Raw genomic sequence first — 42,115 nt, 5'->3', positions numbered from 1 at the left:
CGGCCAATCTCTTCCCCACCACACCCCCCCCCCCCCCGCCGGGGGCCCCGCCCCGGCCGCTCGCCTCACGCCACGATGCCCCCGCCCTTCGAGGACGGGGGCATCCGCCGTTGTCGATCAACCCAAGATCCGGATAATGATCGTCCTGTTGTCAGTGGCGCCCGGTACGCTCGAAAGCACGATGACAGAGGACCTCTCACCGGCCGAGCGGTACGCGGCAGCCCGGAGACGGGCAGCCGAGCAGGCCACCGCGCTCGCGTCCTTCCGCGAGATGTACGACTTCGGCCTCGACCCCTTCCAGATCGAGGCCTGCCAGGCACTCGAAGCGGGGAAGGGTGTGCTGGTGGCCGCCCCCACCGGCTCGGGCAAGACGATCGTGGGCGAGTTCGCCGTCCACCTGGCCCTGCAGCAGGGCAAGAAGTGCTTCTACACGACCCCCATCAAGGCGCTGTCGAACCAGAAGTACGCCGACCTGTGCCGCCGTTACGGCACCGAGAAGGTCGGCCTGCTCACCGGCGACAACAGCGTCAACTCCGACGCCCCGGTGGTCGTGATGACCACCGAGGTGCTGCGGAACATGCTCTACGCCGGCTCGCAGACCCTCCTCGGCCTCGGCCATGTGGTCATGGACGAGGTGCACTACCTCTCCGACCGCTTCCGCGGCGCCGTCTGGGAGGAAGTGATCATCCACCTGCCGGAGTCGGTGACCCTGGTGTCCCTGTCGGCGACCGTGTCCAACGCCGAGGAGTTCGGTGACTGGCTGGACACCGTCCGCGGCGACACCGAGGTGATCGTCTCCGAGCACCGGCCGGTCCCGCTGTTCCAGCACGTGCTCGCCGGCCGCCGGACGTACGACCTGTTCGAGGAGGGCGAGGGCCACAAGAAGGCAGTCAACCCCGACCTCGTCCGCCTCGCCCGCATGGAGGCGACCCGGCCCTCGTACCAGGACCGCAGACGCGGCCGGGCGATGCGCGAGGCCGACCGCGAGCGCGAGCGCAGACAGCGCTCGCGCGTGTGGACGCCGGGCCGGCCCGAGGTCATCGAGCGCCTCGACTCCGAGGGGCTGCTGCCCGCGATCACCTTCATCTTCAGCCGCGCCGCCTGCGAGGCCGCCGTCCAGCAGTGCCTGTACGCGGGACTCAGACTCAACGACGAGGAGGCGCGGGAGCAGGTCCGCGCACTCGTCGAGGAGCGCACCGCCGCCATTCCGTCCGAGGACCTGCACGTCCTCGGCTACTACGAGTGGCTGGAGGGCCTGGAGCGCGGTATCGCCGCCCACCACGCGGGCATGCTGCCGACCTTCAAGGAGGTCGTCGAGGAGCTGTTCGTGCGCGGCCTGGTCAAGGCCGTGTTCGCGACCGAGACCCTCGCCCTCGGCATCAACATGCCCGCCCGCTCGGTGGTGCTGGAGAAGCTCGTCAAGTGGAACGGCGAGCAGCATGCCGACATCACCCCCGGCGAGTACACCCAGCTGACCGGCCGGGCCGGCCGGCGTGGCATCGACGTCGAGGGCCACGCGGTGGTGCTCTGGCAGCGCGGTATGAGCCCCGAGCACCTCGCGGGTCTCGCGGGCACCCGCACCTACCCGCTGCGCTCCAGCTTCAAGCCGTCGTACAACATGGCGGTGAACCTGGTCGAGCAGTTCGGCCGGCACCGCTCGCGCGAGCTGCTGGAAACCTCCTTCGCCCAGTTCCAGGCCGACAAGTCGGTCGTCGGGATCTCCCGGCAGGTGCAGCGCAACGAGGAGGGCCTGGAAGGCTACAAGGCCTCCATGACCTGCCACCTCGGCGACTTCGAGGAGTACGCGCGGCTGCGCCGCGAGCTGAAGGACCGCGAGACCGAGCTGGCCCGGCAGGGCGCGAACCAGCGGCGCGCGGAGGCCGCCGTCGCGCTGGAGCGGCTCAAGCCGGGCGACGTCATCCACGTGCCCACCGGCAAGTACGCGGGCCTCGCCCTGGTCCTGGACCCGGGCCTGCCCGCCGGCCGCTCCAACGGCCACCGCGGCTTCGACCACCACGACGGTCCGCGCCCGCTGGTGCTGACCGCCGAACGGCAGGTCAAGCGGCTGGCGTCGATGGACTTCCCGGTGCCGGTCGAGCCGTTGGACCGGATGCGGATCCCGAAGAGCTTCAACCCGCGCTCCCCGCAGTCCCGCCGGGACCTCGCCTCCGCGCTGCGCACCAAGGCCGGGCACATTCCGCCGGAGCGGGCCCGCAAGAAGCGGTCGCAGGCCGCCGACGACCGCGAGATCGCCCGGCTGCGCACGGCCATCCGCGCCCACCCCTGCCACGGCTGCGACGACCGCGAGGACCACGCCCGCTGGGCCGAGCGCTACCACCGCCTGCTGCGCGACACCTCGCAGCTGGAGCGCCGTATCGAGGGCCGTACGAACACCATCGCGCGCACCTTCGACCGGATCGTGGCGCTGCTGACCGAACTGGACTACCTGCGCGGCGACGAGGTCACCGAGCACGGCAAGCGGCTCGCCCGGCTCTACGGCGAACTCGACCTGCTGGCCAGCGAATGCCTGCGCGAGCGCGTCTGGGAGGGCCTCAACCCGGCCGAACTCGCGGCCTGCGTCTCGGCGTTGGTGTACGAGGCGCGCGTCGGGGACGACGCCATGGCGCCCAAGCTGCCCTCCGGCAAGGCGAGGGCCGCGCTCGGCGAGACGGTCCGGATCTGGGGCCGGCTGGACGCGCTGGAGGAGGAGTTCCGGATCAACCAGACCGAGGGAGTCGGCCAGCGCGAGCCGGACCTCGGCTTCGCCTGGGCCGCCTACATGTGGGCCTCCGACAAGGGCCTGGACGAGGTGCTGCGCGAGGCGGAGATGCCGGCGGGCGACTTCGTGCGCTGGTGCAAGCAGGTCATCGACGTCCTCGGGCAGATCTCGGCGGCCGCTCCCATGGAGGGCTCGACCGTGGCGAAGACTGCCCGTAAGGCTGTCGACCAGTTGCTGCGGGGCGTGGTCGCCTACTCGTCGGTGGGCTGATCCTGCGTACGGGGCGCGGGTGATCTGTCGCTGGTCGCGCAGGTCCCCGCGCCCCTTCGGCGCGTTCGTCGGGCGCCCGGTCCGACGCTGATCCCGGATGTACGGGGCCGACCGGCTCGACGGTGCTCGGGCTGTCCGGGAATTCTCTTTTCACTCATCACGGTGAGTGACTTTCGCACGCCCATACGCCGTCACGGGCTGTGTTCGAATGATCTCCGAGCGTGCAAATGGGGCCGAGCGTACTCCTGTTGCATGGGCGATTTCAGGTGCTTGCCGAATATGACACGGCGATGATCCGGTCGGACTAAGCTCGCCCGCGGCGCACCGAGTTGAGGTGAATTCGTGCGCCTGTTCCCAAACATCCAGAAGATCCCGTCAGTTCCATGAACCTTCCCCCCGAAAGCTCCTCTGACACCCAGCCGATTCGTCTCAGAAGGCATCCATGGTGAGTGTTCGAAAGCCCTCCGGTGGCCGTGAACGTCCTTACGCGCGCGTGCTGTTGCTCCCGGCCATAGTGATGGCCGCGGCGACCGGGGCCGCCGCCGCCCTGGTACCGGCCACGGCCCGGATCGCCGTCGGCGGGTGCGGGGCCGTGGCCGTGCTGCTGGTCGTCGCCACGGGCGCCGAAGCCCTTCGCCGCGGACGCAGGCTCCGCGAGGCGCAGGCCGAGCACGCCCGTCACACCGCGTATCTGGAGCGCCGCCTCGTCGCCCATGACGAGGAGATCGTCCGCCTCGGCACCGATGTCCTGCCCACCGCGCTGCACCGGCTGCGCTACGGAGAACCGCTCCGCGAGGTGATGCGCAAGGTCATCGACCTCGACCCCGAACTGCGCCACATCCCCGAGTCGCAGCGCACCCTGCTGCACAACGCGCTGCGCGGCGCCGACCACGAGATCTCGATGCGGGACGCGACCGAGCGCTCCTTCGTCAGCATCGCCCGCCGCATCCAGGCCATCGTCCACCAGCAGGCCAACGAACTGCGCGAGATGGAGGAGGACCACGGCCGCAACCCCGAGGTCTTCGACGACCTGCTGCGCCTGGACCACGGCACCGCGCTGATCGGCCGCCTCGCCGACACCATCTCCGTGCTCGGCGGCGGCCGTCCCGGCCGTCAGTGGCCGCTGCCCGTCTCGCTGTACAGCGTGCTGCGCGGTGCCATGTCCCGGATCCTGGAGTACCGGCGCATCGAGCTGAACTCCATCGTCAACATCAACATCAAGGGCACGTCCGTCGAGCCGATCATCCACGCGGCCGCCGAGCTCCTCGACAACGCCACCCGCTACTCGCCGCCGTCGACCAAGGTGCACGTCACCGCCGCCGAGGTGCAGACCGGCGTCGTCATCGAGATCGAGGACGCCGGCGTCAGCCTCAGCGAGGAGTCCCGCGCCCGCATCGAGAAGGCGATCACGGACGCCATGGCGGGCGACGACGCGGAGAACCTGGGCTCCAGCCCGCGCCTCGGCCTCGCCGTCGTCGGCCGGCTCTGCAAGGCCTTCGACATGCAGGTCTCCCTGCGCGCGTCCGCCTACGGCGGCGTCCGCGCGATCCTCGTCGTACCGAGCGTCATGACGACCACCGAGCCCGGTGTCGGCGCCGCCCACGGCATCGGTGCCACCGCCGTGCCCAAGCCCGAACTCGGTGCGGTCGAGGGCCCGAAGCGCCCGCCCAAGAAGCGCCGCCCCACCAGCCCCCGCATCCCCGCCGGGATCTCCATGGAGGACGACGTCCCCGAGGTCACCGAGTGGACGGCAGGCGGACTGCCGCAGCGCCGCAGCCGGGTGAAGACCCCGCTCAGCCAGCGGATCGCCGAGCAGGCCGCCATCGAGCGCGCCGAGCGCGAGGGCAGGCCGACCATCTGGTCCCAGCCCAAGCCCGAACCCGAGCCCGAGATGGACCCCGAGCTGAAGAAGCTGCGGGAGCGGCCGCCCGGCATGTGGGTCGACGACTTCTGGAACGGCCTGAAGAAGGGCATGCCCGAGGACGCCACCGCGGCCGAACTGACCGACTTCACACTGAACCCCACCGCGTACCAGCACCTGCTCAACGATTCGGACACCGTTACTGAGGCCGCCACCGAGGCCGACGACGAGGGGGACCTCAAGTGATCCAGCAGCGAGGCAACTTCGACTGGATGCTCAAGCAGCTCAACGACGGCGTACCGGGCATCGAGATGATCGTGGTCCTCTCCGCCGACGGACTGCGCATCGCACGTCACGGCGGCGACCCCGACGCCGCCGACCGGGTGGCCGCCGCCTGCGCGGGTGTACAGAGCCTCGCTGGTGCCATCATCCAGGAGATCCCCGGCGCCGGTGAGATGAAGCTCGTCGTCATCGAGATCGACGGCGGCTACTTCTACCTCATGAACGCCGGCGCCAACGCCTACCTCGCCGTGCTCGCCGACGTGACCTGCGAGCCGGGCCGGATGAGCGGCATGATGCGCGACCTCGTCGTCCGTGTGGGCGCCCATCTCACCAGTCCGCCCCGGCGGAACGGGCAGACCGTATGACTCCTCCACAACGCAAACGGCGTCAGCCGCCGCCACTGCCGCCCGCGCCGCCCCCGCCCTCCCCACCGGCGGAGGGCGAGGCACCGCGCAGGTACCCCGAGCGCCTGTACACCATCGCCGGCACCGACGACGGCGGGCGGGCCGAACTGGACCTGGTCACATTGATCGTGGCGCGCGCCGCGCCACCGCCGTCCGCCTCGCCCGAGGAGGCGGCAGTACTCCGGCTCTGCACCGCCCCCTTGTCCGTGGCCGAGCTCTCGGCCTACCTCAATCTGCCGTTCAGCGCGATGACCGTCCTGATCACCGAGCTGATCACGACCGAACTGGTGCAGGCGCGCGCCCCGATCGTCCGCCAGGCGGTCGCCGACCGTTCCATCCTCGAAGCGGTGATGCATGGACTTCAACGGCTCTGAAACCTTCCCCGGCCCACGCACCGAGGACCATCTGCCGCACACGGCGCAGGCCGCGGTGAAGATCGTGATCGTGGGCGGCTTCGGCGTCGGCAAGACCACGATGGTCGGCTCGGTCAGCGACATCAGACCGCTGACCACCGAGGAGACCATGACCCAGGCCGGCATCGGGATCGACGACAACTACGGCTCCGACTCCAAGACGGCCACCACCGTGGCCATGGACTTCGGCCGCATCAGCATCACCGACAAGCTGGTGCTCTACCTCTTCGGCACCCCCGGCCAGGAACGCTTCTGGTTCCTGTGGAACGGCCTGTTCGAAGGAGCGCTCGGCGCGGTCGTCCTGGTGGACACCCGGCGCCTGGAAGTCAGCTTCGACGTCATGGGGCGCCTGGAGGAACGCGGGGTCCCCTTCGCCGTGGCGGTCAACTCCTTCCCCGACGCGCCCCGTTACCCGGTCGAGGAACTGCGCACCGCACTCGATCTTGCTCCGGAGATCCCGATCATGGAGTGCGATGTGCGCCGCCGGGCCTCCAGCAAGGACGTGCTGATGACCCTGATGCGCTTCCTGCACTCGCTCGCCCTGTCCGGCGCCCTCACCTGACCCGCACCCGCCCTGCCCCCCACCTACCGTCTTCCGTCCCGGAGCGACACTGTGACGCCTGAATCCCAGTCCCTGACCGGCACTAACCCCACGTCCGGCCCGCCGCCGGGCTGCCCGGCGCACGGCCGGGGCCCCGGGGGACTGCACCGGCTCTACGGCCCCGACGCGGCCGACCTCGGTGACCTCTACGAGTGCCTGCGGGAGGAGCACGGCGCCGTGGCCCCCGTGCTGCTGCACGACGACGTACCGATGTGGGTGGTCCTCGGGCACGCCGAGAACCTGCACATGGTGCGCAGTCCCTCCCAGTACACCCGCGACAGCCGGATCTGGACCCCGCTGCAGGAGAGCATGGTCAAACCCGACCACCCGCTCATGCCGCACATCGCCAGGCAGCCCATCTGCTCGCACGCCGAGGGCGACGAGCACCAACGGCTGCGCGCGGCGGTCACCGGCGCCATGTCGACCATCGACCACCGCAGCATGCGCCGTCACATCGGCCGCTACACCCAGGAACTGGTCAACGGCTTCTGCGAACGGGGCCGGGCCGACCTGGTCTCCCAGTTCGCCGAGCATCTGCCGATGGCCGTCATGTGCGAGATCCTCGGCATGCCCGAGGAATACAACGACCGGATGGTGCAGGCCGCCCGTGACGCGCTCAAGGGCACCGAGACCGCGATCCAGAGCCATGCCTACGTCATGGACGCGCTGAGCCGGCTCACCACCCGCCGCCGCGCGAGGCCCGACGACGACTTCACCAGTCACCTCATCACCCACCCGGCGGGGCTGACCGACGACGAGGTCCGCGAACACCTGCGTCTCGTCCTGTTCGCGGCCTACGAGGCCACTGCCAACCTGCTCGCCAACGCGCTGCGCATGGTCCTCACCGAGCCGGGATTCCGCGCCCAGCTCAACGGCGGCCAGATGACCGTGCCGGAGGCGATCGAGCAGTCCCTGTGGGACGAGCCGCCGTTCAGCACCGTCCTCGGCTACTTCGCCAAGCAGGACACGGAGCTGGGCGGCCGGCGCATCCGCAAGGGCGACGGGCTGCTCTTCGCGCCCGCCCCGGGCAACGTCGATCCGCGCGTCCGTCCGGACCTGTCCGCCAACATGCAGGGCAACCGCTCGCACCTCGCCTTCGGCGGCGGCCCGCACGAGTGCCCCGGCCAGGACATCGGCCGTGCCATCGCCGACGTCGGCGTGGACGCCCTGCTGACGCGGCTGTCGGACATCCAGCTGGACTGCCCCGAAGAGGAGCTGAGCTGGCGGTCCTCCATCGCCTCCCGGCACCTGGTGGCCCTGCCGGTGCGCTTCGAACCGAAGCCCCAGCAGGACGTGCAGCGTCCGCCCAGCCCCGCGCCCATCCCGGCGCAGCGCGCCACCTGGCAGGTCGGCACCCCGGGCGCCGAGCCGGCAGCCGCCGCCGAGCCCCTGCCCGCTGCGGCACCGCCCGTTCCCGAGCCTCCCGCGCCGCAGCCGGCCCGCCGCGGGAACCTGTGGCGGCGCCTGCTGCGCTGGTGGCGCGGCGAGTGACCATGCGGGGGGCGGCGCGGCGGCCGAGCACACGGGTCGGCGCCCTCGAGCACACGGGGCGGCGCGGCGGCTGAGTGCACAGGGGCGGCGCCGCCCATATCCACACGGGGCGGCGCTGTCAGGGCTCCGGGTCGGCCCACTGTGCCGGGGCCGACCACGCCGCGAGCGTCCGCCCGCTGACGAACGTGTGCTCCGCCCCCGTGACCGGATCGGTGAACTCCAGCCTCCGCGCCAGCAGTTGCAGCGGGCGCCGGAAGTCGCCGGCCGGCACGGGGGCGGTCACCTCCGGATACAGCGGGTCGCCGAGGATGGGCACGCCCAGCGCGTTCAGATGCACCCGCAGCTGATGGGTCTGACCGGTCTCGGGGACGAGCCGGTACCGGCCCAGCCCCGCCCGGTGCTCGGCCAGTTCCACCCGTGTCACCGCGTTCGGCTCGCCCTCGACCTCCCGGGCGGCCGGCACCCCGCGCTCCTTCACGATCCGGCTGCGTACGGTCCGGGGCAGGGCGAGCGCGGGATCGTACGGCGCCACGGCCTCGTACTCCTTGCGCACCCGCCGGTCGCTGAACAGCGTCTGGTACGCCCCGCGCTCCTCGGGCCGCACCGTGAACAGCACCAGACCGGCGGTGAGCCGGTCCAGCCGGTGGGCGGCGGTGAGCGCCGGAAGATCCAGCTCGTGGCGCAGCCGGGCCAGCGCGGTCTGCGCGACGTGGCTGCCACGCGGGGTCGTCGCGAGGAAGTGCGGCTTGTCGGCCACGACGATGTGCGCATCCCGATGGACCACCTCCAGCGGGAACGGCACCGGAACCTCGTCGGGCAGCTCCCGGTGGAACCACACGAACATCCCCGGCTCGTACGGCGCGTCCGGCGCCACCGCCCGCCCGTCGGCCGCCACGACCAGCCCCGCGTCGAACATCTCATCGACCATGCCGGGCCCGGCCCCCGTCAGCCGCTCCACGAGATACTCCCGGACGGTGGCCCGTGTGCCGCCGAAGGGCAGCCGCACCCGCACCGGGTCGACACCGTCGCGCTGGGGAAGCGGGGCGGGCGGGGGTGGCGTACGGCGTCTCATCGCGACCCAGAATACGGTCGGGCCGGTGAATGCCGGTTGAGCCGGCGGCCCGCTCCTCGGCAGGATGCCGATCATGCCTTTCCTCACCCGCCCGGTCCTGACCGCCGGAACCCTCACCCGCACCTCGCAACCCACCCTCCCGACCGGTGACGGTCTGCTCCTGCGCCCCTGGCGGGCCGGGGACGCGCCCGCCGTCCACGCCGCCTTCCAGGACCCGGTCCTGCACCAGTGGCACATCAGGTCCTGCGACTCCGAGGACGAGGCCGCCGCCTGGATCGGGGAGTGGCAGCGGGCCTGGGAGAAGGAGGACAACGCCCAGTGGGCCGTCGTGGACGAGGTCACGGGCGAGCTGCGGGGCAGGGTCGCCCTGCGGCAGATCCTGCTCGGCGACGGCGTGGCCGAGGTCGCCTACTGGACGGTTCGGGAGGCCCGCGGCCGGGGCGTCGCGGCCCGCGCCGCGACCACGGTGACCCGCTGGGCCTTCGAGGAGATCGGCTTCCACCGCCTGGAACTCATGCACTCCACCGTCAACGAGGCGTCCTGCCGCGTCGCCGCCAAGTGCGGCTTCGCCCTGGAGGGAACCAAGCGCAGCGCCCTCCAGCATCCGGACGGCTGGCACGACATGCACTTCCACGCGCGCGTACGCGGTGACTGAACCCCGCTCGCACCGGCGGTCGGTGCGGGCAACTGCGGGGCCGGGTCCGCCATCTGGCCGGTGACATGATGGGGAGCCGTTCTCCCGCGCCCCGAGGTGAAACGCCATGCCACCGTACGAGCTTGCGGACCGACTCGTCGTCGGCGTCGCCTCCAGCGCCCTGTTCGATCTGGAGGAGTCGGACGCGGTGTTCCGGGAGCAGGGGGAGGAGGCCTACCGGGCCTACCAGGAAGAGAACGTGGACACCACGCTCCGCCCCGGGGTTGCGTTCGCGTTCATCCAGCGGCTGCTGTCGCTGAACGACCTCGGTGACCCCGGCGACCCCCTCGTCGAGGTGATCATCCTCTCGCGCAACGACCCCGACACCGGTCTGCGGGTCATGCGCTCCATCCAGACCCATGACCTGCCAATCACCCGGGCCGTCTTCATGCAGGGGCGTTCCCCCCACCCGTTCATGACCGCCTTCAACATGTCGCTGTTCCTGTCGGCGAACGGGGACGACGTGCGCGAGGCGGTCGCCGCGGGCCTGCCCGCGGGACATGTCCTCGGCTCCCCGTACGCGGACGACCCCGCCGACCGGGATCTGCGCATCGCCTTCGACTTCGACGGCGTCCTGGCGGGCGACGCCTCGGAACAGGTGTACCAGGCGGGCGGTCTGGAGGAGTTCCGCGCCCATGAGGCCCGCAATGCCGCGACTCCGCACGATCCCGGGCCGCTGCGCGACTTCCTGGCCAGTGTCAACCGGATACAGCGCCGTGAGGAGCAACGGCGGCGTGACGATCCGGACTACACGATCCGGGTGCACGTCTCCATCGTGACCGCGCGCAGCGCGCCGACGCACGAGCGTGCCGTGACGAGCCTGAAGAAGTGGGGTGTCACCGTCAACGACGCCTTCTTCCTCGGCGGCATAGAGAAGGGCGCCGTCATGAAGGTGCTGAAACCGCACATCTTCTTCGACGACCAGGTGACCCACGTGGAGCGCACGTCCCGGACCACGCCCAGCGTGCACGTGCCCTTCGGCAAGATCAACGAGACGGCGTCGTGAGCGGAGCAGCTCCGGTGCGGCCTTCGAGCGGCCTCCGAGCAGCCCTGGAGCCGCCCTATGCGGCCGCCGCGCCGCCGCTCTCCTGCTCGGCCTCGATGCGGGCGTTCCAGTCCCGCTTGGAGGCCTGCCAGCCGTCCTCGTTGTGGCCCAGGCGCCAGTAGCCGGAGATCGAAAGGTCCTCGCGCGGGATCTGCAGGTCGACCCGCAGCATCCGGCGCAGCTCCTTCACGAACGAGGCCTCACCGTGGACGAACGCCTGCAGTCGGCCCTGAGGGAACGAGAGCGCGCGCACGGCCTCCAACAGGGCCTCGCCCACCGGCCGGTCCCCGCGGTGCAGCCAGACCACGTCCGCATCGGAGTCGATCTTCTGCTCCTCCTCGGGGCCCGACACCTCCACGAAGGTGTGCGCCCGGGCGCCGGCGGGCAGTGACTCCAGGGCGCGGGCGATCGCGGGCAGCGCGCTCTCGTCACCGACGAGCAGATGCCAGTCGGCGCCCGGGTCGGGCGCGTAGGCGCCACCGGGACCCATGAAGTGCATGATCTCCCCGGGCTGGACCCGGGCGGCCCACGGTCCGGCCAGACCCTCGTCGCCGTGGAGCACGAAGTCCAGGGTCAGTTCGAGGTTCTCCGGGTCCCAGGCGCGCACCGTGTACGTCCGTGTGACGGGCCACTGCTCGCGGGGGAACTCGGCGCGGATCCGCTCCAGGTCGAAGGGCTCCGGATAGGTCACGCCCGGGGGGCCGAACAGCAGCTTCACATAGTGATCGGTGCAGGTGTCCGCCGCGAGACCGGCGAGTTGCTCGCCACCGAGCACCACGCGCTGCATGTGCGGGGTGAGCCGCTCGGTGCGCACCACCCGGGCGGTACGGGGCTTGCGCGGCTGTCGTCCCGGACGCTCTGCCATCACGGCCTCCTGCTGCATTGGTTAGGTTTACCTAAGTTAGCATCTCTCTTTCGTCGGCAGGGGTTTCGCAGGGGCAAGGTGAACGCGTTTTGCCAGAAGATTCCGTTGTGAATCACTCGCCGAGCGTCGTCAGCAGCCGCTGCAGGGAGCCGCCCAGTCCCCAGCGTGCGGCCAGCGCTTCCAGGCCCGCGGGGTCGCGCGGGGTGCGCGGCAGCGCGATGTCCACGTCCGGCAGCGGCACGTCGTCCGCCACCCGCACCACCTTCGGCGCGACCGCAACATACGGCCGTGCCTCGGTCAGCCGCTTGCGCTGCGACGGCGTCAGCTTCGCCCGCGGATCGTCGACCGCCGCCATGATCCCCGGCAGATCGCCGAACTCGGCGAGCAGCTTGGCGGCCGTCTTCTCGCCGATCCCGGCCACGCCCGGCAGGCCGTCGCTCGGGTCACCGCGCAGCAGCGCCAGATCCGCGTACCCCCGGCCGTCGACTCCGTACTTCTCGCGCAGCACCGCCGCGTCGGTCAGCTGCAGCGTGCCGACCCCCTTGAGCGGGTACAGCACCCGGATCCCCCGCTCGTCGTCGACCAGCTGATAGAGGTCGCGGTCGCCGGTGACGATGTCCACCGGGCCGTCCGCGCGCGCGGTGAACGTGCCGATCACATCGTCCGCCTCGTACTGCGCGACCCCGACCCGGGCGATGCCGACCGCGTCCAGCACGGCCTCGATGACCGGCACCTGCGGGGAGAGCGTGTCCGGCACCTCCTCCTCGTCCGGCCCGCCCTCGTGCTCCGCCGCGACCCGGTGCGCCTTGTAGGTGGGGATGAGGTCCACCCGCCACTGCGGCCGCCAGTCGGCGTCCATGCACGCCACCAGCTGCTCGGGCCGGTGGTCCTTGACCAGCCGGTCGATGAAGTCCAGCAGCCCCCGCACGGCGTTCACCGGGGTGCCGTCGGGTGCCTTCACGGAGTCCGGCACACCGAAGTAGGCGCGGAAGTACAGGGAAGCGGTGTCGAGAAGCATCAGTCGTCCGGTCACGCTCGCATCATGCCGCACGGCACTGACGGCCACTCGGCGCGAGGGGCAGGTCGCTGTGAGCTGTGCCGCTTAAAAGTTTGACCAAAGAGCTTCTGGAGGGGCGCGGCCTCCGTCCTGTCCCGCCCCCAGACGAGAGGTACGTGTCATCCAGGCTTGAGGCCGAGCATCTGTTCAAGGTGTTCGGCAGACGACCGGACCAGGCAGTGGAACGGCTGCGACAGGGCACCGACCGTGAGGAGCTGTGCGCCGACGGCACCACCGCCGCCGTGATCGACGCCTCCTTCCGCGCGGAGGCCGGCGAGATCTTCGTCGTCATGGGCCTGTCCGGATCCGGCAAGTCCACCCTGCTGCGCATGCTCAACGGCCTGCTGGAGCCGACCGCGGGCCGTGTGCGCTTCGACGGCGAGGGCCTGACGGCGCTCACCGACCGCGACCTGCGTGAGCTGCGCTCGAAGAAGATCAGCATGGTCTTCCAGCACTTCGCGCTCTTCGCGCACCGCAGCGTCCGCGACAACGCCGCCTACGGCCTGGCCGTGCAGGGCGCCCCGCGCCGAGCGTGAGCGCCGCGCCGACGAGGCGCTCGCCCTGTGCGGCCAGGCCGGCTGGGAGGACTCCTGGCCGACGAGCAGTCCGGCGGCATGCAGCTGGGGGTGCCCCCAGGCCCTCAAGGCACTGGGGGAGCGTGGGCCTCGCCCGCGCCCCCGCCACCGACGCCGACCTGCTCCTGATGGACGAGTCCTTCAGCGCTCTGGACCCGCTGATCCGCCGCGACATGCAGGACCAGCTCCTCGAACTGCAGAAGACCCTGAAGAAGACCATCGCCTTCATCACCCACGACCTCGACGAGGCCATGCGCCTGGGCGACCGCATCGCCGTCATGCGCGACGGCCGCATCGTGCAGACCGGCACCGCCGAGGACATCCTGCTGCGCCCGGCGAACGACTGCGTCGCGTCCTTCATCCAGGACGTCGACCGCTCCCGCGTGCTGACCGCCGCCGTGGTGATGGACACCGAGGTCCGCGGCGACGAGGCCGACTGCGGCTGCGAGACGGCCACGCCCGGCACGCCGTTCGCCGAGCTGTGCGCGATCAGCGCCCGCCTCACCCACCCGGTCGCCGTCCTCGACGCCGACCGCGCTCGTGGGCGTCGTGCCCCGCCGGCGCCTCGTCGGCCTCCTCGGCGACGAACTGGGCGAGGCCGCCGAGGCGTTCGGCACCACCCCGCGCGACATCCTGCTGCGCGTCCGGCTGCCGCTCGCCCTGCCGACCATCATGGCGGGCGTCAACCAGGTGATCATGCTGGGCCTGTCCATGGTCGTCATCGCCGGCATGGTCGGCACCGGCGGCCTCGGCGGCGCGGTCAGCGAGGCCATCGGGCGGCTCGACATCGGCTTCGGCTTCGAGGCGGGCGTCGGCATCGTCGTCCTCGCCGTCTACCCGGACCGCATGACGGGCGCGCTCGGCACCCAGCTCTCCCCGCCGGGCCGCCGGGCCGCCGGGCCGCCGCGGAGGCCCTGCCGACCGCGTGGTCCTACCGGCCGCGCCCGGCGGTCGCCGTCACCGGCGTGGTCGTCCTTGCGCTCGTCGCGGGCGGCCTCGGGATCTTCGGCTCCTCCTCCGGCACCTCCGAGGCCTCCGGCACGAACGTCGGCAAGGGCAGGGGAGATCAGGGTCGGGTACATCCCGTGGGACGAGGGCATCGCCTCCACCTTCCTCTGGAAGGAACTGCTGGAGCGGCGCGGCTTCAAGGTCACCACCACCCAGTACGCCGCAGCGCCCCTCTGCACCGGCCTCGCCACCGGCCGGCTCGACTTCCAGACCGACTCCTGGCTGCCGACCGCGCACGCCGAGTACTGGAAGAAGTACGGCGACAAGCTCGACGACCTCGGCAAATGGTACGGCCCCACCTCCCTGGAGCTGACCGTCCCCTCCTGTGTGAAGGACGTGAACTCCCTGGCGGACCTGAAGGACCACGCCTCCGAGTTCGGCGGCAAGATCGTCGGCATCGAGCCCAGCGCGGGCATGATGGGCATGCTCAAGAACAAGGTCCTCAAGGAGTACGGCCTCGACGGCACGTACGACGTGGTCGACGGCTCCACGCCCGCGATGCTCGCCGAGCTGAAGCGCGACTGTGCCAGGAAGCAGCCGGTCGTCGTCACGCTCTGGTCGCCGCACTGGGCGTACAGCGACTATGACCTGAAGAAGCTCAAGGACCCGCGCGGCGCCTGGGGCAAGGGCGACGGCGTGCACACCCTCGCCCGCAGGGGCTTCGCCGCCGACAACCCCGAGGTCGGCGCGTGGCTGAAGGACTTCTCGATGACCGAGAAGCGGCTCACCGGCCTGGAGGCGCAGATCCAGAAGGCCGGCAAGGGCAGGGAGCAGGACGCGGTGCGCACCTGGCCGGGGCAGCACCCGGGGCCGGCCGACGCCTGGGCGCCGGTTGCCCGGGCGGGTGCCGACAAGCAGGCGGCTGGTGACCTGACCGGCCCGGACCGCCATCCGAGGGGCGGGTGTCGCCGTACGTCCATTGACGGGCGTGGGGCGCCGCCCGCCCCTCGCAGTGTCCGGACCCCCCGGTGCACGGCCCCTCCGGCTACGGCAAGGATCCGGCCAACTACAGAGCGCCATGGACCCCGCCCCGGTGGGAACACGGACGCCCCCTCCCGCCTTGAAGCAGGAGAGACCCGTCCCGCACGGGCGGCCGTCGCACTGGCGAGAACCGTGGGGTACGGGCCCCCGGGTGTGTCAGGGATGTGACACCCGCGTGAATCGGTTTGCCGAACATGCGTAGGGTGCAGACAACTCTTCGGAGGTGTGCCCGGCGACGGGCACCCTGTCGACAGCGCGACGAGCGAAGGAGGGAGCCGGAGCGATGGGCGACCACAAAGAGCAACAGCCCGTGCGGGTGGGCGCGGCCGTCCGGCGGCGTCGCCGTGCGCTCGAACTCACCCTCGCCGTCGTGGCCGAGCGCAGCGGCCTGTCCGTGCCCTTCCTCAGCCAGGTCGAGAACGACCGCGCCCGCCCGAGCCGCACCTCCCTGGAGAAGCTGGCCGACGCCCTGCGCACCACGGCCGTGGAACTCCTCGCCGCCGCCGACCCGGCGTGCAGCGTGGACGTCGTACGCGCCGACCCCACCGCCGAGGGCGAGGGCGACGTCACCCCGCGCACCCGCTCCCTGGTGCGCGGCCACCACCAGCTGCACGCCTCCGAGTTCACCGGCGACCACGAGGCCGGCCGCGAGTTCCAGCACCGCAACGACGAGCTGATGTACGTCGCCGACGGTGCCGTCGAGATCGAGGCCGAGGGTCGCGCGTACCGCCTCGGCCGCGGCGACACGCTGTACCTCACCGGCGGGGTCCGGCATCGCTGGCGGGCGACTGTCCCCGACACGCGGGTCGTCGTGGTGGCGGTCGCCGAACACATCGAGGCCGTGCAGGACAGGGCTCGCTAGGTGCGGTGCGGGGTGGGCCGTCGGTCTTGTGCGGGTCCGTCGTGGTCGATCGCGCAGGTCCCCGTGCCCCTGGGGGGCGCTGCCCACGCCGAGGCCGCATAGTGCGGGTCGTCTCCCTTGTCCCGTCCCTCAGCGAGGCGGTGGCCGTGACGCTGCCCGGGGTGCTCGTCGGCGCCACGGACTGGTGCAGCCACCCGGCCGACCTGGAGGTCACCCGTATCGGCGGTACCAAGAACCCCCAGGTCGACCGCATCCTCGCCCTCGCCCCCGACCTGGTGATCGCCAACGAGGAGGAGAACCGCGCGCCCGACCTGGACGCTCTGCGCGCGGCGGGCGCGCAGGTGCTGGTCACCGAGGTGCGCACGGTGCCCCAGGCCTTCCGGGAGCTGGACCGCGTCCTGATCGCGTGCGGCGCGCGGACCCGGCCCCGCTGGCTGGAGGAGGCGGAGGCCGCCTGGGCCGCGCTGCCGGAGCCCGCGAGCCGTACGACGGCCGTCGTGCCGATCTGGCGCCGCCCCTGGATGGTCCTGGGCCGCGACACCTTCGCGGGCGACGTCCTGGCCCGCCTCGGCGTCCGCCACCTGTACGCCGCCCACCCCGACCGCTACCCCCGCATCCCCCTGGACGAGCTGCGGGCGGCCCACCCGGACCTCGTCGTCCTGCCGGACGAGCCCTACCGCTTCACCGCCGACGACGGCCCGGAGGCCTTCCCCGGCCTGCCCTGCGCCCTGGTCTGCGGACGGCACCTCACCTGGTACGGCCCCTCGCTGGCCGAGGCGCCGCGGGTGCTGGCGAAGGCCCTGCGAGCAGCTCGCCGCTGAGCAGGCCCCGTACCGTCCCGGCCGAGGCCGCGAGCCATGCGGTGACCAGCATGGCGTAGAGGCCGACGGCCAGGGCCTCGTACCCGGCGAGCCCGGTGTGCCGGGCGAGGGCTGTGGCGCCGGTGACACAGGTGCCCACCGGGAAGGTGAACGCCCACCAGGTCATGGCGAAACCCATGCCCTGCCGCCGGGCCCGCACCACGTGCGCGGCCGCGAGCGCCAGCCACAGCACCGCGAACCCCATGACCGGCACCCCGTAGAGCACGGCGAACACGTCGAGGCCACGGTCGTACGGCGCCGGTACGACCCCGGGGGCGTCGTCCGCGATCAGGCCGAGCGCGGTGGTCGACTGGCCGAGCGGGCCGAGGACCAGGAACAGGGTCGGGGTGAGCGCGAGCGGCAGCGGGCCCGAGGTGATCAGCCGGGCGAAGACCAGGGGCAGCATCAGCAGCGTGGCCAGCAGGCTCAGCCCGAACAGCGCCAGGCACGCCAGCAGCAGGGTCTCCCGGGGCTGCCCGGGCGGCAGGTACGGCACGAGCAGCGGACCCAGCGCGGCGGAGACCATCGGCGCGACGAGCGGCAGCAGCCAGACCGGGGTGGCCTCGGAGGGCTCGACGCGGTGCCGGACCGCCATCAGGTACGGCACGGCGACGGCGGCGGTGAGCCCGATCGCGGTACCGGCGGTGAACAGCACCGTGTCGAGGGCGACGGCCGGGCCGGTGCCGATCCAGTCCCGGCCGACGGTCACGGCCCCGCCGCCGACCGCGAGCAGGGCCATGGACAGGCAGCCGTAGAAGGGGGCCACGGCGGGGTCGAGGAGGTGGGCGCGGGCCTGGTCGCGATGGTGGGCCCAGTGCCGGGCGCGGGCGGTCAGCAGGGCCGCCAGCAGGAGGGAGGCCAGTGCCCAGACGGCCGTGCAGAGCCCGCGCAGTGCGCCGAGGTGCACGGGGAGAGCCGCGCCGGCCGTGCCGACGACGGAGGTCCCCATGACGGCGGCGTACCAGTTGGGACCGAGGTGCCGCACGCGCACGGCACGGGCGGCGGGAAGGGAATGTACTGCGGTGACCATGAGTCCACCCTCACGCCGCCTGTTGCCGCTGACCAGGGGGTTCACATCTATCAGGGCATAAGCTGGTTTTATGAGTGAGGAGTATGCGACGGACGGCGGCCGGCCCGGTGGCTCACTGGCGCACCGGGTGCCGGACCTCGGCGCGCTGGAGCTGCTGCTGGCCGTGGCACGGCTGGGCAGCCTGGGCGCGGCCGCGCGGGAGGTCGGCATCACCCAGCCGGCCGCCAGCAGCCGCATCCGCTCCATGGAACGGCAGCTCGGCGTGGCGCTGGTCGACCGCTCCCCGCGCGGCTCCCGGCTCACGGACGCGGGCGCCCTGGTGACCGACTGGGCCCGGCGGGTGGTGGAGGCGGCGGCCGCCTTCGACGCGGGCGCGCGGGCCCTGCGCGACCGGCGTGACTCGCGGCTGAGGGTCGCGGCGAGCATGACCATCGCCGAGTACCTGCTCCCGGGCTGGCTCCTCGCCCTGCACGCCGAGCGCCCCGACACGGCGGTGTCGCTGCTGGCGGGCAACTCGGCGAAGGTCGCGGAGCTGTTGCTGGCCGACGACGCGGACCTGGGCTTCGTGGAGGGGCTCACGGTCCCGGCGGGTCTGGACTCCGCGGTCATCGCCCGCGACCGCCTGATCGTCGTCACGGCCCCCGGCCACCCCTGGGCCCGCCGCCGGCGCCCCGTGACGGCCGAGGAGCTGGCCGCCACACCGCTGATCCTGCGCGAGCGGGGCTCCGGCACCCGCCAGGTCCTGGACACGGCCCTGGGCGGCCTGGCCCGCCCCCTCATCGAACTGTCCTCGACCACGGCGGTGAAGGCGTCGGCGGTCAGCGGTGCGGGCCCCTCGGTCCTGAGCGAACTGGCCGTGGGGGAGGAGCTGGCGTTGCGGCGCCTGGTGAGCATCCCGGTGGAGGGGGTGTCCCTGCGCCGCGACCTGCGGGCGGTGTGGCCGACGGGGCACCGGCCGACGGGCCCGGCCCGGGAGCTGCTGTCGCTGACGCGGCATGTACCGGGCCCGTCCGGAGGGTGAGGCGGGGCGGCTCAGGCCGATGCGGCGGCGTCCCGGCCGACCGGGCCGGGCGGGAGGCTCGGCGACGCGGCTTCGACCAGCGCCCGCATCACCCGCAGGTCCTCGGCCGCCTCCGGATGCCACTGCACCCCGAGCACCCACCCGTCGCCCGACGGCAGTTCGATCGCCTCGACGGTCCCGTCCTCCGCCTGGGCGGACGGCCGCAGCCGGGCACCGAGCCGGTCCACCGCCTGATGGTGGTAGGTGGGTACGGAGGTCTCCTCCGGGACGATCTCCCCGTACAGCGTCCCCGGCTCCGGCTTCACCCGGTGCCTGCCGAACACGCCGACCGCCTCCGTGTGCCCGTCCAGGTGCTGTACGAGCGTGCCGCCGAGAGCCACGTTCAGCAGCTGCATGCCCCGGCAGATCCCCAGCAGCGGCACGCCCGCCGCCAGCGCCGCCCCGATCAGCGCGAGTTCCCACGCGTCCCGCTCCGGCGCGGGCGGCCCGGTACGCGGTGAGCGCTCGGCGCCGTACCGGGACGGATCCACGTCCGGCCCGCCCGCGATCACCAGCCCGTCCAGGCGCTCCACCGCCGCGGCGGCCCGCTCGGGCGCGTCCGGCGGCAGCAGGAAGGCGAGCCCTCCAGCCCGCTGCACCAGCCGCGGATAGCCGGACGGCAGCAGCACGGCGTCCAGTTCCCACACGCCCCAGCGCGCACCGGCCTCCAGATACGTGCTCACACCGATCAGCGGTCGTACGGTCATGCCGCCCTCCAGGAAAACGAAAGGTCCACACTCATACCTTTGCAGAGCCGGCTCACGCCAGGAAGCCCCGCAGCAGCGCCGCCGTACCCGCGCAGTGCTCGCGCATCATCTCCCGCGCACCGTCCGCGTCCCCGTCCAGCACCGCCTCCACCAGCGCGGTGTGCTGGCGCTGCGAGTGCTCCAGGTTGCGCACCAGCAGCGGGATGCAGTCCAGCAGGTCGTTGACGGTCGCCCGCACCGCCGCGTACTGCGCGGTCAGCGACGGCGAACCGCACAGCTCGGCCAGCGTCAGGTGCAGCAGCGTGTCCAGCCGCCGGTAGTCGGCGAGCGGGGCCTCATGGGTCCGGTCCAGGGCCTCCCGCAGCCGGCCGGCCTGCTCGTCCGTCAGCCCGTGCGCCGCGCACAGCCCCGCCGCACCCACCTCGAGCACCTCGCGGAAGCGCAGCACGTCCTCGATGTCGACCTCGGCGATCCGCCGCCGCAGCTCGTCCTCGCCGCCCGCGTCCGCGCGCGGCAGCACGAACGTTCCGCCGTACCGCCCGCGCCGCGACTCCAGCAGGCCCTGGTCCTGCAGCACCTTCAGCACCTCGCGCAGGGTCACCCGGCTGATCCCGAGCCGCTCCGCAAGCTCCCGCTCGGCGGGCAGCCGTTCGCCGCCCGGCACCAGGCCGAGCCGCACGACCTGGAGGATCTGCTCCAGCGCCTCCTCGAAGCCGTTGCCGGCCCGCACCGGCCGCAACACCGGAGTCAGCCGGTCGGTACCCAGCTGCTCGCGGAGTTCCCTCGGATCCACGTCCTGTGACATCCGGCCGTACCCCCTTCCCAAGCAATGGTTCTCGGCAATACCTTATGGCTCCCGGCCCCGCCGTAAAACGCGAAGCAGCCTAAGGAGGCTCTCCCCGTGGCAGACCGCACACCCCCGCTGAGCGTCGAGGAACTGCACGCCCTCGTCGCCGGCGGTGAGATCGACACTGTCGTCCTCGCCTTCCCCGACATGCAAGGGCGGCTGCAGGGCAAGCGGTTCGCCGCACGGTTCTTCCTCGACGAAGTACTCCAGCACGGCACCGAGGGCTGCAACTACCTTCTCGCCGTCGACACCGAGATGAACACCGTCGACGGCTACGCGATGTCCTCCTGGGACCGCGGCTACGGCGACTTCGCCATGCACCCCGACCTCGCCACCCTGCGCCGCATCCCCTGGCACCCCGGCACCGCCCTGCTCGTAGCGGACCTCGCCTGGAACGACGGATCCCCGGTCGTCGCCGCCCCGCGCCAGATCCTGCGCCGCCAGCTCGACCGCCTCGCCGAACTCGGCTACACCGCCCAGGTCGGCACCGAGCTGGAGTTCATCGTCTTCAAGGACAGCTACGAACAGGCCTGGGACGCGGGCTACCGCGGCCTGACCCCGGCCAACCAGTACAACATCGACTACTCCATCCTCGGCACCGGCCGTATCGAGCCCCTGCTGCGCCGCCTGCGCAACGACATGGCCGGCGCGGGCCTGACCGTCGAGTCGGCCAAGGGCGAGTGCAACCCCGGCCAGCACGAGATCGCCTTCCGCTACGACGAGGCCCTGCGCACCTGCGACCAGCACGCCCTCTACAAGACCGGAGCCAAGGAGATCGCCGCCCAGGAGGGCGTCTCGATCACCTTCATGGCCAAGTACAACGAGCGCGAGGGCAACTCCTGCCACATCCACCTCTCGCTCGCCGACGCCGACGGCGGCAACGCGATGGCCGGGGGCCACGAGGAGGGCATGTCCGAGGTCATGCGCCACTTCCTCGCCGGACAGCTCGCGGCCCTGCGCGACTTCTCCCTCCTCTACGCCCCCAACATCAACTCCTACAAGCGGTTCCAGCCCGGGTCCTTCGCCCCCACCGCCGTCGCCTGGGGCCACGACAACCGCACCTGCGCCCTGCGGGTGGTCGGCCACGGCCGCTCCCTGCGCTTCGAGAACCGCCTTCCCGGGGGCGACGTCAACCCCTACCTCGCCGTCGCCGGGCTCGTCGCGGCCGGTCTCCACGGCATCGAGCAGAAGCTGGAGCTGCCCGAGCCCTGCCCCGGCAACGCCTACACCGCCGACTTCGAGCACGTCCCGACCACCCTGCGCGAGGCCGCCGAACTCTGGGAGAACAGCCCGATCGCCAAGGCCGCCTTCGGCGACGAGGTCGTGGCCCACTACCGGAACATGGCACGCGTCGAACTGGAGGCCTTCGACGCCGCGGTCACCGACTGGGAGCTGCGCCGCTCCTTCGAACGCCTGTGAAAGGTCATCACGTGTCCGACCCGCACGAGCTGAAGGTCCTCAACCCGGCCACCGAGGAGGTCGTCGCCACCGTCCCCGCCGCCGGCGCGGCCGAGGTGGACGCCGCCGTCGCACGGGCCGCACGCGCCCAGGAGGCATGGGCCGCCCTTGCGCCCGCCGACCGCGCCCGCCTGCTGCGCCGCTTCGCCGACGTCGTCGACGCCCACGTCGACGAACTGGCCCACCTGGAGGTCCGCGAGGCCGGCCACACCCTCGGCAACGCCCGCTGGGAGGCCGGCAACGCCCGCGACCTGCTGCTGTACGCGGCCGGCGGCGCCGAACGCCTCCTCGGCAGGCAGATCCCCGCCCCCGGCGGCTGGAACGTCACCTTCCACGAACCACTCGGCGTCATCGGCGTGATCGCCCCCTGGAACTTCCCCATGCCGATCGCCGCCTGGGGCTCCTTCCCCGCCCTCGCCGCGGGCAACGCCGTCGTCCTCAAGCCCGCCGAGACCACCCCGCTCACCGCCCTGCGCCTGGCCGAACTCGCCCTGGAGGCGGGCCTGCCCGAGCACGTCCTCCAGGTCCTGCCCGGCTACGGCCACACCGCGGGCCGCGCCCTGGTCGACCACCCCGACGTGGCCAAGATCGTCTTCACCGGGTCCACCCGCACCGGCCGCGAGGTCATGGAGCGCTGCGCCCGGCTGGTCAAGCCGGTCACTCTGGAACTCGGCGGGAAGAGCCCCAACGTCGTCTTCGCCGACGCCGACCTCAAGACCGCCCTCGACCCCTTCTCCTTCCTGGACAACTCCGGTCAGGACTGCTGCGCCCGCACCCGCATCCTCGTCCAGGAGTCGGTGTACGAGGAGGCCCGCGACTTCCTCGCCGACGCGCTGGCCACCGTCGTGGTGGGCGACCCGGCCGACGAGAAGACCCAGATGGGCCCGCTGATCTCCCGGCAGCAGCTGGACCGCGTCCGGTCCTACGTCCCCGAGGACGCCCCGGCCCTGCGCGGCAGCGCCCCCGACGGACCCGGCTTCTGGTTCCCGCCGACCGTCCTCACCGGGGAGCGGCCGGACAGCGCGGCGGCCCGCGAGGAGATCTTCGGCCCCGTCGCCGTCCTCCTCCCCTTCACCGACGAGCAGGACGCGATCCGGCTCGCCAACGACACCCCCTACGGCCTGTCCGGCTCCATCTGGACCCGGGACGTGGGCCGCGCCCTGCGCGTCTCCCAGGCCGTCCGGGCGGGCAACCTGTCCGTCAACTCCCACTCCAGCGTCCGCTACTGGACCCCCTTCGGGGGCTTCAAGCAGTCCGGCCTCGGTCGTGAGCTGGGCCCGGACGCCCTGACCGCCTTCACCGAAACCAAGAACGTCTTCATCAGCACGGAGGGCCCCGCACAGTGACCGACACCACCGTTTGCCGCCGCCTGGTCGGCCGTACCGCCGTCGTCACCGGAGCCGGCAGCGGCATCGGCCTCGCCGCCGCCCGCCGCCTCGCCTCCGAGGGCGCGCAGGTCGTCTGCGCCGACGTCGACGAAGCCCGCGGCAAAGCCGCCGCCGACGAGGTCGGCGGGCTCTTCGTCAAGGTCGACGTCACCGACCCCGAGCAGGTCGAGGCGCTGTTCAAGACGGCGTACGACACCTACGGCAGCGTCGACGTCGCCTTCAACAACGCCGGCATCTCCCCGCCCGACGACGACTCCATCCTGGAGACCGGCCTGGAGGCCTGGAAGCGGGTCCAGGAGGTCAACCTCACCTCCGTCTACCTGTGCTGCAAGGCCGCCATCCCGTACATGCGCCGCCAGGGCAGGGGCTCCATCATCAACACCGCGTCCTTCGTGGCGAGGATGGGCGCGGCCACCTCCCAGATCTCCTACACGGCCTCCAAGGGCGGCGTCCTCGCCATGTCCCGCGAACTGGGCGTGCAGTTCGCCCGCGAGGGCATCCGCGTGAACGCCCTGTGCCCGGGCCCGGTCAACACCCCGTTGCTCCAGGAGCTGTTCGCCAAGGACCCGGAGCGGGCCGCCCGCCGGCTCGTCCACATCCCGCTCGGCCGGTTCGCCGAGGCCGAGGAGATCGCCGCCGCCGTCGCCTTCCTGGCCAGCGACGACTCCTCCTTCGTCAACGCGACCGACTTCCTCGTGGACGGCGGAATCTCGGGCGCGTACGTCACCCCCCTGTAGAGCCGTGAACCCCGGCAGCGGCCGCCCCACCCGGCGGCCGCGCCGCCCTCTCCCCATGCGCGGGGTCGCCGTCTGTATCGATCTCGTCACATGGCGTCAGAGCGCGTGGAGAGTCCCCACAATGTGCGCAGGGGCACACAAGGGGGAGGGGTTCCATGGAAATCCGGATCAGCATCGACGGCGATGGCGACGACGGCGATTCGGCGCTCGCCTGGCTCTATCGCTGGCTCGCCCGTGACGACGCCCTGATGCGTGAGACCGACCTCTCCCTGGTCTCCGCCGAGCCCCTGCCCGGCGAGCTGGGAGCGGTGTTCGACGTGATCAACGCCGTTGTCGCCGACGGAGTGGCGCTGGCCAATCTCATCGTCGCGGCCCGGAACGGAGCGCGAGCCAGGCGAGCCGGTCCGGAGAACGGCAGCCTGCGGTTCGAGGGGCGCGGGGTGACGGTGATCGTCGGCCCCGGCTCGGACCTGTCCGACGAGGAGATCGTCGCCCTGCTGCGCGGTCCCGAGGACCCCGGGGGCGCCGGTGAGGGTTCATGACCGACGACGCGTCACCGCTGTCGGACCCGAACAGCTCCAGAGTGCTTCTGGTGGGCACCTCCACCTACCAGTCCGGGAAGCTCGAGGACCTGCCGGCCGTCAGGAACAACGTGGAAGCCTTGCGTGATGCCCTCACGGAAGGCCTTTGGCGACTGCCGGCGGCGAACTGTGTCACGCTGCTGGACCCGCCCGACGCCGCCACCGTCATCGACGAGCTGAATCATGCGGCCGGGGCCCGCGACACGGTCGTCTTCTACTACGCCGGGCACGGTCTCATCGATGTCCGCGGCGACAAGGCCCAGCTTCTGCTGACCCTGCCCACGTCGTCGGAGGACGAGCCGCACCGCTGCCTTGCGTTCACCGATGTCAGGGACGCGCTGACGCGGGTGCGGGCCAGGCGCAGGGTGGTGATCCTCGACTGCTGCTTCGCGGGCCGCGCCGACTCCCTCGGTGACTCGGGCTCGCTGGGCCGCTCGCGCGACGTCGCGGGCAGCTACCTGCTGTGCGCGTGCGGCCCGACCCACAAGGCACAGGCTCCCAAAGGAGCCACGTACACCGGCTTCACCCGTGCTCTCCTGGAACTCCTCGACCGCGGCGTCGCGGGTGCGGGCCCCGTCCTCGACATGAACACGGTCTTCGAGTGGCTCGTGAGGGAACTGGGCGCCGTCGGTCTGCCGGCGCCGCACCAGAGCAACACCGCACTCGGCGGACGCATCGCCTTCATCGTCAATCGTGCCGAGGTCGCCCCCGGCACGCCCCCCTCCTCGCTGCTCCCCTCGCGCCGGCGGCCGGTGCTGACCAGACGGCGCGCGCTGATCACCGTCGCCGGTCTGGCCGCGGCAGGCGCCGGTGCCGGATTCGTCCTGCGTGACTTCGCCGCCGCGGGTGACGGAGGGGTCTCGCGGCCGGGAGAGCAGCGCTGGCGCCACCACTTCTCGGCGACCGCCCTGGTGCTGGCCGGTGACCGGATCGTCTTCGGCCTGCTGCAGGACGGCCGGGTGGTCGGACTCCGGCCCGCCGACGGAGAACTGCAGTGGGAGGCGGACCTGCGTGGCTCGCTCAACCGCTCGTCCGTGGTCAAGGGACTCGCCCTCGTGTCCCTGGCCGACACCCAGGAACACGGTGTGCTGGCCGCCGTCGACGGCGACGGCAGAAAACGCTGGACCCTGCGGACGAACGGCTGGCCCTGGTACCAGACAGAGGGGCCCAACGACGAGATATACGCCGTGACCAGCGCCGGATGGATCCACCGGGTCGACCTCGACACCGGGAAGTCCGACTACGCCCAGAAGATCTCCGGGCAGCTCAACGAGGTCGCCGCCGCCGACAACCAGCTCTACGTCTCGACCTACCGCGACGGTCTCATCGCCCTCGACGCCGCCAAGGGCACCCCCAGCTGGACCCACCCCACCAAGGGGTTCGTGCCCGGTGCGGCCGTCGACTCCCGCCAGGTGTACCTCACGGTCGGACACGGCACGGACCGGTCCTCCTTCGGCGGGCAGCTCGTCGCCCTGGACGCCCGGAAGGGGCAGGTCCGCTGGAGCCACACCTTCGACAGCCTCATCCAGGTGGGACCGACCCTCGCCGCGGGCCGGGTGCTCGTCACCGACGGCCGGGGCACCCTGCACGCCTTCAGCGCCACCGACGGGCAGCGCACCTGGCAGCAGGACGTCTCCGGTGACCTCTCCAGCCGCGTCACACACGACGGCGAGACCGTGTACGCGGGCACGACCCAAGGGGTCACGGCCCTGAGCCTCAACACCGGCGAGATCCAGTGGGTGACACAGGTCGTCGCCGATCCACCCACCACGGAGTACAGCAGCGCCCAGCCGGTCATCGACGCGCACACCGTCTACCTCGCCTACAGCGACCGGACCACGAGCGGCACCAACTGCGACATCTTCGCTTTCAGCCGCTAGCCGCTAGCCGCTAGCCGCTAGCCGCTAGCCGCTAGCCGCTAGCCGTCAGCCGTCAGCCGTCAGCCGTCAGCCGTCAGCCGTCAGCCGTCAGCCGTCAGCCGTCAGCCGTCAGCCGTCAGCCGTCAGCCGCCGGCCGCAGCGCCGGTGCCGCCGCACGTGCACTCAGAGGAAGGTCCGTCCCTCACCCCGGTACGTCGGCACGGTGGCCGTCACCGCGTCGCCCTCGATCAGATGCAACGTGTCGAACCGCTCGCACAGTTCGCCCGCCTTGGCGTGCCGGAACCACACCTTGTCGCCGATGAGCAGGTCGTCGGCGGGCGCACCGAGCAGCGGGGTCTGCACCTCGCCGGGGCCCTCCTGCGGGTCGTAGCGCAGACCCTCCGGCAGGTACGGCACCGGCAGCCGGTCGGGACCGGCGACGCCGGAGGCCGGGTAGCCGCCGCCGAGCACGGTGACGACACCCACCCCGGGCCGCCGTACGACGGGCTGGGCGAAGAGGGCGGCCGGACGGCCGTCGAACGACGTGTAGTTGTCGAAGAGCCGGGGCACGTACAGCCCCGAACCGGCCGCGATCTCGGTGACCGCGTCCTCGGCGGCGGTGTGCTGCACACTGCCCGTGCCACCGCCGTTGACGAACTCCAGGCCTGGCGCCACGGCCCGCACCGCCCGCACCACGGCGGCGCGTCGCTCGGCCAGTTCACGCCGGGCGGTGGCCTGCATCAGCCGAATGGCCCGCGAGCGCAGCGGTCGCCCGGCCACGGCGTCCCCGACCCCGGCGATGTGCCCCTCGTACGCCATGATTCCCACCAGCCGGAACCCCGGCCGCCGGGCCACGGCCCGGGCCAGCTCGGCGAGTTGGGCCGGCGAGTACAGCGGCGAACGCAGCGCCCCCACCCGGATGCGGCCGCCCAGGAGCTTCAGCGACGTGTCCAACTCCAGGCAGACACGCACCACTTCACGGCCGCCGTCGCGGGCCGCGTCGACGAGGTCGAGCTGGGCGACGTCGTCGATCATCACGGTGACCGCGTCGGCGAGCTTGGGATCCGCGGTCAGCTCCGCGAAGCCCGCACGGTCGGCGGACGGATAGGCCAGCAGGACGTCGTCGAAACCGGAGCGGGCGAGCCACAGCGACTCGGCCAGGGTGAACGACATGATGCCCTGGAAGCCGTCCTTGGCCAGGACACGCTCCAGCAGGGCCCGGCAGCGGACCGACTTGCTGGCGACCCGGACGGGCTTGCCGGCGGCGCGGCGGACGAGGTCGTCCGCGTTGGCGTCGAACGCGTCCAGGTCCACGATCGCGACGGGGGCGTCGAGGTGGGCGGTGGCCCGGTCGTAACGGGCCCGATCAGCGGCAGGCGCAGTCATGACGGAAGCCTGCCAGACAGGATTACCGCAGGGTAGGGGGACGATCCGGGCAGATACCCCGGCCTGGCGGACTGGTTCTCTTTCTCTCCGGGACAAGCCGTAGAGTGACGCGCACGTACGGCGGAACGCATCAGGCCGCTTCGCCTGAACCGGGATGCCGGTCCAGCCGTACGGGTATGCGTGCCCGGACGGAGTTCTCCCACCGGGCGCGGCCAGGAGCACGACGGCCCGCGTACGAGGAAACGGCCCGGGCACGAGGAAACGGGGGGTGCATGAGCACGGAAGCGCGCCGCGCCCCGATTCCTCCGCGCCCGTCGACGCCGCCTCCCGGCCACACCCGGACTCCCGGCCACACCCCGGACACCACCTCTCCCACCCCCGCCACGCCGCCACCGGGCACGCCCGCGGGGTCCGTCGAGATCCCGATCGCCTACGGGCCCCTCACGGAGCCGGCGGTGCGCCGCGTCCCGGGGGCACAGCACCCCACGCCCCCGGCCGCGCCGGGCGACGACGACTTCGCGGGCGACCTCGACGACGAGCCCTCCGTGTTCGCGCCGCGCACCGCGCGCAGCACGTCCGCTCCGGTGACGGGGGAGGTGACGGGGGAGGGGCAGCCGCAGGCCCGGCGCACCGAGGGAGCGACCGAAGCGGACCGTCCCCGCACCGCCGCCTCCCGCCCTTCCGCCGCCTCCCGCCCTTCCGCCGCCTCCCGCCCTTCCGCCGTCTCGCGCCCTTCCGCCGTGCCCGAGGCCACCCGCCCGGCGAGCCCGCCGCCGCCTCCCGCCTCGGCCCGCTTCCCCGACACCCCGCCGAGCGCGGGCCGCAAGCCCCACGACCCCGACCCCGGCACGTCCGCACCGCCGCGCCCGGTGCAACTCCCCGGGAGCCGGCCCCGCCGCTCCGAGGCTCCGTCAGGCGCCGCCGCTCCTACCGTGCCGCCGCGCCCTGCGCGCGACCCGGGGGCATCTCGTCCTGCGGGGGCTCCGTCGGGTGCGGCCGCCCCGACTACGCCGCCGCCCCCTGTGCGCGACCCGGGGGCGTCTCGCCGCCCCGAGGCCCCGGCGGGTGCTGCCGCTCCTACCGTGCCGCACCGCCCTGTGTACGACCCGGGGGCGTCCCGTCGTGCCGAGGCCCCGGCCGAGTCCCTGTCGGAGACGACCGCTCCGCTTCGGCGGATCCCGTCGGCGTCCGGGCGGCAGCGCCCTGCGCCCGTGCCGTCGCCCGCCTCCGGGCGTCCGGGGTCCGCGCAGGGGCCTGCCTCTGGGAATCCGGGTTCCGCGCAGGGGCCCGCCTCTGGGAATCCGGGTTCCGCGCAGGGGCCTGCCTCTGGGAATCCGGGTGCCACGCCGTTCCCCGTCCCCGGCCGCGAGGGTTCCCCGACCGCGCCACCGCGCCCTGCGCGCGAACCGAGGGTGTCCCGCCGCCCCGAACCCCCGGCCGAGTCCCCGTCCGAGACGACGACCCGGCTGCGGCCGATCCCGTCGGAGGCCGGGCCGGAGCGCCGGGGTGCCGCGGCCACGGCCGGCTCCGGCCGTCCGGCTTCGCCCTCCCCGGTGCCGTCGCCCGTGCCCGGTGCGCGTGAGGTCCGGACCGCCTGGAGCCCGAGCGACCCGCCCCACCCCGCCGGTCCTCCGTCGGCCTCTCCGGATCCCGCGTTCTCCTGGAGCGCAGGGGCTGCCGCCCGCCCCGTCGCGTCCTTCGGGGCGCCCGAGGGGTACGACGAGCGGACGCGGACCCGTCCGGCGGGGGCGCGGGTACGGCCCCGCACCGCCGCTGCCGCCGCCTGTCTGGTCCTCGGGCTGGGCCTCATCGGCGGTGCCGTGACCGGGAGTTGGCTCACCGGCGACGGCGGGGACGGCACGGCCGGCAGCGGTTTCAGTGCGGCTGCGACGCTGTGGCACAGCGTGCCCGTCGACCAGCTCTTCCCGCCCACCGTCCAGGGCACCGGAGCCGGACCCGGCGGCGCCGACCGGACCTGGACGCGGATCGCCGTCGCCCCGGACAGCGGCTGCTCCGACGCCTTCGACCCGCTGCTGCACAAGGTCCTCGCCCCCCTCGGCTGCCAGCGGCTGCTGCGCGCCACCTACACCGACGCCACCCAGACCTACGTCACCACCGTCGGCCTGCTGTTCACCAAGGGCGACGCCGCGAGCATGTCCGCACTCGCCGCCCGCTTCCGCGACCAGCACCTGGACCGCCGCAGCGACCTGATGCCCCGGCCGTACGCCGCCAAGGGCACCGCCGCGGCCGGCTTCGGTAACAAGCAGCGCGCCACCTGGACCCTGTCCGTCCTCACCGATGCCCCCGTCGTCGCCTACGCCGTGTCCGGCTGGGCCGACGGCCGCACCGTCGACTCGCCGCAGCCCGCCGCGGGCGCCACCGGTTCCGCCGCCACCGCGGCACCCGCCCAGGCCGGCCTCGGCAACGAGGCGCAGGGCCTGGCCGACCGCATCGAACGACGACTGCGCCAGAGGGTCGGCTCGGCCTCGGAGAGTCCGTCATGACGCGGTCGAAGGGCGGCAGCCGCCGCAGGGGCCCGGTCGCCGCGTCGGCGAGCCTGCTGCTCGCCGGCTCCCTCGTCCTGCTGCCGTCGACCGCCGCGTACGCCGACGGCATCCGTGCCCAGCAGTGGGGGCTGTCCGCCCTCCGCCTCGACGAGGCCTGGCGCACCACCAAGGGCCGGGGCGTCACCGTCGCCGTCCTGGACACCGGAGTCGAGGCGAACCACCCGGACCTGGCCGGCAACGTCCTGCCCGCCAAGGACATGATCGGCTTCGGCGCCGGGCCCGGCGACCGCACCTGGGCGCGGCACGGCACCGCCATGGCCGGCATCATCGCCGGACACGGCCACGGACCCGGTGACGCCGACGGCGTCATGGGGGTCGCCCCCGAGGCGAAGATCCTGCCCGTGCGGGTCATCCTCGAGGACGGCGACCCCGCCCGCACCAAGGCCCGCACCACCCGTGGCGACGCCCTCGCCGACGGCATCCGGTGGGCCGCCGACCACGGCGCCGACGTCATCAACCTCTCCCTGGGCGACGACTCCGACTCCGCGCACCCGGAGCCGAGCGAGGACGAGGCCGTGCAGTACGCCCTGAAGAAGGGCGTGGTCGTCGTGGCCTCCGCGGGCAACGGCGGCGACAAGGGCGACCATGTCTCCTACCCGGCCGCCTACCCGGGTGTCATCGCCGCCACCGCCGTGGACAAGTACGGCACGCGCGCGTCCTTCTCCACCCGCCGCTGGTACGCCGCGGTCAGCGCGCCCGGCGTGGGCGTCGTGATCGCCGACCCCGACCACAAGTACTACGAGGGCTGGGGCACCTCGGCCGCCTCCGCGTTCGTCTCGGGCGCGGCGGCCCTGGTGAAGGCGGCCCACCCGGACCTGGCCCCGGCCCAGATCAAGAAGCTCCTGGAGAACACGGCCCGCGACGCCCCGGTGGGCGGCCGCGACGACTCGCGGGGCTTCGGCATGATCGACCCGGTGGCCGCTCTCAAGGCCGCGGCGCGTCTCAAGCCCCAGCATCTGCGCCCGGCGTCGTACCACGACAAGTACTTCGGCCCGGGCCCGGACAGCCCCGAGGCCACCGGCTCCGCCTCCGACTGGGCGGGCCCCCTGGCGGGCAGTGCCGGTGGAGTTCTGCTGGTGGCGGCGGTGGTCCTCTGGAGAAACCGCAGGGCCACCCCCTGACCCTCCAGGGGCGCGGGGCCGTGTCGAGGTGCGGCACCGCCGCATGGGCGCGCGGCCGCACACCACCCGCAGCGCACCACCCGCACGCGCCGAAGGACGAGCACCCCTACGACGCGGAGGCGAACCCTGTCACCGCCGCCTTCGCGGCCGCCTCCACCAGAGCGATCCCCTGCGCCTGAGTCACCGCTCCCCTGGACAACACGGCCACCAGGAAATCGGTCCCGTCCACCGTCACCCGCCCGATGCTGTTCACATCCCACAGTCCGGTCGCGCTGCGCGGCATCCACCCGTTCTTCAGCGCCCACGAGGACCCGACGGCCGCCGCCGACACGCCCCACTGCTGATCGGCCTCCACACCCTTCATCAGCCCCTGGGCGTACGTCCGGGAGGCCGCGCTCAAGAGCGACTCCCGGCCGAACACCTGCTGAAGCAACACCAGTTGATCGGTGGCCGTGGTCTGCGTCAGCCCCCACAGCCCGCCGTCGCCCCCCGAGGTCGCCGAGAGGCCGAAGCGCTCGTTCGCCGCGTCCAGCCCCCCGGCCCGCCCGATCGTGTGCCACAGGGCCGTCGCGGAAGCGTTGTCGCTGTTCTCGATCATCTTCGCGGCGTACTGCCTCTCGGCCGCCGTCAGCCGCCGCCCCGCGTCCTGCGCCTGCAGCAGCAGCGTGGCCAGGATGTCGACCTTGACGATGCTCGCCGTGTCGAAGGCCGCCTCGCCGTACGCGGCGCTCTCGCCGGAGTCCGGCTCCAGCACCGCCGCCGACACCTGCGCTCCCCACGGCACCGTCACCGATGCCATGGCCTTCGACAGCAACGCCTTGCGGTCCACGGCCGACGGCGACGTCGCGGGTTCCACCGATGCCTCCTCGCCCGCCGCGGCCGAGGAGGAGGCCGACGGCTGTGCCGCCGACGATACGGCTCCGGCACCGGAGTGCGCCCGCGCCTTCACGTAGACCGTGCCGCCCGCCGTGACCCCGCCCACGGCGACGACGGCGAGCACGGTGTGCACAAGGGGGCGGCGGCGCCGCGAGCGGCGGGCACGGCGACGGCCGGCTCCGGAGGACTCCATGCCCGCGATGCTCGGGGCGCGGACTGTGCGCCCCGTTGGACGGAGGTGAGATCTGCGTCAGGGAATGCTGAGATTCCCGTGAAGGAGCCGACGGCCCGGCACCCGGCCCCGCACGAAGCCGGCCGCATCCCCCCGATAGGGTCGGTGACCGTGGCGAACAAGAACATTCCCGACCCCGGCTTCTCCGACGACGACGGCTCCGCCGACCCCCGGCTGAGCATCGCGCTCGCCGCCTGGGCCGAGGACCGCACGGCCGTCGGCCCGGTCCTTGCGGCACTGAAGGGCGCCCGGCTCCTGGTGCCCGTGGTGGCCCTGCTCGGCGAGGTCGAGGAGGACGAGAACGGGCTGCGCCGCGAGAAGACGAGCGACATGGCCGTGCCCACCCTGAAGGCCGGCGGCCGCACCGCCCTGCCCGCCTTCACCTCCACCGACTCCCTGGCCCGCTGGGACCCGGCGGCCCGCCCCGTCGCCGTACCCCTGCACCAGGCCCTGCAGGCCGCCGCGCACGAGAAGGCGGACACGGTCGTGCTGGACCTCGCCGGACCGGTGCCCTTCGAACTGACCGGCCCGCTGCTGCTCGCCCTCGCCGAGGGCCGTACGAGCACCGACCCGCTCGACGACCCGGCCGTCGTCGCGGCGGTGCGCGCCGCCGTGGCCGCCGAGCCCGCCGTACTGCGCGCCCACCTGGGACCCGGTCAGGCCGACGGGACCCTCGTCCTCGTCCTCGACCCGGCCGCCGCACCCGCCGAGGCCGCCCGCGCGGTCGCCGAGCGGCTGGCCGCCGACGACACACTGAGGGCCCGCCTGGTGCGGGGCCTCGACCTGGCACTGCTGCCGGCCGGGACCACCCCTCCGGGCGAGCCCTTGTACGTACGCGGTTGAGACGGGCCGGGGCCTAGCCGTAGACCGGCCCGGTGTACTTCTCGCCCGGACCCTGGCCCGGCTCGTCCGGCACGATCGACGCCTCGCGGAACGCCAGCTGCAGCGACTTCAGGCCGTCACGCAGCGGCGCCGCGTGGAACGAGCTGATCTCGGTCGTGCTCGCGTCCAGCAGACCGGCGAGCCCGGTGATCAGCTTGCGGGCCTCGTCCAGGTCCTTGTACTTGTCGCCCTCCTCGCTCAGCCCGAGCTTCACGGCGGCGGCGCTCATCAGGTTGACGGCGACCGTCACGATCACCTCGACGGCGGGGACCTCGGCGATGTCCCGGGTCATCGCGTCGAAGTCGGTGTTCTCAGGAGGGGTCTCACTCATGCCCCACACGATAGGCGAGACCGGACGGACGCCTTCAGCACCCCCGCCCGGCCCCAATTAGCCCTTGTCAAGCGATCCTGCTAACCTTGTTGGCGACCGGCCGGACACCAGTGTGCTCGGCCCACAAGTGGAGGCTCCGATCTCCCACCTGACCGTCCCCCGGGACGGCGGGTCATCCGGTCAGGCGGCCACCATCGTTCCGTACGGACGATGGAGCCGCCCGATTCGCGCCCCGCGATCATCGCGGCGGTGCTCCGGTTGCTATGGGAGCCCCGCCTGTGATCGTCCGGGGCATTTTTTGTGCTTCGGCGCGGTTAGGTCTCACGAAAAGAGACGTACGCGGCTGTCCGCCAGACCGCCGTGTGGTGCTACCGAGGAGGATCCATCAGCGCCGAGCCCCGCATCAACGACCGGATTCGCGTTCCCGAGGTGCGACTTGTCGGTCCCAGTGGCGAGCAGGTGGGCATTGTCCCGCTGGCCAAGGCACTGGAGCTTGCGCAGGAGTACGACCTGGACCTGGTCGAGGTCGCGGCGAACGCCCGTCCGCCCGTGTGCAAGCTCATGGACTACGGGAAGTTCAAGTACGAGTCGGCCATGAAGGCCCGTGAGGCGCGCAAGAACCAGGCGCACACGGTCATCAAGGAGATGAAGCTCCGGCCGAAGATCGACCCGCACGACTATGACACCAAGAAGGGTCACGTCGTCCGGTTCCTCAAGCAGGGCGACAAGGTCAAGATCACGATCATGTTCCGTGGTCGCGAGCAGTCCCGGCCCGAGCTGGGCTACCGACTGCTGCAGCGTCTCGCGGAGGACGTCCAGGACCTCGGTTTCGTCGAGTCGAACCCGAAGCAGGACGGCCGCAACATGATCATGGTTCTCGGTCCGCACAAGAAGAAGACCGAAGCCATGGCCGAGGCCCGCCAGGCGCAGGAAGCCCGCAAGGCGGAAGCGAAGGCGAACCCCGGTCGGTCGCAGAACCCTGCCGAGGCTGAGGCGTCCGCCGAGGAGCCCGCCGAGGCGTGATCCTGCGGGACGTCAGTCCCCACGGATGTAACCGATAGAAGAGCGACGCTCCACCGTGCCCGGTTTTCGTGACCGGGCACCGGAGCGCCACCCGACGAGGAGATACGGCGCTATGCCGAAGAACAAGTCGCACAGCGGTGCCAGCAAGCGCTTCAAGATCACCGGCTCCGGCAAGGTGCTCCGTGAGCGCGCCGGCAAGCGCCACATGCTCGAGCACAAGTCGTCCCGTGTGACGCGCCGCCTGACCGGCAACGCCGAGATGGCCCCGGGCGACGCCGCGAAGATCAAGAAGCTTCTCGGCAAGTGACGTACCGGCGCTTGAATCCGAGCGCCGTACGCCAGGACCGGGACCCAGTCGTTTCCGGGTCGTGTGAGTACCCCCACGACCCCGCTACAAGGAGTTAACAAGTGGCACGCGTCAAGCGGGCAGTCAACGCCCACAAGAAGCGCCGGGCGATCCTCGAGCAGGCCTCCGGCTACCGCGGTCAGCGTTCGCGCCTGTACCGCAAGGCCAAGGAGCAGGTCACCCACTCGCTGGTCTACAACTACAACGACCGCAAGAAGCGCAAGGGCGACTTCCGTCAGCTGTGGATCCAGCGCATCAACGCCGCTGCCCGCGCGAACGGCATCACCTACAACCGCTTCATCCAGGGTCTGAAGGCCGCGAACGTCGAGGTCGACCGCAAGATCCTGGCCGAGCTGGCCGTGAACGACGCCAACGCCTTCGCGGCGCTCGTCGAGGTCGCGCAGAAGGCGCTGCCGTCGGACGTCAACGCTCCCAAGGCTGCGTGACGCTGCGCTGGCTTTAGGCCGACGTGACTGAAGGACCCGCAGGCTTACGGCTTGCGGGTCCTGTTGTTGGAGCCCTCAGCTTTCGTTTCGGCTGCGGGCCGGTGGGGGCTGGTCGCGCAGTTCCCCGCGCCCCTTCGGGGCGCGAAACTGAAGCTCTCCCGAAGGTGAAGAAGATGCCCCCCGTCACTCCCGAGCCGATCTCCCCCCGGTCCGCCCGTGTCGCCGCCGCGCGGCGGCTGGCCAAGCGGAACTTCCGGGGCAAGGACCGGCTGTTTCTCGCGGAGGGGCCGCAGGCCGTGAGGGAGGCTGCGGGGCATCAGGGGGCCGACGGCACTCCCACCCTGGTCGAGCTGTTCGCCACCGTCGAGGCCGCGGAGCGGTACGCCGACATCATCGGCGCCGCACGGAACGCGGGCGCCCGGGTGCACCTCGCCTCCGAGGACGTCATCGCCGACATCTCCACCACCGTGACCCCGCAGGGACTGGTCGGTGTCTGCCGGTTCCTCGACACCCCGTTCGAGGACATCCTGGCCGCCCGGCCGAAGCTCGTCGCCGTGCTCGCCCACGTCCGCGACCCGGGCAACGCCGGCACCGTGCTGCGCTGTGCCGACGCCGCCGGCGCCGAGGCCGTCGTCCTCACCGACGCCTCCGTGGACCTGTACAACCCCAAGGCCGTACGCGCCTCCGTGGGCTCCCTGTTCCATCTGCCCGTCGCCGTCGGCGTGCCCGTCGAGCGGGCCGTGGAAGGGCTGCAGGACGCCGGTGTACGGATCCTCGCCGCCGACGGGGCCGGCGACCGCGACCTCGACGAGGAACTGGACAGGCAGACGATGGGCGGCCCGACCGCCTGGGTGTTCGGCAACGAGGCCTGGGGGCTCCCTCAGGAGACCCGCGCCCTCGCGGACGCCGTCGTACGCGTCCCCATCCACGGGAAGGCCGAGAGCCTGAACCTCGCCACGGCCGCCGCCGTATGTCTGTATGCATCGGCCCGTGCACAGCGTGCCCCCACAGGGTGCCGCTCCGTCACCGAGAGCTAGTAGGGTGGCCGGCTCGGGGCCCTGCGCCGGCTGAGAGGTGGGGTACAGGGATGAGCGTGGTCGGCACGAGCACTGCGCCGGACGGGCGGGACGTGCGCCGCACACCCGCGCCCCGGCACGGCGACCGCACCGAGACCGCCCTCGGCATCGATCCCGACCAGCTGCCCGACGGCCTCGTCGTCGCCGACGAGCACGGCCGGGTCGTCTGTTTCAACGCCGCCGCCGCACGCATCACCGACCTGAGCGCCGCCGACGCCCTCGGGCAGCACCTGGACAGGGCGCTGCCGTTGGAGGACCTCGAGGGCAGGCGCTGGTGGCAGCTGACCGACCCCTACGGCGGCCTCGCCATCCGGGTCCGGCAGCCCGAACGCAACCTGCTGCTCCCCGGCGGGCGGGAGGTACTGGTCTGCGCCCGGTACGTGCGTGCCGAACCCCTCGGGCCCGTCCACCGGGTCGTCGTCTCCCTGCGCGACACCGAGGCCCGACGCCGTACCGAGCGCAGCCACGCCGAGCTGATCGCGACCGTCGCCCACGAGCTGCGCTCGCCGCTGACCTCCGTCAAGGGCTTCACCGCCACGCTCCTCGCCAAGTGGGAACGCTTCACCGACGACCAGAAGCGGCTGATGCTGGAGACCGTCGACGCCGACGCCGACCGGGTCACCCGGCTCATCGCCGAGCTGCTCGACATCTCCCGGATCGACTCCGGACGCCTGGAGGTGCGCCGCCAGCCGGTCGACATCGGCGCGGCCGTCGGCCGGCACATCCAGGCCTACGTCGCCGCGGGGCAGCCCGCCGAACGCTTCCTGCTGCGCATCGAGCAGCCGCTGCCCGACCTGTGGGCCGACCCCGACAAGGTGGACCAGGTGCTGAGCAACCTGATCGAAAATGCCGTGCGCCACGGCGAGGGAACCGTCACCATTGGCGTCACGCCCTCGCCGTCCCCGCGCGAGGGTGAGGAAACCGGCACGTCGGTCACGGTGAGCGACGAAGGGCCCGGCATCCCGGAGGAATCCATGAACCGCGTCTTCACCCGCTTCTGGCGGGGCAGCAAGCGCGGCGGCACGGGCCTTGGGCTGTACATCGTCAAGGGCATCGTCGAGGCCCACGGCGGCATCATCACGGTCGGCCGCGCCCCCCTCGGCGGCGCCGAGTTCCGATTTACGTTGCCCGTGGGGGCCCCGGCGTATCTCGCCTGAGAACGCCCGAGCAGCCCGCGGGCGCATTCGCGTTCCTTCACCCCGTTAGACTCGGCCTTTGGCACCTTTGTGTCCTTCACACGGCCCTCGCGAGTCGGTGACGGGGACCATCCGCCAGCCAATCGGAAGCACGGGAAGAGATGTCGGCACCGAATAAGTCGTACGACCCTGTAGAGGTCGAGGCGTTGAAACCGGAAGAGATCGAGCGCATGCGGGACGAGGCGCTCGCCGCCTTCGCCGCCGCGGGTTCCCTCGACGCGCTCCACGAGGCCAAGGTCGCCCACACCGGCCCCGCCTCCCCGCTGGCCCTCGCCAACCGCGAGATCGGCGCCCTGCCCCCGCACGCCAAGGCCGAGGCCGGCAAGCGCGTCGGCATGGCCCGCGGCGCCGTCAACAAGGCCCTCGCCGCCCGCCAGGCCGAGCTGGAGGCCGAGCGTGACGCCCGCGTGCTGGTGGAGGAGGACGTCGACGTCACGCTGCCCCACGACCGCGTCCCGGCCGGCGCCCGGCACCCGCTGACCACGCTCTCGGAACGCATCGAGGACGTCTTCGTGGCCATGGGCTACGAGGTTGCCGAGGGCCCCGAGGTCGAGGCCGAGTGGTTCAACTTCGACGCCCTCAACATCGGCCCTGACCACCCGGCCCGCGGCGAGGCCGACACCTTCTTCGTCGAGGCACCGGACGGCACCGCCGAGTCGGGCGTCGTACTGCGCACCCACACCTCGCCGGTCCAGATCCGCTCCCTGCTCGGCCGCGAGCTGCCGGTGTACGTGATCTGCCCGGGCCGCGTGTACCGCACCGACGAGCTGGACGCCACGCACACCCCGGTCTTCCACCAGGTCGAGCTGCTCGCCGTCGACGAGGGCCTGACCATGGCCGACCTCAAGGGCACCCTGGACCACATGGTCCAGTCGCTGTTCGGCGAGGACATGAAGACCCGGCTGCGCCCGAACTTCTTCCCCTTCACCGAGCCGTCCGCCGAGATGGACATGGTGTGCTACGTCTGCCGCGGCGAGTCCGTCGGCAACCCCGACCGTCCCTGCCGCACCTGCTCCAGCGAGGGCTGGATCGAGCTGGGCGGCTGCGGCATGGTCAACCCGCGGGTGCTCGCCGCCTGCGGCGTCGACCCGGAGAAGTACAGCGGCTTCGCCTTCGGGTTCGGCATCGAGCGGATGCTGATGTTCCGCCACAACGTCGAAGACATGCGAGACATGGTCGAGGGTGACGTCCGGTTCACCCGGCCGTTCGGGATGGAGATCTGATGCGGGTCCCGCTTTCTTGGCTGCGGGAGTACGTCGACCTGCCGGCGACCGAAACCGGCCGCGACGTCCAGGCCAAGCTCGTTTCGGCAGGCCTTGAGGTCGAGACCGTCGAACACCTCGGCGCCGACCTCAAGGGCCCGCTGGTCGTCGGCCAGGTGCTGACCATCGAGGAGCTGGAGGGCTTCAAGAAGCCGATCCGCTTCTGCACCGTCGACGTCGGCCAGGCCAACGGCACCGGCGAGCCCCAGGAGATCGTCTGCGGCGCCCGCAACTTCGCCGTCGGCGACAAGGTCGTCGTGGTTCTCCCGGGCGCCACGCTGCCCGGCGGCTTCTCCATCGCCGCCCGCAAGACGTACGGCAGGACGTCCCACGGCATGATCTGCTCCAGCGACGAGCTGGGCATGGGCGACGACGGCAACCACGGCATCATCGTGCTGCCGCCGGAGACCGAGGTCGGCAAGGACGCCGTCGACCTGCTGGAGCTGGTCGACGAGGTCCTGGACATCGCCGTCACCGCCAACCGCGGCGACTGCCTGTCCATCCGCGGTGTCGCCCGCGAGACCGCCATCGCCTACGGCCTGCCGCTGCGCGACCCGGCCCTGATCGACGTACCGGCCCCGAACGCCTTCGGCTACCCGGTCCAGGTCACCGAGCCGCTCGGCTGCGACCGCTTCACCGCCCGCACCGTCACCGGGCTGAGCCCCGAGGCGCGCTCCCCGATCTGGCTGCGGCGCCGGCTGCAGAAGGTCGGCATGCGCCCGATCTCGCTCGCCGTCGACGTCACGAACTACGTGATGATGGAGCTGGGCCAGCCGCTGCACGCCTACGACCGGAACCTGGTCCGGGGCACCATCGGCGTGCGCCGCGCCGAGGAGGGCGAGAAGCTCGTCACCCTCGACGGCACCGAGCGCAAGCTGCACGCCGAGGACCTCGTCATCACCGACGAGCGCGGCCCGATCGGTCTCGCCGGGGTGATGGGCGGCGCGAACACCGAGATCGCCGACCACGAGGACACCGAGAACGGGGCGAGCGCCACCACCGACGTGGTCATCGAGGCGGCGCACTTCGACGCCGTCTCGATCGCCCGCACGGCCCGGCGCCACAAGCTGTCCTCCGAGGCCTCCCGCCGCTTCGAGCGGGGCGTCGACCCGCAGGCCGCCTCCGCCGCGGCCCAGCGCACCGTCGACCTGCTCGTGCTCCTCGCGGGCGGCACGGCCGAGGCCGGCGTCACCGAGGTCATCGCGCCCTCCGCCCCGCACACGATCACCGTCCCGGCGAACCACCCGGACAAGGTCGCGGGCGTGGACTACGGCCGCGAGATCGTCGTGCGACGCCTTCAGGAGATCGGTTGCGACGTGTACGGGCAGGACGAGCTGATCGTCACCGTCCCGTCCTGGCGCCCCGACATGACCGACCCCAACGACCTGGCCGAAGAGGTCATCCGCCTGGAGGGCTACGAGAACCTGCCCTCCACGCTGCCCAGGCTGCCCTCGGGCCGTGGCCTGACCCACCGCCAGCGGCTGCACCGCCGGGTCGGCCGGGCACTGGCCGGCGCGGGCTACGTCGAGGCGCCGAACTACCCGTTCGTCGCCGAGCAGGTCTTCGACCAGCTCGGCCTGGAGGCCGGCGACCCGGCCCGCCGTGTCGTGAAGCTGGTCAACCCGCTCAACGACGAGGAGCCCGCGCTCCGTACGACGCTGCTGCCGGGCCTGCTGGGTGCCCTGCGGCGCAACGACGGGCGGGGCTCGCACGATCTGGCCCTGTTCGAGACGGGTCTGGTCTTCCAGCCGGGCGAGGAGGCGCGCGCCGCCGGGCACCTGCCCGTCGACCGGCGTCCCAGCGAGGAGGAACTGGCCGAGGTGAACGCGGCGCTGCCGCGGCAGCCGCGGCACGTGGCCGTCGTTCTCGCGGGGGCCCGTGAGCAGGCGGGCTGGTGGGGCGGCGGACGTCCGGCCGGGTGGGCCGACGCGGTCGAGGCTGCGCGGACCGTCGCGCGTGAGACCGGTGCGGAACTGGTGGTGCGCAAGGGGCAGTACGGTCCCTGGCACCCCGGCCGCTGCGCCGAGCTGGTGGTCGTCGCCGACGGCACGGAGTCGGTCGTGGGCCACGCGGGAGAACTGCACCCGCGCGTCCTGAAGGCCCTGGGTCTGCCCGAGCGCACCTGCGCGATGGAGGTGAACCTGGACGCTCTGGAGGCCGTCGGCGACGGTGTCCCGCAGGCGCCGGGCATCTCCACCTTCCCGGTCGCCACGCAGGACGTCGCCCTCGTCGTCGACAGGCCGGTGGCGGCCGCCGAGGTCGAGTCGGCGCTGCGCGAGGGTGCGGGTGAACTTCTCGAGTCCATCCGGCTGTTCGACGTGTACGAGAACGCGGAGCAGCTGGGTGAGGGCAAGAAGTCTCTCGCCTATGCGCTGCGGTTCCGTGCCGGTGATCGGACGCTGACCGTGGACGAGGCTTCGGCCGCCCGGGACGCGGCTGTTGCCCTTGCGGGCGAGCGGACCGGGGCCGTGCTTCGGGGCTGACCGCCGTAGAGGTTCGGTTGTCGGCCGGCTGCGGGGCATCCGTGGCCGGCCGCGCCCACGCGGCGGAGCCGCACAGGAAACACAGCCCCGCGCCCCCCCGGGGGGCGGAGACCGGCCGTCAGCAGCATAAATGCAGGCTGGGCGGGGGGGTATAACACGTT

The 42,115-nt window shown here is 72.3% G+C and carries 37 protein-coding genes and 1 pseudogene; 28 read left to right on the top strand and 10 right to left on the bottom strand.

Features of this window, described 5'->3' with window-relative positions; genetic code table 11:
* Positions 1-136 precede the first annotated feature (136 nt).
* From AB0H32_RS24625 to AB0H32_RS24600, 6 genes are all read left to right on the top strand, one after another.
* A complete protein-coding gene (locus tag AB0H32_RS24625; RefSeq protein WP_361124333.1) occupies positions 137-2,989 on the top strand; it encodes a DEAD/DEAH box helicase in 2,853 nt (950 codons plus the stop codon).
* A gap of 442 nt (positions 2,990-3,431) precedes the next feature.
* Complete coding sequence (locus AB0H32_RS24620; RefSeq protein ID WP_361124331.1) at positions 3,432-5,096, top strand: ATP-binding protein; 1,665 nt, start codon at positions 3,432-3,434, stop codon at positions 5,094-5,096.
* Positions 5,093-5,497, top strand: coding sequence for a roadblock/LC7 domain-containing protein (locus AB0H32_RS24615; protein WP_361124329.1), 405 nt, complete (start codon positions 5,093-5,095; stop codon positions 5,495-5,497). The genes AB0H32_RS24620 and AB0H32_RS24615 overlap by 4 nt, the downstream gene beginning before the upstream one ends.
* Entirely contained in the window at positions 5,494-5,910 is a 417-nt protein-coding gene (locus tag AB0H32_RS24610) for a DUF742 domain-containing protein (RefSeq protein WP_361124327.1), read from the top strand. Before AB0H32_RS24615 ends, AB0H32_RS24610 begins: the two co-directional genes overlap by 4 nt.
* Complete coding sequence (locus AB0H32_RS24605; RefSeq protein WP_361124325.1) at positions 5,891-6,511, top strand: ATP/GTP-binding protein; 621 nt, start codon at positions 5,891-5,893, stop codon at positions 6,509-6,511. The genes AB0H32_RS24610 and AB0H32_RS24605 overlap by 20 nt, the downstream gene beginning before the upstream one ends.
* Before the next feature lie 51 nt (positions 6,512-6,562).
* Entirely contained in the window at positions 6,563-8,041 is a 1,479-nt protein-coding gene (locus AB0H32_RS24600) for a cytochrome P450 (protein WP_361124324.1), read from the top strand.
* 118 nt (positions 8,042-8,159) lie between these two features.
* On the opposite strand, the gene AB0H32_RS24595 is transcribed toward AB0H32_RS24600, so the two are convergent.
* Positions 8,160-9,113 (bottom strand): RluA family pseudouridine synthase, encoded by a 954-nt coding sequence (locus AB0H32_RS24595; protein ID WP_361124322.1) that lies wholly within the window; start codon positions 9,111-9,113, stop codon positions 8,160-8,162.
* Between the two features lie 73 nt (positions 9,114-9,186).
* Here AB0H32_RS24595 and AB0H32_RS24590 point away from each other — a divergent pair, with 73 nt between their 5' ends.
* Positions 9,187-9,768, top strand: coding sequence for a GNAT family N-acetyltransferase (locus AB0H32_RS24590; protein ID WP_361124320.1), 582 nt, complete (start codon positions 9,187-9,189; stop codon positions 9,766-9,768).
* A gap of 106 nt (positions 9,769-9,874) precedes the next feature.
* The gene (locus AB0H32_RS24585) at positions 9,875-10,813 is read left to right on the top strand and encodes a 5'-nucleotidase (protein ID WP_361124318.1); all 939 of its coding nucleotides are present in this window, start codon (positions 9,875-9,877) and stop codon (positions 10,811-10,813) included.
* 55 nt (positions 10,814-10,868) lie between these two features.
* Here AB0H32_RS24585 and AB0H32_RS24580 read toward each other — a convergent pair whose 3' ends face one another.
* Together AB0H32_RS24580 and AB0H32_RS24575 are read right to left on the bottom strand one after the other, a co-directional pair.
* On the bottom strand, positions 10,869-11,717 hold the full coding sequence (locus AB0H32_RS24580) for a siderophore-interacting protein (RefSeq protein WP_361124316.1): 849 nt from the start codon (positions 11,715-11,717) through the stop codon (positions 10,869-10,871).
* 112 nt (positions 11,718-11,829) lie between these two features.
* On the bottom strand, positions 11,830-12,735 hold the full coding sequence (locus AB0H32_RS24575) for a 5'-3' exonuclease (protein ID WP_361124336.1): 906 nt from the start codon (positions 12,733-12,735) through the stop codon (positions 11,830-11,832).
* Positions 12,736-12,890: 155 nt separating this feature from the next.
* Between AB0H32_RS24575 and AB0H32_RS24570 the strand changes: the two are divergent.
* The 4 genes and pseudogenes from AB0H32_RS24570 to AB0H32_RS24555 all read left to right on the top strand — a co-directional run.
* A pseudogene (locus AB0H32_RS24570) lies at positions 12,891-14,165 on the top strand (ATP-binding cassette domain-containing protein); the annotation flags it as partial.
* 30 nt (positions 14,166-14,195) lie between these two features.
* Entirely contained in the window at positions 14,196-15,506 is a 1,311-nt protein-coding gene (locus AB0H32_RS24565; protein ID WP_361124335.1) for a glycine betaine ABC transporter substrate-binding protein, read from the top strand.
* Positions 15,507-15,621: 115 nt separating this feature from the next.
* The gene (locus AB0H32_RS24560) at positions 15,622-16,200 is read left to right on the top strand and encodes an XRE family transcriptional regulator (protein ID WP_361124314.1); all 579 of its coding nucleotides are present in this window, start codon (positions 15,622-15,624) and stop codon (positions 16,198-16,200) included.
* Between the two features lie 101 nt (positions 16,201-16,301).
* On the top strand, positions 16,302-17,021 hold the full coding sequence (locus AB0H32_RS24555; protein WP_361124312.1) for a helical backbone metal receptor: 720 nt from the start codon (positions 16,302-16,304) through the stop codon (positions 17,019-17,021).
* On the opposite strand, the gene AB0H32_RS24550 is transcribed toward AB0H32_RS24555, so the two are convergent.
* On the bottom strand, positions 16,948-18,090 hold the full coding sequence (locus AB0H32_RS24550; RefSeq protein ID WP_361124310.1) for a TDT family transporter: 1,143 nt from the start codon (positions 18,088-18,090) through the stop codon (positions 16,948-16,950). The genes AB0H32_RS24555 and AB0H32_RS24550 overlap by 74 nt on opposite strands.
* Before the next feature lie 70 nt (positions 18,091-18,160).
* On the opposite strand from AB0H32_RS24550, the gene AB0H32_RS24545 reads away from it, so the two are divergent.
* Entirely contained in the window at positions 18,161-19,111 is a 951-nt protein-coding gene (locus tag AB0H32_RS24545) for a LysR family transcriptional regulator (protein WP_361124308.1), read from the top strand.
* Between the two features lie 11 nt (positions 19,112-19,122).
* Here AB0H32_RS24545 and AB0H32_RS24540 read toward each other — a convergent pair whose 3' ends face one another.
* Both AB0H32_RS24540 and AB0H32_RS24535 read right to left on the bottom strand, forming a co-directional pair.
* A complete protein-coding gene (locus tag AB0H32_RS24540) occupies positions 19,123-19,857 on the bottom strand; it encodes a gamma-glutamyl-gamma-aminobutyrate hydrolase family protein (protein ID WP_361124306.1) in 735 nt (244 codons plus the stop codon).
* 52 nt (positions 19,858-19,909) lie between these two features.
* Complete coding sequence (locus tag AB0H32_RS24535; protein WP_361124304.1) at positions 19,910-20,662, bottom strand: FCD domain-containing protein; 753 nt, start codon at positions 20,660-20,662, stop codon at positions 19,910-19,912.
* Between the two features lie 96 nt (positions 20,663-20,758).
* Here AB0H32_RS24535 and AB0H32_RS24530 point away from each other — a divergent pair, with 96 nt between their 5' ends.
* The 5 genes from AB0H32_RS24530 to AB0H32_RS24510 all read left to right on the top strand — a co-directional run bounded on the left by AB0H32_RS24530 (position 20,759) and on the right by AB0H32_RS24510 (position 26,748).
* Positions 20,759-22,123: a glutamine synthetase family protein gene (locus AB0H32_RS24530; protein ID WP_361124302.1), complete on the top strand. Its 1,365-nt coding sequence runs from the start codon at positions 20,759-20,761 to the stop codon at positions 22,121-22,123.
* Positions 22,124-22,134: 11 nt separating this feature from the next.
* Positions 22,135-23,508, top strand: coding sequence for an aldehyde dehydrogenase family protein (locus AB0H32_RS24525; RefSeq protein WP_361124301.1), 1,374 nt, complete (start codon positions 22,135-22,137; stop codon positions 23,506-23,508).
* Positions 23,505-24,287, top strand: coding sequence for a 3-oxoacyl-ACP reductase (locus AB0H32_RS24520; protein ID WP_361124299.1), 783 nt, complete (start codon positions 23,505-23,507; stop codon positions 24,285-24,287). Before AB0H32_RS24525 ends, AB0H32_RS24520 begins: the two co-directional genes overlap by 4 nt.
* A 155-nt stretch (positions 24,288-24,442) precedes the next feature.
* Positions 24,443-24,829, top strand: a complete 387-nt coding sequence (locus AB0H32_RS24515; protein ID WP_361124298.1) for a hypothetical protein — start codon at positions 24,443-24,445, stop codon at positions 24,827-24,829.
* Complete coding sequence (locus AB0H32_RS24510) at positions 24,826-26,748, top strand: PQQ-binding-like beta-propeller repeat protein (protein ID WP_361124296.1); 1,923 nt, start codon at positions 24,826-24,828, stop codon at positions 26,746-26,748. Before AB0H32_RS24515 ends, AB0H32_RS24510 begins: the two co-directional genes overlap by 4 nt.
* 162 nt (positions 26,749-26,910) lie before the next feature.
* On the opposite strand, the gene AB0H32_RS24505 is transcribed toward AB0H32_RS24510, so the two are convergent.
* A complete protein-coding gene (locus AB0H32_RS24505; RefSeq protein WP_361124294.1) occupies positions 26,911-28,113 on the bottom strand; it encodes an amino acid deaminase/aldolase in 1,203 nt (400 codons plus the stop codon).
* Positions 28,114-28,543: 430 nt separating this feature from the next.
* Positions 28,544-28,918, bottom strand: a complete 375-nt coding sequence (locus AB0H32_RS24500; protein WP_361124292.1) for a hypothetical protein — start codon at positions 28,916-28,918, stop codon at positions 28,544-28,546.
* A gap of 607 nt (positions 28,919-29,525) precedes the next feature.
* Between AB0H32_RS24500 and AB0H32_RS24495 the strand changes: the two genes are divergently transcribed.
* Both AB0H32_RS24495 and mycP read left to right on the top strand, forming a co-directional pair.
* Positions 29,526-30,617 carry a hypothetical protein gene (locus tag AB0H32_RS24495; RefSeq protein WP_361124290.1) on the top strand — a complete coding sequence of 364 codons (1,092 nt, stop codon included), beginning with the start codon at positions 29,526-29,528 and terminating at the stop codon, positions 30,615-30,617.
* Complete coding sequence (mycP, locus tag AB0H32_RS24490; protein WP_361124288.1) at positions 30,614-31,801, top strand: type VII secretion-associated serine protease mycosin; 1,188 nt, start codon at positions 30,614-30,616, stop codon at positions 31,799-31,801. The genes AB0H32_RS24495 and mycP overlap by 4 nt, the downstream gene beginning before the upstream one ends.
* 106 nt (positions 31,802-31,907) lie before the next feature.
* Here mycP and AB0H32_RS24485 read toward each other — a convergent pair whose 3' ends face one another.
* Complete coding sequence (locus tag AB0H32_RS24485; protein WP_361124286.1) at positions 31,908-32,870, bottom strand: serine hydrolase; 963 nt, start codon at positions 32,868-32,870, stop codon at positions 31,908-31,910.
* Between the two features lie 150 nt (positions 32,871-33,020).
* Between AB0H32_RS24485 and AB0H32_RS24480 the strand changes: the two genes are divergently transcribed.
* Entirely contained in the window at positions 33,021-33,752 is a 732-nt protein-coding gene (locus AB0H32_RS24480) for an SseB family protein (RefSeq protein ID WP_361124284.1), read from the top strand.
* A 13-nt stretch (positions 33,753-33,765) separates the two neighbouring features.
* Here the strand turns inward: AB0H32_RS24480 and AB0H32_RS24475 are convergent, their stop codons facing one another.
* Positions 33,766-34,122 carry a DUF1844 domain-containing protein gene (locus AB0H32_RS24475; RefSeq protein ID WP_361124282.1) on the bottom strand — a complete coding sequence of 119 codons (357 nt, stop codon included), beginning with the start codon at positions 34,120-34,122 and terminating at the stop codon, positions 33,766-33,768.
* A 360-nt stretch (positions 34,123-34,482) separates the two neighbouring features.
* Here AB0H32_RS24475 and infC point away from each other — a divergent pair, with 360 nt between their 5' ends.
* From infC to pheT, 7 genes are all read left to right on the top strand, one after another.
* Complete coding sequence (gene infC, locus AB0H32_RS24470) at positions 34,483-35,145, top strand: translation initiation factor IF-3 (RefSeq protein WP_078630469.1); 663 nt, start codon at positions 34,483-34,485, stop codon at positions 35,143-35,145.
* A gap of 112 nt (positions 35,146-35,257) precedes the next feature.
* Entirely contained in the window at positions 35,258-35,452 is a 195-nt protein-coding gene (gene rpmI, locus AB0H32_RS24465) for a 50S ribosomal protein L35 (RefSeq protein WP_361124280.1), read from the top strand.
* Positions 35,453-35,553: 101 nt separating this feature from the next.
* Positions 35,554-35,937, top strand: a complete 384-nt coding sequence (gene rplT, locus AB0H32_RS24460) for a 50S ribosomal protein L20 (RefSeq protein ID WP_006141703.1) — start codon at positions 35,554-35,556, stop codon at positions 35,935-35,937.
* A gap of 173 nt (positions 35,938-36,110) precedes the next feature.
* On the top strand, positions 36,111-36,974 hold the full coding sequence (locus AB0H32_RS24455) for an RNA methyltransferase (RefSeq protein WP_361124278.1): 864 nt from the start codon (positions 36,111-36,113) through the stop codon (positions 36,972-36,974).
* A gap of 50 nt (positions 36,975-37,024) precedes the next feature.
* Positions 37,025-38,170 (top strand): ATP-binding protein, encoded by a 1,146-nt coding sequence (locus AB0H32_RS24450; protein WP_361124276.1) that lies wholly within the window; start codon positions 37,025-37,027, stop codon positions 38,168-38,170.
* A gap of 140 nt (positions 38,171-38,310) precedes the next feature.
* On the top strand, positions 38,311-39,432 hold the full coding sequence (pheS, locus tag AB0H32_RS24445; RefSeq protein WP_361124275.1) for a phenylalanine--tRNA ligase subunit alpha: 1,122 nt from the start codon (positions 38,311-38,313) through the stop codon (positions 39,430-39,432).
* Positions 39,432-41,954, top strand: a complete 2,523-nt coding sequence (pheT, locus tag AB0H32_RS24440) for a phenylalanine--tRNA ligase subunit beta (protein WP_361124273.1) — start codon at positions 39,432-39,434, stop codon at positions 41,952-41,954. The genes pheS and pheT overlap by 1 nt, the downstream gene beginning before the upstream one ends.
* Positions 41,955-42,115: the final 161 nt, after the last annotated feature.

The sequence above is a fragment of the Streptomyces sp. NPDC020362 genome, assembly GCF_040642095.1.
Classification (GTDB): domain Bacteria; phylum Actinomycetota; class Actinomycetes; order Streptomycetales; family Streptomycetaceae; genus Streptomyces.
This window is presented reverse-complemented; position numbering and strand designations above follow the sequence as displayed.

Coding starts and splice junctions, on each gene's coding strand:
- AB0H32_RS24540 (WP_361124306.1), bottom strand. CDS start 19,857: ATGACCGTACGACCGCTGATCGGTGTGAGCACGTATCTGGAGGCCGGT.
- rpmI (WP_361124280.1), top strand. CDS start 35,258: ATGCCGAAGAACAAGTCGCACAGCGGTGCCAGCAAGCGCTTCAAGATC.
- mycP (WP_361124288.1), top strand. CDS start 30,614: ATGACGCGGTCGAAGGGCGGCAGCCGCCGCAGGGGCCCGGTCGCCGCG.
- AB0H32_RS24595 (WP_361124322.1), bottom strand. CDS start 9,113: ATGAGACGCCGTACGCCACCCCCGCCCGCCCCGCTTCCCCAGCGCGAC.
- AB0H32_RS24560 (WP_361124314.1), top strand. CDS start 15,622: ATGGGCGACCACAAAGAGCAACAGCCCGTGCGGGTGGGCGCGGCCGTC.
- AB0H32_RS24620 (WP_361124331.1), top strand. CDS start 3,432: ATGGTGAGTGTTCGAAAGCCCTCCGGTGGCCGTGAACGTCCTTACGCG.
- AB0H32_RS24510 (WP_361124296.1), top strand. CDS start 24,826: ATGACCGACGACGCGTCACCGCTGTCGGACCCGAACAGCTCCAGAGTG.
- AB0H32_RS24505 (WP_361124294.1), bottom strand. CDS start 28,113: ATGACTGCGCCTGCCGCTGATCGGGCCCGTTACGACCGGGCCACCGCC.
- AB0H32_RS24475 (WP_361124282.1), bottom strand. CDS start 34,122: ATGAGTGAGACCCCTCCTGAGAACACCGACTTCGACGCGATGACCCGG.
- pheS (WP_361124275.1), top strand. CDS start 38,311: ATGTCGGCACCGAATAAGTCGTACGACCCTGTAGAGGTCGAGGCGTTG.
- AB0H32_RS24545 (WP_361124308.1), top strand. CDS start 18,161: ATGAGTGAGGAGTATGCGACGGACGGCGGCCGGCCCGGTGGCTCACTG.
- AB0H32_RS24585 (WP_361124318.1), top strand. CDS start 9,875: ATGCCACCGTACGAGCTTGCGGACCGACTCGTCGTCGGCGTCGCCTCC.
- AB0H32_RS24535 (WP_361124304.1), bottom strand. CDS start 20,662: ATGTCACAGGACGTGGATCCGAGGGAACTCCGCGAGCAGCTGGGTACC.
- AB0H32_RS24590 (WP_361124320.1), top strand. CDS start 9,187: ATGCCTTTCCTCACCCGCCCGGTCCTGACCGCCGGAACCCTCACCCGC.
- AB0H32_RS24625 (WP_361124333.1), top strand. CDS start 137: ATGATCGTCCTGTTGTCAGTGGCGCCCGGTACGCTCGAAAGCACGATG.
- AB0H32_RS24485 (WP_361124286.1), bottom strand. CDS start 32,870: ATGGAGTCCTCCGGAGCCGGCCGTCGCCGTGCCCGCCGCTCGCGGCGC.
- AB0H32_RS24515 (WP_361124298.1), top strand. CDS start 24,443: ATGGAAATCCGGATCAGCATCGACGGCGATGGCGACGACGGCGATTCG.
- AB0H32_RS24610 (WP_361124327.1), top strand. CDS start 5,494: ATGACTCCTCCACAACGCAAACGGCGTCAGCCGCCGCCACTGCCGCCC.
- AB0H32_RS24605 (WP_361124325.1), top strand. CDS start 5,891: ATGGACTTCAACGGCTCTGAAACCTTCCCCGGCCCACGCACCGAGGAC.
- pheT (WP_361124273.1), top strand. CDS start 39,432: ATGCGGGTCCCGCTTTCTTGGCTGCGGGAGTACGTCGACCTGCCGGCG.
- AB0H32_RS24575 (WP_361124336.1), bottom strand. CDS start 12,735: ATGCTTCTCGACACCGCTTCCCTGTACTTCCGCGCCTACTTCGGTGTG.
- AB0H32_RS24550 (WP_361124310.1), bottom strand. CDS start 18,090: ATGGTCACCGCAGTACATTCCCTTCCCGCCGCCCGTGCCGTGCGCGTG.
- AB0H32_RS24580 (WP_361124316.1), bottom strand. CDS start 11,717: ATGGCAGAGCGTCCGGGACGACAGCCGCGCAAGCCCCGTACCGCCCGG.
- AB0H32_RS24455 (WP_361124278.1), top strand. CDS start 36,111: ATGCCCCCCGTCACTCCCGAGCCGATCTCCCCCCGGTCCGCCCGTGTC.
- AB0H32_RS24565 (WP_361124335.1), top strand. CDS start 14,196: ATGACGGGCGCGCTCGGCACCCAGCTCTCCCCGCCGGGCCGCCGGGCC.
- AB0H32_RS24450 (WP_361124276.1), top strand. CDS start 37,025: ATGAGCGTGGTCGGCACGAGCACTGCGCCGGACGGGCGGGACGTGCGC.